Source organism: Aurantimonas manganoxydans SI85-9A1, assembly GCF_000153465.1.
In the GTDB taxonomy this organism is placed as follows: domain Bacteria; phylum Pseudomonadota; class Alphaproteobacteria; order Rhizobiales; family Rhizobiaceae; genus Aurantimonas; species Aurantimonas manganoxydans.
Genome location: NZ_CH672387.1, coordinates 1250677 through 1308123 on the forward strand (window position 1 = coordinate 1250677; position 57447 = coordinate 1308123).

Genomic DNA, 57447 nt, shown 5'->3' on the forward strand with positions numbered 1-57447 from the left:
GACCCATTCGCCGATGCGCACGGCGTCGTCGTCACTGAACTCGACATAGGTGAACTTGGTGTTGCTCTCGTCGACCTTGAGCAGCGCGAGATCGGTGCGCGGATCGGTGCCGATCAGCTCGGCGTCGTACTCCGTACCGTCATCCATGACGACCGTGTACTGGCTCCCGCCCTCCACCACGTGGTTGTTGGCTCAGAGGATCGGTCAGCCGCTTTTCTTTTGCGCCGAATGGTTCACATAGGAGAAACCGAGATGTCCTTCTCCCCGAGCCCCGCAACGCTGCCCGACCCCATGCGAATCCTGATCATCGAAGACGACAGCGAAGCCGCGGCCTATCTGGTCAAGGCGCTGCGCGAGGCCGGCCATGTCGCCGAACATGCCGGCGATGGCGACGACGGCTTCCACATGGCCGACAGCCGCAGCTACGACGTGCTCGTCGTCGACCGCATGCTGCCCAGGCGCGACGGCCTGTCGATCATCTCGGGCCTGCGCGAGAAGGGCAATGAGACGCCGGCGCTGATCCTGTCGGCGCTGGGGCAGGTGGACGACCGGGTCACTGGCCTGCGGGCGGGCGGCGACGATTACCTCGCCAAGCCCTTCGCGATTTCCGAGCTCCTGGCGCGCATCGAGGTGCTGGGACGGCGTCGCGGCAGCAAGGACGTGGAGACCAGCTACCGGGTCGGCGACCTGGAGCTCGACCGGCTGTCCCACGAGGTGCGCCGCAACGGCAAGCCGATCGTGCTGCAGCCGCGCGAGTTCCGGTTGCTCGAATATCTGATGAAGCACGCCAACCAGGTCGTGACGCGCACGATGCTCTTGGAGAATGTCTGGGACTATCATTTCGACCCCCAGACCAACGTCATCGACGTCCACATCTCGCGGCTGCGCTCCAAGATCGAGCGCGACTTCGACACGCCGCTGCTGCACACGGTGCGCGGTTCGGGCTACATCATGCGCAGCGACGCGTAAGCCCCGATGGCGCGGTTGCAGGCCCTGATGCGGATGACCGCCGTCCGGCTGTCGGCGGTGTATTTCCTGCTGTTCTCGGTCGCCGCGGTGATCCTCGTCTTCTATGTCACCGCGACGGCGTCGAGCATCCTGCAGAACCAGAGCCGGGCGGCGATCAACGAGGAAATCGGCGAGATCGCGCAGATCTACGACGCCGCCGGCATCGCCGGGCTGGTGCGCACCATCGACCGCCGCGCACGCCAGCCGGGCGCCTCGCTCTACCTCGTCACCGACGCCACCGGACGGATCCTCGCCGGCAATGTGGAGAGCCTGCAGGCGGGCGTCCTCGACGAGGGCGGCTTTACCGAACAGCCCTTCGGCTACGAGCGCTTCGCCGACGATCCGGGCGACCGCTACCATCTGGCGGTGGCGCAGGTGGTCAGCATGCCGAACGGCATGCGGGTTCTGGTCGGCCGCGACCAGACCGAGCAGGAACGCTTCCGCCAGATCGTGCGCAGCGCACTGATCCTGGCCTTCGCGCTGATGGGGGCGGCGGCGCTGTTCGCGTGGTTCCTTGTCGGACGGCAGGCGCTGCAGCGCCTCGACCGCATGTCGGGGGCGAGCGCGCGGATCCTGGCCGGCGACCTGACGGAGCGTCTGCCGGTGACCGGGACGGGCGACGAGTTCGACCGGCTGTCGGACAATCTCAACACGCTGCTTGCCCGCGTCGCCCTGCTGCAGGAAGGCCTGCGTCAGGTCTCCGACAACATCGCCCACGATTTGAAGACGCCGCTGACCCGCCTGCGCAACCGCGCCGAGGCGGCGCTGTCGGCCGATGTCGACGCCGCCGGAACGCGCACCGTCCTGGAGGGGATGATCTCCGAGGCGGACCAGATGATCCGCACCTTCGACGCGCTGCTGATGATCTCGCGGGTCGAGGCGGGATCGCATCCGGTCATCAAGACCCGCGTCGACGTCGCCGAGATCGTCGCGGATGTCTGCGAACTCTACGAGCCGCTCGCCGAGGAGGCGGGCGCGACGCTGGTCTTTACGCCGAGCGCGCCGGTGCAGGCGTCCGTCAGCCGCGAACTGATCGCCCAGGCCCTGTCGAACCTGATCGACAATGCGCTGAAATACGGCGTTGCGGATGGTGGCGGCGCCAGGATCGCCGTGCGGCTCGAACTGACCGATGGCGTCTGCCGGCTGTCGGTGTCGGACAATGGTCCCGGCGTGCCCGCCGACCAGCGCGAGCGCGTGCTGGAGCGCTTCTACCGCCTCGACCAGAGCCGGTCGCTGCCGGGGTCCGGCCTCGGCCTGTCGCTGGTGCAGGCGATCGCGCGGGTGCATGGCGGACGTCTCGCGCTTGAGGATGCGGCTCCGGGCCTTAGAGTGGTCCTGGAGTTTCCTCAGGATGGAAAGACGGTCGCCGATGGCGAAACAGGACACGGCGCAAGAGCATGACAGCGATCTGGGCATCGGCGGCGACATTGCCCCGACGCCGCTCGATCCCGGCAAGGCGGAGGCGTGGCTCACTGACCTGAGCAAGGCGGCTGCGGCGCAGGATCTGGCGCGGCTCGGCGAATTTCTCGCGCGGGGCGGCCCGGACGTGGCGCGGCTCGGCGCGGTGCTCGACCTGTCGACCTATCTCAACACCCAGATGCTCCAGCATCCCGAATGGCTCGACGCGCTGTTCGACGCGCCGGCCCGCGAGAGAATCGCCCAGCGCATCGGCGAACTGCGCGACATGGAGGTGGCGGAACAGGGCGAAACGGCGCTGATGGCGACGATCCGCCTGATCAAGCGCGAGGTCTCGCTGCTGATCGCGCTGCGCGACCTGTTCGGCGCGGCGAGCGTGAAGGAGACCACCGAGGATCTGTCGCAGCTGGCCGAAGCGGCGGTCGCCACGGCGCTGCGCTTCTGCCTGATCGCGGCCCACAAGAGCGGCAAGATCGTGCTGCCCGACCCGGCCGACCCGGAGGCCGGATGCAGCCTGTTCGTCCTCGGCATGGGCAAGCTGGGCGCGCGCGAACTGAACTATTCCAGCGATGTCGACCTGATCGTGTTCTTCGATCCCGAGCAGTCGGTGGCGGCCGATCCGAGCGAATCGGTCGATACCTTCTCGCGCATCGTGCGGCGGCTGGTGCGGATCGTCGGCGAGCGGACCGCCGACGGCTATGTCTTCCGCACCGATCTGCGGCTGCGGCCCGACCCGGGCGCGATGCCGCTGGCGATCTCCACCGATGCGGCGATGAGCTATTACGAGGGTTCGGGGCGCAACTGGGAGCGCGCCGCCATGATCAAGGCCTGCACCATCGCCGGCGACCGGGCGGCGGGCGAGGCGTTCCTCCAGGAGCTGACGCCCTTCGTCTGGCGCAAATATCTCGACTTCGCGGCGATCGCCGATATCCAGGCGATGAAGACCCGCATAGATCGCCATCGCGGCTTCGACGACATCGCCGTCGGCGGCCACAATGTGAAGCTCGGCCGGGGCGGCATTCGCGAGGTCGAGTTCTTTGTCCAGGCCCAGCAGCTCATCGCCGGCGGACGGGCGCCGCAATTGCGCAGCCGGCGCACCGACGCGGCGCTGCACGAACTGGCCGAGGGGAGCTGGATCACCGCCGATACGGCCCGCGACCTCCTCGAGGATTACTGGTTCCTGCGGCGGATCGAGCATTGCATCCAGATGGTCGCCGACGAGCAGAGCCACACGCTGCCGGAGGACGAGGAAGGGCTGGAGCGCATTGCGCGGCTGGCCGGCTTTGCCGGTCGCGAGGCCTTCGCCGAGGCGCTGCTGTCGCATCTGCGCCGTGTGGACCGGCACTATACGAGCCTGTTCAACGACGGCCGCGAGCGCGATGCGGGAGAGGGCGAGGAGGCGGTCTCCAAGCGGCTCCTGTCCAGCGAGGACGATCCCGACGCGCTGGCGCGGCTGAAGGAGCTGGGCTTTGCCCGGCCGGAAGACGTCGCGCGGATCGTGCGCGGCTGGGGCTTCGGCCGCTATCGCTCGACCCGTTCGGAGACGGCGCGCGAGCGTCTGGCCTCGGGCCTGCCGATGCTGCTTTCGGCGTTTTCCAACGCCAAGGACCCGGACGGGGCGATCGCCGCCTTCGACACGTTTCTGGCGGGGCTGCCGGCGGGCATCCAGTTCTTCTCGCTGATCGCCTCCAACCCGCGCATCCTCGACCTGCTGGCGCTGATCATCACCTCCGCCCCGGCGCTGCGCGAGACCATCGCGGCGCGCCCGCATGTCTTCGACGCGCTGCTCGACCCCGCCTTCTTCGACGAGGTGCCCGAGAGCGCGATGATGGAGAAGCGGCTGGCGAGCTTCCTGTCGGAGGCGAACGGCTACGAGGATATTCTGGCGCGGCTGCGGATCTTTGCCTCCGAACAGCGTTTCCTGGTCGGTGCGCGTCTGCTCAGCGGTGTCGTCGACGTCGGGGAGGCGGGGCCGGCCTTCTCCAACATCGCCAATGTGGTGCTGAACGCCACGCTCAACGCGGTCGGCGATGCCTTCGCGGAGAAGCATGGCCGGGTGCCCGGCGCGCGGATGGCGCTGCTCGGCATGGGGCGGCTGGGCAATTGCGAGCTGACCGCCGGCTCCGACGTCGACCTGATCCTGCTCTACGACCACGACCCGGATGTCGAGGAATCGGACGGCGACAAGCCGCTCGCCACGGGGCTGTATTTCGCCCGGCTGACCCAGCGCCTGATCGCGGCGCTGACGGTGCAGATGCGCGAGGGCATCCTTTACGAGGTCGATTTCCGCCTGCGCCCCTCGGGCAACATGGGGCCGCTGGCGACCCGCATCGATTCCTTCCGCCGCTACCAGGCGACCGACGCCTGGACCTGGGAGCGCATGGCGCTGACCCGGTCGCGGCCGATCGCCGGCGATCCGCAGTTCCGCGACGAGGTCGGCCACACCATCTGCGAGATTCTCGGCGAGGCCCGCGACGAGGCCACCACCAGCCGCGACGTGGCCGACATGCGGGCGCGGCTCGACCGCGACAAGCCGCCCAAGGGTCCGCTCGATCTGAAGCTGATCCCGGGCGGCCTGATCGATCTGGAGTTCCTGGCGCAATGGGCCTTGCTGACCGGGCGAGCCGATTCCGACCTCGTCGGCAGTCCGACCGTGTCCGTTCTTGCGGCGTCCGATCTCGCGGCCGTGGATGCCGACGGAGCGCCGGTGGACCTGCCGGGCGCGATGCGGACCTATACGTCGGTCATCCAGATCCTGCGGCTCGGCCCGACCGGGGTCGAGCGGATCGAGGATCTGCCACCCGGGTTGGCCGACCGGCTGACGCGGGCGCTGGGGCTGGAGGAACCGGGCGAGGTGGCGCCCTTGCTCGCCAAGACGGCGGCGCGGGTGCGGCACGCCTTCAACACGCTGCTGCCGGCCTCGGGCGAGGGCGACACGGCGCCGGCCGATGCCGCGACCGCGGCGCAAGGGGGCTGACGACGCCCTCTGCCATGTCGGCCGCGCGATGCGTGGCCGTCTGGCTGTCTATCGGGGACTGATCCCGGCAGGGCTGCGGGCGCGGTCGTGCCGACGCCCGGTTGCCGCGGGCGGCGTCAGGCGACGGCGGCCGTGTCGAGGGCTTCGGTCTGTGCCGGGGCAGGGGTGAGCGGCAGGCGGATGGCGACGATGGTGCCTTCGCCGACCTGCGAGCTGATCCGCATGCGGCCGCCCTGCAGCGCCACCAGCGACCGGGCGATGGCGAGGCCGAGACCGGTGCCCTTGTTGGTGCGGGTCAGCTCGTTCTCGATCTGCTCGAAGGGCTTGCCGAGGCTCTTCAGCGCGGCGCGGGGAATGCCCATGCCGTTGTCGGCGATGGTGATCAGCGCCGCGTCGCCGACGGTGCGCAGCTTCATCTTCACCGTGCCGCCATTGTCGGTGAACTTCACGGCGTTGGACAGAAGGTTCAGCACGATCTGCTTGGTCGCGCGGCGGTCCACCGTCAGCTCCATGCGCTCCGGCACGTCAGCGTCGAGGCAGATCGCCTTCTGGTCGGCCTGGACCTCGATGATCTTGCCGGTCTCGGTGGCGATCTCGCTGAGGTCGACGGTCTCGTGGTTCAGGACCAGGCGGCCGGCCTCGATCTTGGCCATGTCGAGGATGTCGTTGATCAGCTTCAGCAGGTAATGGCCGCTCTGGTGGATGTCCTCGGCGTACTCGCCGTATTTCGGGCAGCCGATCGGGCCGAAGGTGCCTTGGCGCATGATCTCGGAGAAGCCGAGAATGGCGTTGAGCGGCGTGCGCAGCTCGTGGGACATGTTGGCCAGGAAGGTGGTCTTGGCGCTGGAGGCCGTCTCGGCGCGCTCTTTCTCGGCGGCGTAGTTCTGGTTCATCTCGGTCAGCTGGACCGCCTTGCGCTCGGCGTCGCGGCGGGCGATCGACAGATCGTCGATGACCGCCATCAGCCGGCGCTCGGAATCCGACAGGCGGGCCTGATGCAGCTTGAGCTGGGTGACGTCGGTGCCGATGGAGACGAAGCCGTCGTCGGCGGTGCGGCGCTCCGACAGGAGCAGCCAGCGGCCGTCGGGCAGCAGCGCCTCGGAGGCGCGCTCGCCGCTGGCGAAGGTCGGGCTGGTCACGGCATGGCTGTCGATCGGCTTGCGGGCCTTGGCCATGACGGTGGCCAGCGGCGTGCCGCGGGCGACGTCCGCCTCGGTCAGGCCGAAGGTCTCGCGATATTTGGAATTGCACAGGACCAGGCGATCCTGGCTGTCGCACAGGACGAAGGTCTCGGAGATGTTCTCGATGGCGTTGTTGAGCTGGGTGTTGGCCTCGTCGGTGCGGCGCGCCAGTTCCTGCTGCTCGGACACGTCGACGGCCACGCCGATCAGGTGGACCTCGTTCTCGGCGGTGCGCGACACCTCGGCGCGGGCCCGCAGCCAGACATAGCTGCCGTCGCGGTGGCGCATGCGGAAGACGCGGTCGAGGCTGGTGATCTTGCCGGCGGCGACCTGCCGGGCGACCTCGAAGAGGCTGCCGTCGTCGGGGTGCATCAGCGGCGCGATGTCGCCGAAGGCCAGGACGCTGTCCCTGGGGCAGAGGTCGAGAATTTCGTACATGGAGCGCGACCAGTACATGCGGCCGCGCGCGATGTCCCAGTCCCAGAGCCCGCAATGGCCGCGCGACAGGGCGGTATCGACCCGCTGATGGGTTTCCAGATACAGCGCGTCGGCGTCCTGGGCCCGCGTCGCCTGGCGGAAATAGGCATAGAGCACGACCAGCATGATCGTGGAGGTCAGCGCGAAGAGCGTGACGTTGACCGAGACCGAATGGCGCCATTCGGACAGGAGGTCCGTCTCGCGCTGGACGAAGGTGAGGATGCCCTGATTGTCGGCGAGGCGGGCGCTGGCGACGAGGGCCGGTTCGCTGCCGAAGCGGGTGTCCTGCACGCCGGCGCGCTCGCCGAACATCAGCAGTTCCTGGTGCTCGCCGATCAGGCGCTTGAGGTCGCCGCCGACGAGGTTCTCGAAGCCGGGCATGGCCGCGACGATCATGCCGTCACTGTCGCTGACCACGGCGAAGCGGCCGTGGCGCAGGAGTTCGGCGGGCAGGGCGCTGGCGAGAAGATCCGCCGCGAGTGCGACGCCGTCGCCATCAGCCTCGATGGCGTGGCTCTCGGCGCGCATCAGCGCGGTGGCGATGGTCAGGTCGCGGACGGCACCCTCTTCCAGTGCCATCCGCTCCTCGACGAGGGTCGCCAGGCGGATGACCGCCGCGAGCGCCAGGAAGGACACGATGAGGATGGGGATCGAGCGGCGAAGCGCCTTCTCGGAGCGCAGAAGCTGTCGGTAGGCCGGGGCCGCCAACATCTTGGCGTGTCCCGCAATTTCCGTTCGCGCAGTCAGCAGGGCCTCGAATCGGGACAATAGTCCCCCTGCCGGCGCGTTGGACGCGTCCGCTCGCATGCTCACCCCTCGTAAACCGCATCTTAACGATCAGGAACGCCGCCGATCCGAATCATTACCAATTGAGCAAATGCGAATCACCTTGTCCAGCGTGGAATTGCGGCGAAATCTGGGAGTCAACGAATTGACGAGTCATTTCAAAGACCTTCCCAAGATATCTCCAAGATCCGTCGAAAGATGTTCAGTCTCAAGCAGTTGCCGTAGAGTCGCCTCGGCCTGCCCGCGGCGGGTCGGCTCGAAGCTGCGCCACGACCGGAAGGTGGTGGCGATGCGCGCCGCGATCTGCGGATTGAGGCGGTCCAGCTCGACCAGCCGCTCCGCCACCCAGCGATAGCCGGCGCCGTCGGGACGGTGGAAGGCGAGCTGGTTGCCGGCGGCGAACGTACCGATGACGGCGCGCACGCGGTTCGGGTTGCGCATCGAGAATCTGGCGTGGCCGGTGAGGGCGATCACCGTCTCCAGCGTTGCGGGCCGCGGCACCGTCGCCTGCAGCGCGAACCATTTGTCGAGAACCAACTCGTCGGTCTCGAAGCGCCGGTAGAAATCGTCGAGCGCGGCCTGCGAGGCCGGGGCATCCGGGAAGCGATGGACGAGGATGCCGAGCGCGGCGAGGCGGTCGGTCATGTTGGAGGCGCTGGCATATTGCGCCTCGGCCGCCGCCGGGTCGTTCGTGGCGGCAGTCAGATAGGCGAGCGCCGCATTGGCGAGCGCGCGCCGGCCGGCGCTTTCGGCGTCGGGGGAGAAGGCCTGGACCGTCGCCATCTCGGCGGCCAGTCGCTCGAAGACCTGCACGCCGGCGGTGCTGATGGCCCGGCGGGCGGCGTCCACCACGTCGTGGACGATCTGCGGGTCGACGTCGCGGCCGAGCATGCGCGCCACGTCCGGTTCGGCCGGCAGGGCCAGGGCCTGGGCCCGGAAGGCGGGCTCCAGCGCGGGATCGGCGGCAGTGGCCAGCACCGCGTCGACGATCTCCGCCGGCAGCGGCGAGGCGGTCTCCTTGCCGCCCGCGCGGCAGGCGCGCACCATCGCCTCGCCGATAAGATCGTTGAGAACGCTCCAGCGGTTGAAGAGGTTGGGATCGAGCCGTGCCAGTGCCAGCCGGTCGGCTTCGCTCTGGGCGAAGTCGAGATTCACCGGGGCCGAGAAGTCGCGCAGGATCGAGAGGTAGGGGCGCTCGCCGAGATTCTCGAAGACCAGCGTCGTCTCGGCCTCGGTCAGGTGAATGACGTCGCCCTCGACGTCCGGGCCTTGGGTCGGCACGGCGTCCTTGTCCTGGCCGTTGGAGCCGACGAGGCCGAAGCGGATCGGAATATGGACCGGATCGGTCCTCGTGCCGGCGGCGCCCGGCTCGAGCGACTGGCGCAGGGTGACGGTCAGCCGGTCGGTGCCGGCATCGTAGTCCTCGTGCACCGACAGGGTCGGGGTGCCGGCCTGGTTGTACCAGACCGCCAGATGCGAGAGGTCGACGCCCGTGGCCGCCTCGAAGCAGGCGAGATAATCCTCGATCGTGGCGGCGTCGCCGTCATGGCGCTCGAAATAGAGGTCCATCCCCTTCCGGAAGCCATCCTCGCCGAGGATGGTGGCGAGCATCCGGACGATCTCGGCGCCCTTGTCATAGATGGTGGCCGTGTAGAAGTTGTTGATCTCCTTGTATTCCGTCGGCCGGACGGGATGCTGGAGCGGGCCCTGATCCTCGGGGAACTGGTGCGCCTTCAGGCGTCGGACCGCGCCGATGCGCTGGACCGTGGCGGAGCGTTCGTCGGCGCTGAACTCCTGGTCGCGATAGACCGTCAGGCCTTCCTTCAGGCAGAGCTGGAACCAGTCGCGGCAGGTGATTCGGTTGCCGGTCCAGTTGTGGAAATATTCGTGGGCGATCACCGTCTCGACGCCGGCATAGTCGGCGTCGGTCGCCGTCTGCGGATCGAGCAGCACGTATTTGTGGTTGAAGACGTTGAGGCCCTTGTTCTCCATCGCGCCCATGTTGAAGTCGGCGATGGCGACAATGTTGAACACGTCGAGGTCGTATTCGCGGCCGAAGCGGCGCTCGTCCCAGACCATCGATCGCTTCAGCGCGTCCATGGCGTAGCCGGCCTGCCCGGCGCGGCCCTTCTCGGTATAGACGGCGAGTTCGACCGGCTTGCCGCTGGCGGTGGTGAAGGGTTCGCGGATGGAATCGAGATCGCCGGCGACCAGCGCGAAGAGATAGGCCGGCTTGTTGAACGGGTCGTCCCAGACGGCGTAGTGGCGGCCGTCGCCGAGATCGCCGCTCTCGGTCGGATTGCCGTTCGACAGGAGGACGGGGGCGGCGGTGCGGTCGGCCTCGATGCGGACCCGGTAGGGCGCCAGCACGTCGGGCCGGTCGAGGAAATAGGTGATGCGGCGGAAGCCCTCGGCTTCGCACTGGGTGCACCAGATGCCGTTGGAGCGGTAGAGCCCCATCAGCTTGGTGTTCTCTTCCGGCACGGTGCGGGTGGCGATGTCGAGGAGGAAGCGGTCGCGCGCCGGGGCCTGGCGGATCGTCAGCCGGTCGGGCGTCGCCGTGTAGGCGTCGGCCTCGAGCACGGCACCGTCGAGGGCAAGGCCGGTCAGGGTCAGTTCGTCGCCGTCCAGCACCAGCGGCGCATCCTCGGCCACGCCCTCGCGGCGCTCCAGCACCAGCCGCGTGTCGATTTCCGCCCGGCCTTCGAACAGGCGGACCGTCATGTCCACGCAATGCAGGATGAAATCGGTCGGGCGATAATCTTCCAGCCGGATCGTCTGGCCGTCTTCAATGCGCAGCATGGGCTTCCCTTTCCTGATTTTCCCGGCAGTTAGACCGGAAACCGCAGATTGCCAATCGCGTGCGGCGGAGGGGCACATGCGGCGGGCCGGCAACCTCCACCCTCGACGGGCTGCGCCGGAAGCAATAAGTGATGTTTAATACCAATGTGGCCGACCCTCCCGTAGCGAACGGGTCCTGTCCACGGCGATCGGTTCGCGTCGAAGGAGCTTTCCCATGAACGTCATGACCCCAAAGTTTGGCCTCGGCGCGTCGGTGCTGCGCAAGGAAGACGACGCCTTCATCCGGGGCGAGGGCCACTATACCGACGACGAGACCCGCGCGGGCCTGCTGCACGCTGCCGTCGTGCGCTCGCCGCATGCCCATGCCCGCTTCACCATCGGCGATCTGGAAGCGGCGAGCAGCGCCCCGGGCGTGCGCATGGTGCTGACCCATGCCGACATCGCCGAGCTGGGCGAGGTGCCCTGCCTCGCCAGCCCCAAGCAGGTGGGCGGCGAGCCGTTCCGGCCCCATGATGCGCCGGTGCTGTGCCGCGACACGGTGCGCCATGTCGGCGACGCGGTGGCTTTCGTCGTCGCGGAGACGGCGATCCAGGCGCGCGACGCGGCGGAGCTGATCGAGATCGACTACGACGTGCTCGACGCTGTGCCCGATCTGGCGGCGGCCAAGGCCGGCCATGTCCTGGCCTGGGACGATCGCGACGGCAACATCGCCGGCCACATGCATGAGGGCGACCGGGAGAAGACGGAAGCGGCCTTCGCGCAGGCGGCGCATGTCACGACCCTCGACCTCGTGCAGAACCGCCTCGTCTGCAACTACATGGAGGTCCGGTCCTCGGTCGGCGAATATGACGCCGAGAGCGAGCGCTACACGCTGACCACCGGCAGCCAGGGCGTGCACGGCATGCGCGACACGCTGGCGACGCGCGTCCTGAAGGTCGGCAAGGACAAGATCCGCGTCGTCACCCGCGACGTCGGCGGCGGCTTCGGCACCAAGGCGTTCCTGTATCGCGAGCACGCGCTGGTGCTGGTCGCGGCGCAGCGGCTGGGCCAGCCGGTCAAGTGGACCGCCGACCGCACCGAGCATTTCGTGACCGACGCCCATGGCCGCGACAACATCGTCACCGGCTCGATGGCGATGGACGCCGATGGCCGGTTCCTGGCACTGAAAATCGATCTGCACGCCAATCTCGGCGCCTATGCCTCGCAGTTCGGGCCGATGATCCCGTGGTTCGGCATGTCGATGGCGACCGGCCTCTACGATATCCCGGCGATCGACGTGGATTGCCACCTCTATTATTCCAACACGGTTCCGGTGGACGCCTATCGCGGCGCCGGGCGGCCGGAAGCGGCCTATCTGATCGAGCGGCTGGTGGACGAATGCGCCATCGAGCTTGGCCTGGGGCGCGACGAGATCCGCAAGCGCAACTTCATCCGCTCCGATCAGCTGCCGTATCGCACCCCGATCGGCCGCCTGTACGATACCGGCGATTTCGCCGGCCATCTCGACGCCGGCCTGCGGCGCGCGAACTGGGGCAGCTTCGAGACCCGGCGTGACGCGGCCCGCAAGAACGGCAAGCTGCGCGGAATCGGCTTTGCGACCTATGTGGAAGCCTGCGCCTTCCCCGGTTCGGAGCCGGCCTATGTGGAACTGACGCATGAGGGGCGGATCGAGCTGAAGATCGGCACCCAGACCAACGGGCAGGGCCATGCCACGGCCTATGCCCAGTTCGTCGCCGAGGCGCTGAAGCTGGACTATGACCGGATCGACGTGCGCCAGGGCGACACGGACGAGACCCCGACCGGCGGCGGCACCGGCGGTTCGCGCTCGATCCCGCTGGGCGCGGTGTCGGTGCGCCGGGCCAGCCAGTCGCTGGCCGAGAAGTTGAAGAAGCTGGCCGCCGACGAACTGGAAGCCGCCGCGACAGACATCGAGCTGGAAGGCGGCGAGGCGCGGATCGTCGGCACCGACCGGGCCATTGATTTCGCCGCGCTGGCGGCGGCGGCCAAGTCCGACGATGATCGCAAGGCGGTCGGCGAGTTCAAGCAGGACGAGGCGACCTATCCGAACGGCACCCATGTCTGCGAGGTCGAGATCGATCCGGAGACCGGCATGACCGAGCTTCTGTCCTACACGATCTGCGACGATTTCGGCGTGACGGTGAACCCGATCCTTCTGGCCGGCCAGATCCATGGCGGCGTCGCCCAGGGCATCGGCCAGGCACTGATCGAGAACGCCGTCTATGACGAGACCGGCCAGTTGGTGACCGCCAGCTTCATGGACTACGCCATGCCGCGGGCCTGGGACTTCCCGTATTTCGACTTCCAGACCCGCAACGTGCCGTCCACCACCAATGCCCTCGGCATCAAGGGCGCCGGCGAGGCCGGCACGATCGGCGCGGCCCCGGCGGTGATGAATGCCGTCGTCGACGCGCTGCGGCCGGCGGGCGTCGCCCATATCGACATGCCGGCGACGCCGCTGCGGGTCTGGGAAGCGCTGCAGGCCGCCCGCTAGGGTCCCGAACGTCGCCCGGTCGTCCGCGAGACGGTCGGCCGGGCGATGACAGAAACGCATGATCGACGATGCCGGTGCCTGCGAAGGGGCGCGGCGGTCAGAGGGGACGAATGCCACAGGTGCCCGGCGACGCGGCCTCGCCCAATCCGATGCTCGGCATCATGCTCAAATGCATCTCCGTCGTGGTCTTCGTCGGCATGCAGACCTCCATCAAGGCGGGGGCCGAGGGCATTCCGGCCGGCGAGATCGTGTTCTTCCGCTCGTTCTTCGCGCTGGTGCCCGTCGTCATCTATCTGGCCTGGCTCGGCGACCTGCGTACGGCGCTGACGACGACCCATCTCGGCGGCCATGTCTGGCGCGGCGTCATCGGCGTCACCTCCATGGGGTTCGGCTTCTTCGCCCTGACGCGGCTGCCCTATCCCGAATGGATCACCATCACCTATGGCGCGCCGCTGCTGACGGTGGTGTTCGCCGCGATCTTCCTGAAGGAGGTGGTCTGGCTCTACCGCTGGTCGGCCGTGCTGGTCGGGCTGATCGGCATCATGGTCGTGACCCTGCCGAAACTGTCGCTCGGCAGCGACGGTCTGGCCGATGGCGAGGCGATCGGCATCGCCGCGGCGATGGTCTCGGCCACCGTGGCCGCCATCGCGATGATCCAGATCCGCCGGCTGGTCCACACCGAGAAGACCGCCACCATCGTCATCTATTTCTCGCTGACCTCGTCGGCGCTGGCGGCGCTGTCGATCTTCTTCGGCTGGGTGGTGCCGACATGGGAGCAGGCCGGCTTCCTGATCCTCGCCGGCCTGTGCGGCGGCGTCGGCCAGCTGCTCCTGACCGCCTGCTACCGCTACGCCGACACCTCGACCATCGCGCCGTTCGAATACACCTCGCTGATCCTCGCCATCATCATCGGCTACGTGATCTTCGACGAGGCGGCGAGCGGCACGACGATTCTCGGCGGAGCCATCGTCGTGTCGGCCGGCATCTTCATCATCTGGCGCGAGCACCGGCTGGGGCTGGAGCGCTCGCGGGCCCGCCGGGTCACTCCGCCGACGGGTTGAGGCGCCCGCCGGGGCAGGCCCGCGCTCTTCTACGATGACGTGTCATCGGCTTGTGACGTTGCCTGATTATGCGAAGCTGGAACCGTTCCAGAAGTTGGACGGTGCCGGATTTCGCAAGATCAGGGGGCGTCGATGAACGAACATGCAAGCCGTGTGGTATTCCGCACCAGCCAGCTCGAAGAGGCCGATGGCGACGGTCTGAACCCGACCGACAACCGCACCATGGGCGACGTGATCGCGACGCGGTTCTCGCGCCGCGACTTCCTGCGCGGCTCGATGGCCGCCACGGCGATCGCCGCCACGGTGAGCCCGCTGGCGCTGATGGCCGCCGACGAGGCCCATGCCGAAGGCGCCGCCGGCTCGAAATTCGACTTCACCGAGGTCGAGGCCGGCGTCGACGAGATGCACCACATCGCCGAAGGCTACGATGCCGACGTGCTGCTGCGCTGGGGCGATCCGCTGTTTGCCGATTCGCCGGAATTCGATCCGGCGAACCAGACGCCGGAAGCCCAGGCGCGCCAGTTCGGCTACAACAACGACTATGTCGGCTTCATCCCGATCGACGGTTCGTCGGAGCATGGCCTGCTCGTCGTCAATCACGAATATACCAACGAACACCTGATGTTCCCGGGTATCGTGAAGGTCGAGGGCGACAAGCTCACGGTCGCCGCGGCCGACCGGAAGCGGGTCGACATCGAGATGGCGGCCCATGGCGGCACCGTCGTCGAGATCCGCAAGCAGGACGGCAAGTGGCAGGTGGTGACCGACGGCGCCAGGAACCGCCGCATCACCGCCGGAACCGAGATGGAACTGCGCGGCCCGGCCGCCGGCCACGCCCGGCTGCAGACGAAGGCCGATCCGTCCGGCACCAGGGTGTTCGGCACCATCAACAATTGCGCCGGCGGCGTCACGCCGTGGGGCACCTACATCATGGCCGAGGAGAACTTCCACGGCTATTTCGTCGGCGAACTGCCGGCCGATCACCGGGAAGCGCAGAATTACGAGCGCTACGGCGTGCCGGACGGCAGCTACGAATGGGGCAATTTCCACGACCGCTTCGACGTCTCGAAGGAGCCGAACGAGCCGAACCGCTTCGGCTGGGTCGTCGAGGTCGATGTCGAGGACCCGAACTCGGTGCCGAAGAAGCGCACGGCGCTCGGACGCTTCAAGCATGAAGGCGCCGAGTCGATCGTTGCGCCGGATGGCCGGGTGGTGTTCTATCTCGGCGACGACGAGCGCTTCGACTATGTCTACAAGTTCGTCACCGCGGGCACCTACAACCCCGACGACCGGGCCGCGAACATGGACCTTCTCGACGAGGGCACGCTCTATGTCGCGAAATTCGAGGACGACGGCTCCCTGACCTGGATGCCGCTGGTCTTCGGCGAAGGCAAGCTGACCGCCGAGAACGGTTTTACAAGCCAGGCCGACGTGGTCATCGAGACCCGGCGCGCGGCCGATCTCCTCGAGGCGACCAAGATGGACCGTCCCGAGGACATCCAGCCGAACGAGACCAATGGCCGCGTCTACGTGATGCTGACCAACAACACCAAGCGCGAGGAGGCCGATGCCGCCAATCCGCGCGCCAAGAACGCCTTCGGCCACATCATAGAGATCGCCGAGGACGGGGGCGAATTCGCCGCCACCAAGGGCACGTGGGAAGTCCTGCTGCAATGCGGCGACCCCTCGGTCGCCGAGGTCGGCGCGACCTTTTCCACGGAGACGACGAAGAACGGCTGGTTCGGCATGCCGGACAATTGCGCGGTCGATGCCGAGGGGCGGCTGTGGGTCTCCACCGACGGCAATTCGCCGAAGGCGACGGGCCGCACCGACGGGCTCTTCGCCGTCGACACCGAGGGCGCGGCCCGCGGCACGTCGAAGCTGTTCTTCCGGGTTCCGGTGGGCGCCGAGATGTGCGGTCCGCTGATCCTGCCGGACATGCAGACGGCCTTCGTGGCGGTCCAGCACCCGGCCGATGGCGGCGAGGACTGGGAAGGCTTCGGCCGGCCGTCCTATTACGAGGATCTCTCCACCCGCTGGCCCGACTTCAAGGACAACATGCCGGTGCGTCCGTCGGTGGTGGCCATCACCAAGCAGGGCGGCGGTCGCATCGGCTGACCGCCGGGCAGGTCCGAAACGCGAAACGGGCGGCCATGACGGCCGCCCGTTTTCGTTTGTGTGGGTTCGAGGCCCGGAGACGTTCGACCGGTCCCGCTTTCGCCCGGCAAAGATGCTCGCGCAGGCCGGCCGGGGAACAGGCGTCAGCGCCTGACGCTCAGATACCGCCGGCCTTGTCGTCCGGCGGGGTGACGGGCTCGACAGGGCGCGCGGCAGCGGCATCGCGGTCTGGTTTGTCCGCTGCTGCCTGAGCCTCCGCCGCTTCTGCTTCCGCCTCCGCTTCGGCACTGGCCATTGCCTCGGCCTCGTCGCTGGCCGCCAGTTCCTCCTCGGCGGTGATCGAGGCTTCGGCGCGCGGATCCAGCGTGAAGCTGGTCGGCGTCTGGGTGCGGGCCAGCGGCACGGTCTGGAAGTCGGCCCGCTCGTCCACCGGCAGCGCCTCGCGGCGGTAGGTCCGGTAGTAGGAATAGGCGGCATAGGCGACGGCCGAGGTGCCGACCGCCTGGAACATGCCTTCGGGGCCGAAGCTCTCCATCAGGAATGCCGCATAGATCGGGCCGACCATCGTGCCGACGCCGTAGAGGATCAGCAGGCCGCTGGAGATCTTCACGAAATCCTCGTCCGCGGCGTAGTCGTTGGCATGTGCCACGGCCAGCGAATAGGACGGGTAGACGATGCCGCCGAGGATGAAGGCGACGACGAAATAGACGCTCGAGCCCCAGGGCATGACGTCGACATAGACGCCGAGGACGGCGGCGACGAAGCCGATCAGCCCGGCCGCGGTCATCACGAAGCGTCGGTCCATCCGGTCGGAGAAGCGGCCGAGCGGCACTTGGAAGACGATGCCGCCGGCCATGGCGACGACGACGAGGGTGGCGATCTCGGTGGTCGACAGGCCGATTTTCTGGCCGAACACCGGCGCCATGTTGTTCCAGCCGCCGGACATGATGCCCGCCAAGAGCACGCCGACGGCGGCGACCGGCGAATTGCGGAAGATCAGGCCGACATCGATCTTCACGCTGGTGAGCGGCTTCGGCGAGGCGGCGCGCGACAGCGCCGTCGGGATCACCGCCAGCGCGAACAGGATCGCGCAGAGCATGAAGGGGATGGTCAGCTCGGGCCGGCTGAGCGGCATGACGTACTGGCCGCCCATCATCGCCGCCATGGTGACCACCATGTAGATCGAGAAGATCTTGCCGCGGCTCTCGTTGGTCACCCGCTCGTTGAGCCAGCTCTCGACGACCATGTAGGTGCCGGCCAGCGCGAAGCCGGCCATGGCCCGGAAGACGATCCAGGCGATGGGGTCGATGAGGACGCCGCTCAGAAGCACCGAGATCGCCAGGAGGGCGGCGAGGCTGGAGAAGGTGCGCACGTGACCGGCGCTGCGCACCAGCATCGGCATGACGAAGCAGCCGATCGTGAAGGCGATGGCGTAGGAGGTGCCGAAGGCACCGATCTGGTAGCTCGACCAGCCCTCGATCGAGCCGCGCACCGGCAGGAGAATGCCCATCAGCCCGGCGCCGGCCATCAGGAAGAAGGTCGATGCGAGCAGTGCGGCGATCGGCAGGATCTGCAGTGGCATGGGACGGCCCCGGAACGGTGTGGTCGATGCGGCGCGTTGCCTCGCGGGCAGAGCTAGGCGTTTCGCACCGATTTGGCGAGTGCCTTTTCGCCGCCGATTCGTGCGGCGGCCCGGTCCCGCGTCAGCCCGCCGTCGATTTCTGTGCCAGACGTTCGCGCAGGGCGATCAGGTCGCGCCAGGCGAGGCGCTTCTGGGCCGGCTGGCGCAGCAGATAGGCCGGATGCAGCATCGCCACTGCGTCGATGGCGTCGCACTGCTCCAGCCCGAAGCTGTAGGTCGTCCAGCGGCCGCGCACCCGCAGGATGCCCTCCTGTGCCCCCAGGATTGCCTTGGCCGAGGGCGAGCCGAGACAGACCAGGATCTTCGGCGCCACCAGTTCGATATGGCGCTGGACGAAGGGCAGGCAGATCTGCGTTTCGGCCGGCGTCGGCGGGCGGTTGCCGGGCGGGCGCCAGGGTACCGTGTTGGTCACCCGCACCGCCTCGCGCTCCAGCCCGATGGATTCCAGCATGCGGTTGAGAAGCTGCCCGGAGCGGCCGACGAAGGGCACGCCGGCGGTGTCCTCCTCGCGGCCGGGCGCCTCGCCGACCAGCATCACATCGGCGGTCTCGCTGCCGTCGCCGAACACCGTCGAGCGCGCCGAAATCCGCAGATTGCAGCCGTCGAAATCGTCGAGCGCGGCCCGCAATTCGGCGAGGGTCGTCGCCGAGCGGGCGCGTTCGCGGGCGTCGGCGACGGCGATGTCGTCGGGCACGGCGATGCGCGGCGCGGGGAAGCCGGGCTCCTCGGCCGGCTGCGGCGTCCTGGCCGGGGCGACCCTCGCTTCCTGCGCGGGGCGAGGGGGCTCGCCTGTCGCTGCCGGAGCCACGCCCGCCGGCTGGCCGCGCCGGGCCTTGCGGGCGGCGATCTCGGCCTGGGTCTCGGCAAAGCGGTCGCGCGGGTGCTCGCCGGTCACCGCATCGACGCCGGCGGCGCGGTACCATTCGAGGAGGGCGATTGCCGCCTCGCGGTCGATGGGATGGGGCTCGGCGTTCATGGCCATTCCCTAGCCGATTTTTCCGCGCGGCGCGACGGCCGCCTCAGTGTCCGAGGGACTGGGAGAACAGGTTGATGACGAGCACGCCGCCGACGATCAGCGCCAGGCCGAGAAGGGCCGGCAGGTCGAGCGTGACGCGGAACCAGAAGATGTCGATCAGCGCCAGCAGCACGATGCCGGTGCCCGACCAGATCGCATAGACGATGCCGACCGGCATGGTGCGCAGCGGCAGCGACAGGAAGTAGAAGGCGAGCACATAGGTCGCCACGGTGACCAGCGAGGGTGCGAGCCGGGTGAAGCCTTCGGTCGATTTGAGGGCAGTGGTACCGACGATCTCGCAGAGAATCGCGATGCCGAGATAGAGCGCGTTCAAGCCGGTCTCCTTGTGTCGGGCCGGGCCTGTCTGATCCGCCCGCGGGCGGCGCGTCAAGGGCCAGGGCGTCCGCGACGATCGGCACGACGCCGGCTGTTTGACGGAAAGGTCAATCAGGCTAGAACTCGTCCAAACAGGCCCGTGCCCTAGTCTTGGGACGACTGCACCCGGTGCGAACGTGTACGAGGATGCGCGGCGTCTGCCCGCGCCACCGAAAGGACCCAGAGACGATGAGCGATACCGCCAGCCAGACCGAGACCCTGCCCGAACGCGAGTCGATGGAATTCGACGTGGTGATCGTCGGCGCCGGGCCGGCCGGTCTGTCGGCGGCGATCCGGCTGAAGCAGATCGATCCGGAACTGTCCGTCGTGGTCCTGGAGAAGGGCGCCGAGGTCGGCGCCCATGTCCTGTCCGGCAACGTTCTCGACCCTTCCGCGCTGGACGTCCTTCTGCCGGAATGGCGCGAGGAAGAGACGCCGATCAAGACCAAGGTCACCGACGACCGGTTCTATCTGTACGGCGCCAGCGGCTCGTTCCGCCTGCCCAATGCGCTGATGCCGAAGCTGATGAACAATCACGGCAATTTCGTCGTCTCGCTGGGCCTTGTCTGCAAGTGGATGGCCGAGAAGGCCGAGGCGCTGGGCGTCGAGATCTATCCGGGCTTCGCGGCCTCCGAGATCCTCTACGACGACAGCAATGCGGTGATCGGCGTCGCCACCGGCGACATGGGTGTTGCCCGCAGCGGCGAGCCCGGCCCGATGTACCAGCGCGGCATGGCGCTGATGGGCAAATACGTCATGATCGGCGAGGGCGTGCGCGGCTCGCTGGCCAAGCAGCTGATCCGCGGCTACGGCCTCGACGAAGGGCGAGAGCCGGGCAAGTTCGGCATCGGGTTGAAGGAATTGTGGGAGATCGATCCGGCCAAGTCGAAGCCGGGCCGGGTGCAGCACTCCTTCGGCTGGCCGCTGGACAGCGGTACCGGCGGCGGCTCGTTCCTGTACCATCTGGGCGAAAACCAGGTCTATGTCGGCTACGTCGTCCACCTGAACTACAAGAACCCGTATCTGTCACCCTTCGAGGAATTCCAGCGCTTCAAGACGCATCCCGACATCGCCGAACTCCTGGAAGGCGGCAAGCGCATCGCCTATGGCGCGCGCGCCATCACCGAGGGCGGCTGGCAGTCGGTGCCCAAGCTGGTCTTCCCGGGCGGGGCGCTGATCGGATGCTCGGCCGGCTTCGTCAACGTGCCGCGGATCAAGGGCGTCCACAACGCCATGACCTCGGGCATGCTGGCCGCCGAGAAGGCCGCCGAGGCGATCAAGGCGGGGCGCGCGCATGACGTGCTGTCGGCCTATGACGACGAATGGCGGACCTCGGCGATCGGCCGCGACCTCAAGCCGGTGCGCAACGTCAAGCCGCTCTGGTCGAAATACGGCACCCTGCTCGGCATCGGTCTGGGCGGCCTCGACATGTGGACCAACTCGCTGTTCGGCTTTTCCTTCTTCGGCACCCAGAAGCACGGCAAGCCCGACCATGCCTGCCTGGAGCCGGCGGCCAAGCACAGGAAGATCGACTATCCCAAGCCCGACGGCGTCCTGACCTTCGACAAGGTCTCCTCGGTGTATCTGTCGAACACCAATCATGAGGAGGACCAGCCGGTCCATCTGCAGGTCAAGGACCCGCAGTTGCAGCACGATTCCGAATTCGCGGTCTATGCCGGCCCGTCGCAGCGTTACTGCCCGGCCGGCGTCTACGAATGGGTGCAGGAGGGCGGCGAGGAGAAGTTCGTGATCAACGCCCAGAACTGCGTCCACTGCAAGACCTGCGACATCAAGGATCCGAACCAGAACATCAACTGGGTGCCGCCGCAGGGTGGCGAGGGGCCGGTCTATCAGGTGATGTAGGAGTCGCGTCGCGCGGAACGGCGCGGTGTTGCACGTCGTGAAGGGGAGCCCGCCATGCGCCTGGCTTTGCCGCTGATCCTCCTGGCCCTACAGCTATTGGCGCTGCCGGCGCGCGCCGACGACGCCTATGATGCGTGCCTGCGCGAGGCCGATGCCAGCATGCCGGAGATGGGCGTCTGCGGCGGTGCGTGGATGGAGCGCGAGGATGCGCGCCTCAACGCGGCGTGGCGGGCGCTCCTGGCGGAACTTCCCGAGGAGGGCCAGCCGATGCTGCGCGACGAGCAGCGGGCATGGCTCACCTATCGCGATCGCACCTGCCTGTTCTATCTGGATCCAGCCGCATACGGTTCCATCGGCCGCCACCTGTCCTACCCGTCCTGCCGGGCCTTCGTCATCGCGCAGCGGACGCAGGCGCTGAACGAGATCCTGGTGTCGGTCGCGCCGCAGTAAGGGAGGGGATCATCACGGGGTCTCCAAGGCCATCGAGGACCCGAACCAGGACATCAACCGGGTGCCCCGCCGGGTGGCGAGGGGCCGGTCTCTCAGGTGATGTCGGTGCCGAAACGGCCGCCGAGGCTACAGCGCGGCGGCCTGCGGGGTGTCCGGGGCGGCCGGTGCTGCGGCGGGCAGACTGAAGGTCGCCGCGATCGGCATATGATCGGAGGCGGTGGGCGCCAGCGTGCCGAGCTTCCGGATCACGATGCCGGGTGTTGCCAGCACATGGTCGATCGGCAGGCCGATATAGGGTGCCAGCGCTCCCGGCAGGGCGCGCGAGAGCCAGGTGAAACCGATGCCCGTCACCGGTGTCGTGCCGCTGGCCGCCGCATAGGTTTCCAGCGCGGCGCTCCACGGCGCAGCGTTGAAGTCGCCGGCGATTAGCACCGGGCCTCGGAGCAGCCCCAGCGTTTCCTGCAAGTCCGCCAGCTGGCGCCAGTGGCCGAAGGGCCAGGGCCATTGCAGATGCTGGGACACGATGGTCGCGACGGTGCCGTTGAAATCGATGCGCCGTGCGGCAAAACCGTTCTCCACGTCGCAATATCCGGTCTCGTCGACGAAAGGGCGCTTCGACAGGATGGCGACATTGCCCTGCGCGAAGGGGCCGCTGCAGTAGAATTGATGCGGGTAAGTGGCCGACAGGGTTTCGAGTCGGGCCTGCCAGTCGCGGCCGGTTTCCTGCAGCGTAACGATGTCCGGCGCTTCGGCTGCGATCCGGCGGATGGCCTCGGCGGGCTCGGCAACGTCGTAGCGCAGATTCATCTGCAGCAGGCGATAGGTCGGCCGCCCCTCGACGGCGTCGGCGGCCATCGGTGTGCTGTCCGGCAGGACATAGGGCGCCACCGTCACGAAGCCGGCGAGTGCCGCGGCGACCGCCAGGGCGCCGGTGATGCGCGGTATGGCCGGGCCGGCGATCAGCGTGGCGACCCCGGCGAGCAGCGCGACGACCGACAGATGGGCGCGAAAATGCCCGACGGAATCGAAGGCGGCGACGCTGCCGCCGAAGAATCCGGCGACGACCGGCAGGGCGCAGACCAGAGCCAGTGCCGCGAGCGTCCGCCGCAGCCAGCGGCGACCGCCGGTTCGCCCGCGCGACGGCGCGTCTGTCGTTCCGGTCCCTGCCATGGTGCCTACTGGAACGCCGTCTCGAAGAAGGAGCGCAGCTTGCGCGAATGCACCCGCTCGGAGGGCAGCTCCGACATCAGCTCCAGCGCCCGCATGCCGATGCGCAGATGCTGGGCCACCTGCCGCTTGTAGAATTCCGTGGCCATGCCCGGCAGCTTCAATTCGCCGTGCAGCGGCTTGTCGGAGACGCAGAGGAGGGTGCCGTAGGGCACGCGGAAGCGGAAGCCGTTGGCCGCGATCGTCGCCGATTCCATGTCGAGGGCGATGGCCCGCGACTGGGACAGGCGCTCGACCGGCTCGCGATGGTCGCGCAGTTCCCAGTTGCGGTTGTCGATGGTGGCGACCGTGCCGGTGCGCATGATCTTCTTCAGCTCGTAGCCGGACAGGCCGGTGACCTCCTCGACGGCCTTCTCCAGCGCCACCTGCACCTCGGCCAAGGCCGGGATCGGCACCCAGACCGGCAGGTCGGCGTCGAGGACGTGATCCTCGCGCACATAGGCGTGGGCCAAGACGTAGTCGCCCAGCTCCTGGCTGTTTCGCAGGCCGGCGCAATGGCCGAGCATCAGCCAGGCATGGGGGCGCAGGACGGCAATGTGGTCGGTGATCGTCTTGGCGTTGGACGGGCCGACGCCGATATTGACCATGGTGATGCCGTGGCCGTCGGCGCGCTTGAGGTGATAGGCCGGCATCTGCGGTAGGCGGGACGGGGCGACGCCCTGATGCGGCTTGGCCTCGCCGGGGCTGGTGACGACATTGCCCGGCTCGACGAATTCGACATAGCCATCGCCGCCGCGCATCATCATCTCGCGCGCCATCATGCAGAATTCGTCGATGTAGAACTGGTAGTTCGTGAACAGGACGAAGTTCTGGAAATGCGCCGGATGGGTCGCGGTGTAGTGCGACAGCCGGTGCAGCGAATAGTCGACGCGCTGGGCTGTGAAGGGCGCCAGCGGCATCTCCTCGCCGGGGCCGGTCTCGTGGTTGCCGTTGACGATGCGGTCGTCGGTGGCTTCGAGATCGGGCACGTCGAAGACGTCGCGCAGCGGCCGGTCGAGCCGTTCGGCCATGCTGCCGTCCACATAGGTACCTTCGCCGAAGGCGAAATGCAGCGGGATCGGCGTGGTGGAATCCCCCACCAGCACCGGCTGGCCGTGATTGCGGATCAGGAGCGCGATCTGGTCCACCAGGTAGCGCTCGAACAGATCCGGCCGGGTCACCGTCGTCGCGTAGCGGCCGGGGCGCGGCACATGGCCGAAGGCGAGGCGCGAATCGACCCGCGCATGGGTCGTCGTGGCCAGCGAGATTTCCGGATAATAGGCACGGTAGCGATGGTCGAGATCACCGTCCTTCAGCACCGCGTCGAAGCTGTCGGACAGGAAGGCGACGGAGCGGCCATAGAGGCGGATGACTTCCTCGACGGCCTCCTGCGCATCCCAGTACGGGCGGCGTTCGGCGGTCTCTGGTGTGACGATGCGGCTCTCGGCCGGGGCGGGAACGATCTCGGTCATGCCCCTGTCTAACCGGCTGTCACGGCAGCGAGAAGACGCCGGGTCTCAAAAACCGCCGGTGGTGTTCTGGAGAACGATGGGATCGCGGACCAGCGGGCAGACGATGCCGCGGCGATAATCGCAATCGTCGCCGGTCAGGGATCCGAAAGCGCTGCCGGGGCGCTCGCCGATGTCCTGCACCAGAAAGCTCAGCACAGTGCCGATCCCGGCGATCAGGACCGTCAGCGCGGTCATTCGTGTCATCATGGTGCCGCCCTACAGCATTTTCGCCACAATTGCACATGGCGCTGAAGCGAGGCTGACACGCGCCCGGCTCGGATGGCCGGGCGCGAGCGGATGAGGGGCCGCGAACGGGGCAGCGTTGCGGCGCGGCGGTGGTCGTCTGCCGGTGCCGATCAGGCGGCGCGGCTCAGAGCTTCACCCAGACCTGCGTCTTGCAGAAGATCTTGAGGGCGCAGCCGGTCAGTTCCAGCTTGCCGCCCTTAACCACGGCATTGCCGTTGTAGGTGCGGTCGTCGCGGGGATCGGTCACCTCGCCCTCGTAATCGGCGCCGCTGCCGGTCATGCGGCCGACGGACTTGCCCTTGTGCTGGCCGGAGATCACCTCGGCGCAATAGGCGCCGCCGCAGCTCGACACCTGCACGATGCCGCCGCCCGGCGCGCGCCATTTGCCGACGATGGGCTCGGCGGCCCATGCGGAGGTGCCGAGCGCCATGGCGGCGGCAGCGGCGATGAGGATCGTCTTCATGGCGGGCTCCGTGGTCTGTTCAGGATCGAACAGACAGAACGCCGCTGCCGCGCCAAGGGTTGCCGCGGACGATACGCCGCCGTGGACGACGGGCATGAACGCATGCCGGTGGCGCCGCCACGCGGTGCGCGGAACGGGCGGGCAGGGAGGCCTGCCCGCCGGGCCGGATCAGAGGCGGGTGAGGCTCTGCGAACGGCAGATCAGGCCGCCGAGGACGCAGCCGGAGACCGACAGCGTGTTGCCGGAGAGCGCGCCCTTGCCGGAATATTCCTTGCCGCCCTTGGTGTAGTCGGTGACCGTGCCGGCGTATTTGCCCTTGCCGGTTGGCTGCATCTGACCGAAGGTTTTCCCCTTGTGGGGGCCGGTCGTGTAGGTCAGGCAGAAGGCGCCGCCGCAGCTGGCGATCTTGGCATTGTAGCCGGACGGCATCTTCCAGTTGCCCTCGATTGGATCGGCGTGCGCGATGCCGCCCATGCCCAGGCCGAGCGCGGCCGCCAGTATCAGTCGCTTCATGTTCTCGCTCCCCATCAGGGCAAGCCGGCATCCTCCTCGACACCGTGACGCTTCCCTTCACGTAAGAGTAAACAAGCCGCTGCAAATGGCAATGCTCGCGCTCCTGCCGGACGCGGGAAATCGGTGATGTGTCCGAAGGCGGAAAATCTGCCGCAAAGGCATGGAATGCGACGGCACGGTTAGCGCGTCGTGAATCTTCCGATACGGCACGGGCCCGTCCGTAGGTCTGATTGTCTCAATGGTTCAGGAGCTTGAGCGCACTTTCCCGAGCCAAATGCTCACACGCATTTATCTCGAATTAATCGCAAACTTTAAGCACCCCTTCAGTCGTCGCGGTCATTCTCGGCCCATCGGACAGCAGCCGATCAACAGCGACAGGGACGCGAAAGACAATGGCTCGCATCGACTTCCAGAACTACGACGACATCTCGGCCAGCGGCGCGGTGTTCGTTGACGCCGACATCCTCTTCGACCTCGGCATGCGCGCGGCCTGCGGCCATGACGGCGCGGTCGATTTCGTCGCCGCCCACATGTATTTCAATCTCGCCGATCGCAAGGGTTCGGACGCGGCCGCCTATCACCGGCAGGACGTCGCCAGCCAGATGTCGAAGGCCGAGGTCGCCGCCGCGCTGCGCGCCGCGCGCCAGTGGATGACCCGTCACTGATCACGCGCGACGCGTCTCCACGGCATCGGGCGCATCGGCGCCCCGCCTCTGACATAAGCGGCGGCCGCCGTCAGGCCGTCCGGGGCCGGCCCACTTCCGCCAGCGCCTCGCCGAGCGCGGTCTCGAAGATCGCCAGATCCTCGTCGCGGCCGACAGTCACGCGGATCATCCGGTCGAGCGGCGCGACGCCCGGCATGCGGATGAACACGCCGCGCCGGATCACGGCTTCCAGAATCGCGCGGGCATGGGCCCCGTTGCCGCCGCAATCCATGGCGACGAAATTGGTCGCCGACGGCAGCGGGATCAGCCCGGCCGACGTGGCGATCTCCGCCAGCCTGCCGCGGGCGGCCACGATCTTCTCCACCGTCCGGCGCAAATAGTCCTGGTCCCGCAACGCCGCGAGCGCGCCGACCTGGGACACACGCGAAATGCCGAAATGGTTGCGGACCTTCTCGAACTGCACGATCGTCTCCGCTTCACCGATGGCATAGGCGATACGCGCGCCGGCGAGGCCATAGGCCTTGGAGAAGGTGCGGAAGCGCAGGAGATTGGGGCGCATGACGCTCATCGCCGGCAGGGCCGAAGCGGGCGCCATGTCGGCATAGGCCTCGTCGAGAACGAGGATCGTCTCCGCCGGCACCGTGTCGATCAGCCGCTCGATCTCCGCCGCCTCGTACCAAGAGCCGGTGGGATTGTCGGGATTGGAGACGTAGAGGAGCTTCGGCTTCAGTTCGCGCGTGCGCGCGATCAGCGCGTCGAGATCCTCGCGGTCGTCGCGATAGGGTACGAAGTCCAGCGCCGCGCCGTGGCCGACCACATGGTAGTTGAAGGTCGGGTAGGCGCCGTGGGAGGTGACCACGCGGTCGCCGGGCTCGCAGGTGAGACGTACCAGCAGGCCGAGCAGCCCGTCGATGCCTTCGCCCACCATGATGTTGTCCGGCGCGAGATCGAGATGCGCCGCCAGCGCCTCCTTCAGGTGGTGATTGGCGGAATCGCCATAGCCCCAGCTGTCGGCGGCGGCCCGCGTCATCGCCTCGATGGCGTTCGGCGACGGGCCGAAGACGCTTTCATTGGCGCCGAGCCGGGCCTTGAAGCGGACGCCGGTCTGCCGCTCCAGCGCTTCCGGCCCGACGAAGGGCACCGAAGCGGGCAGCGATCGCACGAGATCGGTGAAGAGCGGCATGGGGAACTCCGGACGGGAATGGGACGAGCCGTCGCAAGGCGGGACGACGCGGCAGACAGGCGGCCCGGCGGCGATGGCCGGGCCGGGCGGTCAGGCCTTTGGCGTTTTCGCGTTGCCCGGCTCGATCGGGACGAGGCCCTTGGCGAAACGCTGGGCATTGCGGGCGTAATGCTCGGCCGACAGCCTGAGCCCCGCCTCGGCCTTTTCGTCCAGCGTGCGGGCGACCCGCGCCGGCGCGCCGACGATCAGCGAATTGTCGGGGAACTCCTTGCCCTCCGTCACCAGCGCATTGGCGCCGACGATGCAGTTGCGGCCGATCTTGGCGCCGTTGAGCACTGTCGCGCCCATGCCGATCAGCGAATTGTCGCCGATGGTGCAGCCATGGACGATGGCGGCGTGGCCGAGGGTGCAGCCGGCGCCGATGGTCAGCGGAAAGCCGGCATCGCTGTGCAGGGTGCAATTGTCCTGGATGTTGGTGTCGTCGCCGATGGTCATCCATTCGTTGTCGCCGCGCAGCACGGCGCCGAACCAGATGCCGACGTTGCGGCCGAGCCGCACCCGGCCGATGACATGCGCCCCCGGCGCGACGAATACACTGTCGTCTTCCGGCAGTTCCGGCCGGTCTTCGTCGAGCGCGTAAATGGGCATGGGCAACCTCCCGAGCTGATGCGCAGCGAAACTGCGTCAGCGGAGGGCGGGAATCAAGCGCGGCAGCGGCGCCTCATTCGGCGACCGCCTTGAGCATCGGCTTGGTCAGCGACTGGCGCACCGTATCGTAGTCGGCCCACGGATCGGCTTCGTCGAGGCGGGCGAGCACCGTGTCGAGGGTGAAGCCATTGGCAGCGTCGAGCTCGGCGAGTTCGTCCCAGGTAACGGGCGTCGCCACCGGCGCGCCGGCGCGCGAGCGGGTGGAATAGGGCGCGATGGCCGTGGCGCCGCGCTCGTTGCGCAGCCAGTCGATGAAGATCTTTCCGGTGCGCTTGGCCTTGGACATGGTGGCGACATAGCGGTCCGGCTCCTCGCGCGCCTGCAGATGCGCAAAGCCGCGGGCGAAGGCTTTCAGATCGTCCCAGCCCTGGCGCCGTTCCAGCGGCGCGATGACATGAACGCCCTTGCCGCCGGTGACCATGGCGAAGGTCGTGAGGCCGAGATCGGCGAGGCTGTCGCGCAGGTCGAAGGCGGCCTGTTTCACGTCGCCGAAATCGAGGCCCTCGTCGGGATCGAGGTCGAAGACCAGCCGGTCGGGCTTTTCCAGCCTGTCGTTGTGGGCGCCCCAGATGTGGAATTCGAGCGTGTTCATTTGCACGGCGCCGACGAGCCCGGCGGCGCTGCCGACGGTGAGATAATCGGCCTTGCTGCCGTCCTTCTCGGTGACGGCGACGGTCTCGACCGCGTCGGGAAAGCCGCCGCTGTCGTGCTTCTGGAAGAAGCAGCGCTTGTCGCCCCCCTGCGGGCAGCGGACCAGCGACAGCGGCCGGTTGCCGGCATGGGCCAGCATGCGGTCGGCGATCTTCTCGTAATAGAGAGCGAGGTCGCCCTTGGTGACGCCCTGGCCCTCGAAGACGACGCGCCCGGGATGGGTCAGCCGCACGTCGGCCACCCGATCAGGCGCAGCGCCGGTGCTCTGCGGCGACGGAGTCGCCTTCGCGGCGGACTTGCCGCCCTTGCGCCCCGACGCCGGAGCGGATGTCGGCCGTTCGTCGGTCACGTCCCCGGCCTCCTTGTCCTCGCGCAGTCCCTTGAAGACGCCATGGCGGATCGAGCCGTCGGCGGTGATCTCGGCGAATTCGATCTCGGCCACCAGAGTGGGGGTTACGAAGCGGGCGGCGCGCTTAACATCGGAGGCGAGTTCGGCGAAGGGCGAGGTCTTGCGCGCCAGATCGGCGAAGCGGGCCTTCAGATCGGCCATGGCCTCCTCGTCGAAGCCCGAACCGACACGGCCGCGATAGACCAGCGTGTCGCCGTCCGGCACCCCGAGCAGGATCGAGGAGAACGGCCGGCTCTTCTTGTCCGACGGTTTCCAGCCGCCGATGACGAATTCCTGCCGGCGGGTGCATTTCACCTTCAGCCAGTTGCGCGAGCGGCCGCCGCGATAGGGCGCGTCGGCGCGCTTGGCGATGATGCCTTCATGGCCGGAGGCGCAGACCTTCTTGAAGACGGATTCGCCGCTGCCGGTGATGTGCTCGCTGTAGAGCAGCGTCTGGGTCTCGTGGCCGTCGAGGAGATCGCGCAGCGCCGCCTTGCGCTCGGTCAGCGGCTGGTCGCGCAGATCCTCGCCATCGAGATGCAGGAGGTCGAAACAGAAGCAGGAGAGGGGGCCGCCCTCCGACAGATGCTTCTGGAGGGTGGAGAAATCGGTGCCGCCATCGGCGTCGAAGGCGACCACCTCGCCGTCGATCAGCGCGCTGCGGCAGTTCAGGGTCGCGGCGGCCTCGGCGATGCCGGTGAAGCGCTCGGTCCAGTCCTGCTCGTTGCGGGTCCAGCAGCTGACCTTGCCGTCGCCGATGGCGATCAGCACGCGGTAGCCGTCATATTTCATCTCGTGGACCCAGTCGCGCCCGGCCGGTGCCGTATCCACGAGGGTGGCGAGCTGCGGCGGCGAGAAGGCGGGCATGGGCAGCGGCTCGCCGGCCTTGCCCTTGGCGGGTTTTGCCGACGGCTTCTTGTCCTTCGCGGCAGGCTTTGCCTTGGCCGCGGTCGCCTTGCTCTTCTTGCCGCTCGTTTTATGGCTCTCGTCGTCGGCCGTGCGGTCGGTGTCCCAGACGTCGTCGCCCTTGGCAATGGCGGCCATGCTGCGCCCGGTCTTCACGCTCTTGTCGGCCTTCAGGAGATTGCGCCGGCGATCGACCGCCTCGTCCTTCTCCTTGATCAGCAGCCAGTTCTCGCGCTTCTCACCGTTCCGCGGCTTCATCCGCACGAGCGCCCAGTTGCCGCGCATGCGCTCGCCTTCGAGATGCATCTTGAGGCTGCCCTTGGCAAAGCCTTCGTCGGGATCCTCCAGCGGCTCCCAGGTCCCCTGGTCCCAGAGCATCACCGTGCCGCCGCCATACTCACCCTTCGGGATCGTGCCCTCGAAGGTGCCGTAGTCCATCGGGTGGTCTTCGGTGCGCACCGCCAGGCGCTTGTCGGCGGGGTCGAGGCTCGGTCCTTTCGTGACCGCCCAGCTCTTCAGGACGCCTTCCCACTCGATGCGGAAATCGTAGTGAAGGCGCGTGGCGTCATGCTTCTGGACGCAGAAGAACAGACCGTCGCCGGCGATCTTCTCCGCCTCCGAGCCGCTGGGCTCGCGCGTCCTGGCAAAGTCGCGCTTCTGCCGGTAGGTTTCGAGCAGGGCGTCGCTCTTTGCTGCCATGACCGCGACCCGTCAGGCGCTCTTGCGCCGGCTGCTGGGGGCTTTCGCCGTCGAGCCAGACTTCGTCGATTTGCTGCCGCTCGCCTTGGTGCTGCGCGACTTGGCGGTGGTCTTGGCCTTGCTGCCGCGGGCAGACGACGTGCCGGACTTGGAGGTGCCCTTCTTCTCGCCGCTCTCGCCGCCGCCGCCTCCTTCGAGGCTCTTCTTCAAGGTCGCCATCAGGTCGACGACATTGCTGCCCTTGCTGGCCGGTGCCGGCTCGTCGTCCTCGACGGTGACGCGGGCCTTGCCGCCCTTCTTGCGCTTTTCGGCGATCAGCGCCTTGAGCGCCGCGGTGTAGTGGTTCTTGAAGTTCGAGGCATCGAAGGGGGCGGTCTTCTTCTCGATGAGCTGGGTCGCGACGTCGAGGAGATCGCCATCGGTCTCCGCATCGGAGATGTCGGAGAAGATCGTATCGGACTTGCGGATCTCGTCCTCGTAATGGAGCGTCTCGAGCAGGAGGCCCGGCCCGCAGGGGCGCAGCGCCACGAGATATTCCTTGCCGCGCAGCGACAGCTGGCCGAGCCCGGTCTTCTTGGCCTGGCGCAAGGCGTCGCGCACGACGCGGAACGCGTCCTCCGCCAGCTCGTCCTGGGGCACGACGTAATAGGGCTTGTCGAAATAGAGCGGCGGGATCGAGCAGGTGTCGACGAACTGGACGAGCTCCAGCGTCTTCTTGGTCTCGATCTTGACGTCCTCGATCTCCTCGTCGGTGAGCAACACGTAGTCGTCCTTGCCGACCTCGTAGCCCTTGACGATCTCGTCCTTGTCGACCGGACCGATGCCGTCCACCACCTTGTCGTAATGAATGCGCTTGCCGCTCTCGCGATGGATCTGGCGAAAGCTGATCGAGGCGCCGGATTGTGTGGCCGAGAACATCTCGACCGGGATCGAGACGAGGGAAAGCCGGATCTGGCCTTTCCAGATGGGACGAGGCGCCATGCACATACTCCAGACAAGACAGACTGCCGCGCCGGTAGAACGGACGCGGGCGGCGACTCGTTCCCGTTGAGTCACCCGGGCGCACTCCGCGCGCATGCCGCCGGTGAAAAGTGGTTGATGGACCCAGGCTCCGCCGCCGCAACCTTGCGTATCGGCCGGCACTCGGGCAGCACGTTCTGCGAACGCCAGCCTCGCCCTTCGATTCAATCAACCGCGCCAAGCCCTTGATCCGGATTCTCCATACCGCCGACTGGCAGGTCGGAAAGCCCTTCGGCCAGTTCGAGGCCGACCGCCGCGGCGAGCTGCGCGCCGAGCGTTTCGCCGTGGTCGCGCGGATCGCCGCGCTGGCGCAGGCGCGCGGCTGCGACGCGGTGCTGGTGGCGGGCGACGCCTTCGACGACAACACGGTGTCCGACCGCGATCTGCACCGGACAATGGAGGCGATGGCGGGCTTTTCCGGCCCTTGGATCATGCTGCCGGGCAACCACGATGCGGCCTTGAGCGAATCCGTCTGGACGCGGCTGCGTCGGCGCAGCGGCCAGGCTTCGGTGGTCATCGCCGACCGGCCGGAGCCGATCGATTTGAAGGACGGCGCGGCGGTGATCCTGCCGGCGCCGCTGACCCGCCGCCACGAGGGCGCCGATCTGACAGCCTGGTTCGACCATGCCGAGACGTCCGGCGCCGTCCGCATCGGGCTGGCTCACGGCTCGGTCGCCAACCGGCTGCCGGCCAAGGCCGAATCCGGCAATCCGATCGCCGACGACCGCACCGAACGGGCGCGGCTCGACTATCTGGCGCTCGGCGACTGGCACGGTTTCGTCGAGATCGCGCTGCGCACGGTCTATGCCGGCACGCCCGAGCCGGACCACTATCCGGCCAACGAGCCCGGCCATGTGGCGATCGTCGAGATCGACGGGCCGGGCGCAGCGCCGCGTATCGAGCGGGTGCGCACCGCCCGCTTCGATTGGCGCGCGATGGAACTCCGGCTCGACGGCGCCATCGACGGCCTCGACGCGGCACTGGCGGAACTGACCCGTCCCGGCGAGACGCTGCTCGACCTGACCCTGACCGGCAGCCTGCCGCTGCGCGAGCGGGTGCGGCTGGACGCGGCGCTAGGCGAGTGGTCGGCGCGGCTTTTCGATCTCCGGCTGCGCGACGCCGGGCTGATCGACGAGCCGGATGCAGAGGATCTCGACCTGATCGATGTCGGCGGCTTCGTGCGCGTGGCCATCGACCGGCTGCGCGAACGGGCCGCCGATCCGCAGGACCCCGAGCGCGCCGCCGCGCAGCTGGCGCTGCGCATGGCCTATGTCGAGCACCGCCGGCTGCTGGGCCCCGCGGCCGACGGCTCCGGCGCGGCGAAGGGCTGAGCCATGTATCTGAAGTCGCTTCGCCTCACCGATTTCGCCGGCATCCGCTCGGCCGAACTGCCGCTGATCGAGCCGGGGCTCAACGTCATCGTCGGCGACAACGAGGCCGGCAAGTCGACGCTCTTGACCGCGCTGCGCGCCGCCTTCTTCCAGAAGCACCGGGCTGGCGGCGAGGCGGTGAAGGCGCTCGGACCCTATGATCGGCAGGCACGGCCCGAGGTCGAGGTCGGCTTCGAGATCGACGGGACGAGCTACACGCTGACCAAGGCCTTCCTGCAGCGGCCGGCGGCCGAACTCGTCTGGGCCGGCGGCACGCTGTCGGGCGACGCGGTGGAAGAGCATCTCGCCGAGTTGTTCCGCTTCACCCATCCGGGCGCGGGCGAGCCGAAGCTCGACAAGCACCAGGGCGCCTTCGGCTTGCTGTGGGTCGAGCAGGGGCGTTCGACCGGCGGTCTCGACGTCGGTGTCGGCCGGGACGCGGTGACGGCTTCGCTGGAAGGCGAGGTGGGGCAGATTCTCGGCGGCGAACGCGGGCGCAGCCTGATCGCCAGCGCCAAGGCGCTGCAGGACCGCTTCTTTACCGAGACGCTGAAGGTCGCCCGGTCATCGCCGGTGCGCGAGACGGAAGAGCGTCTCTCCGAGCTGCGCGACGAGCTGTCCGCCAAGACGGCGCTCTGGCGCGACTTCCAGGATCGGCTCGACCGGCTGGAGGAGCGCCGGCGCAAGCTGCGCGCCTATGAGCGCGACGCCGCCCTGCCGAAGGCCGAGCAGGCGCTCGAGGCGGCGGAAGCGGCGGCGGTCCGCGCGGAAAACCTCGACCGGGAATGCGGCGAGGCCGAGCGCGACGTGCAGCATGCGCTGGCGCGGCGCGATGCGGCGGCCGAGCGCCTGTCCCAACGCGAAAAGCTGATGGCGACCGTGGCCGAGGCGGCGCGGGTGGCCGGGGAGACCGCGGCTACCCTCGACGAATTGCGGACGGCCGGTGTCGAGGAACGGGCCGGGCTGGAGCGGGCGGAAGCAGCGCGCGAGGCCGCGCGGCTGGGCGCCGAACAGGCCGACGCCGCCGACGAGGCGCAGCGTTCGCGCGCCGAGGTGAAGCGCCTGACCGACGAGATCGCTGCGCTGGAGCGCCGCCTGACGGAAGGCCGGATGCTGGACGCGCGCCTCGCCGAGCTGCGCCGGCCCGACGGCGCCTCGGCGATCGACGCGGCTGCGATCAAGGCCCTCGATACGGCCGACCAGCGGGTGCGCGATGCCGCGGTCCGCCTGTCGGTGGCTGCACCGACCATCCGGTTCGAGCCGGAAGGCGATGCCTGCGTCACCGATCCGGCCGGGCAGGCCGTGGCGCCCGGCGCCGCCGTCCGGGTGACGGTCCCCACCGGCTTCACGCTCGACGGCTTCGGCCGGATCGTGGTGGAGCCCGGCGGCGACGCCGAGACCCTGCGCCATGAAAGCGAAGCGTCGGCGGCCGAGCGCGCGGCCCTCCTGAAACGCTTCGGCGTCGAATCGACCGATGCGGCGCGCGCCCGCGCCAGGGTCGCCGAAGAGCGCCGGATCGAGGCGGTGGCGCTAACCCGGCAGCTTACAGCGCTTCTGCCCGAGGGCGTGGCGAAGGCAGTCTCGGCGCTGGATGAGTTGCGAAGCGACCTCGCGCGCGTTGCAGCAGCATCGCCGGAAGCTGGGGAGCAAAGCGCCGGGCCGGTTGCGGCGGACGGCGAGCGCATCCGGCAGATCCGCCAGGAAGCGCGCCGGCGCCTCGACGCGGCCGGCGCCGAGCTGGAGCAGGTGCGCCGGGCCGCATCCGGCAGTCTTGCCAGGATTGCCGCGGCAGAATCGGAAGCCGGTTTCCGGCGGGCGGAGGCCGATCGCCTGCGCCGCGATCTTGCCGAAGCCGAAGCCGTCCGGCCCCGCACGGCACTGGCCGACGATCTGGCGGCCGCCGAGCTGGAGCGTTCGGCCAAGGCCGCCGTTGCGGCGATGCGCCAGCGCGAACGCGACAACGCCGATCCGGAGACGGTGCGCCTTACCCTGACGACGCGCAGGAAGGCACTCGAATCGATCCGCCGCGACATGGCGGCGCTGAAGGACGAAGCGCTGACGCTGGAAGGCGAACTGCGTGCCCAGGGCGCCGCCGGCCTCGGCGAGGAGATCGCCCGCCTCGAGGGCGAGATCGGCACGCTGGAGACGCGGCTTTCGCGTCTCCAGCTCGAAGCCGACGCCTCGCGTCTGCTGCACAGCACATTGATCGGCGCGCAGCGCGAGGCGCGCGAGCACTGGCTGGGGCCGATCAAGACCCAGGTCGCGCCGTATCTGAAGCTGATCCATCCCGGCACCGAGATCGAGCTCGACGACACCACGCTGGAAATCCGCAGCCTGCACCGGGCCGGCGTTGCGGAGGATTTCCGCCGCCTGTCGGCGGGCGCGCGGGAACAGGTGGCGGTCGTCACCCGCATCGCGCTGGCCCATGTCCTGAAGAAGGGCGGGCATCCGGCCGCGGTGATCCTTGACGACGCGCTGGTCAATACGGACGAGAAGCGGTTGGAGCGGATGCATCTCGTCCTGCAGAAGGCGGCAGAGGATCTGCAGATCATCGTCCTGACCTGCCGAGAGCGGGACTTCCGCGACCTCGGGGCGCCGATCTTCCGACTCTGACCCGCTGGCAGACCGCTTCGGGGCGGGAATCACCCGCGCCGCATTTCGGGCCGCGAAGGGGCAAAAGCGGTTTGGAGGGCCTGTTTCGCGCGGCCCACGACCCTGCAAAGCCCCGGGCAAGGGGCGTCAGCGAAGGCCGCAAACCCCTGCAAGCCGGCGTTTCTTAACAAGTGGTGAATGAAAAAGTGGCATCCCCGCAACAGGGGTGTGTCCAAAGCACCCCAGAAGCCCCAATGTGGCATTTAGGCGATTGCATCCAGAACGCTGGTGGATATTGTCGCCACAGAGAGATCGAGGGGGCATTCGCTTCGGACTTTCGCACAGGGGATGGGGCAGGGAAGGCTGTCCTTCGTATAAGGCCCAACCCTAACCTATAAAAAATGACTGGAGGTCAGGACATGAACATTAAGAGCCTTCTTCTCGGCTCCGCTGCGGCTCTCGTCGCAGTCTCCGGCGCCCGCGCTGCGGACGTCATTATGCCGGTTGCTCCGGAGCCGGTCGACTACGTTCGCGTTTGCGACGTTTACGGCACGGGCTTCTACTACATCCCGGGCACCGAGACCTGCCTGTCGATCAACGGCTACGTACGCTTCCAGTACAACGTCGCTGGCGGCATCGAAGACGACTTCGGCAACGATCTGCTTACGAACTCTGATGGCGACAACTATCAGGCCGGCTCCGTGGTCCGCGTCCGCCTGAATTTCGACGCTCGTGAAGAGACCGAGCTCGGCACTCTGCGCGCTTACGCTCGCGTCCAGGCTCAGAACGCCGGTGGCGCCTACAGCAACGACGCCAGCTACAACATGGACATGGGCTTCATCCAGCTCGGTGGCCTGACCATGGGTTACCTGGATACCCTGTGGACCGAGGGCGACGGCCTGCTGACCGACACGGACCTGCCGGTTGGTGATTACCAGACCAACCGCATCTCCTACACCTACGCTGCAAACGGCTTCACCGCCGCTCTGTCGCTCGAAGATGATGCAACGGGCAATTTCGCACCGGACGTCGTGGGTCGCTTGGCCTATGCCGGTGGCTGGGGTTCGGTCTACCTTGCTGGTTCTTATGACGAGCAGGTTGATGGTCGTCTCCTGACTCCGGCTTCGTTCACTGCTGCTGCTGCTTCGGGCTTGCAGGTTAACAGCGCTGGTGTGATCGTCCCTGCTTCGGCGACTTTCGTGAGCGGTATCGACCCAACCACTGATGACGGTGCTTTCGCTCTGAAGGCCGGTCTGTCCCTCACGGACCTGATCGCAGCCGACTCCGAGCTGAAGATTGAGGGTTCCTACGCCTTCGATCCGTCGAGCTACTCCACGATCGGCCTGTTCTCGAATCGTGCGACGCTCGGCACCCAGCTCGACCTCCTGACGGGGACGCTGCCGGTCGAATGGCAGATCGGCGCCGGTTACGCTCAGCAGTTCGGCAAGCTCGGCGTTGCGGTTTCGGGTGTCTACGGTGAGACCTTCGACACCTACCGCTACACGAACGCCACCACCTTCTCGAACCGTGGCGATGGTGAGTACTACAAGCTGGTCGGTAACGTCGGCTACGAGATCACCAACAACTTCGACATGCTGGCTGAGATCTCCTACGCCAACATCGACTTCGACGGCCAGAACGGCTTCGTCGATAACTCGCTCGACCAGACGGCGGGCTTCCTCCGCTTCGTCCGCTCCTTCTAATAGAGCAGACATATCGTCTAGAGAGCCCGGCGTTCGCGCCGGGCTCTTTTTGTTTGCGGACGTGACAGTCACAGCAGACGTCCGTGCAGCGGTTTAGTACCCCGGTCCGGCGACCGGCGGTTGCCGCGCTGCACACTCCCACTAGCTAGTCCCGCATCTTCATCGACTGCGGAGCCGGCCAGATGACGTCCTTCCTTGGCAAGTTGATCGTGCTTGCCGCCACGACCGCGGGTCTCACCCGACTGTCCCGCCTTCTTCGCGGCGACAGCGGCCGGGCAGGGCCCACAGGGCCCAGGGACGACAAGACCTCCCAACCTGCCGAGACACCGGCCTCCGCGCGCGCAGACGCGGCCGAGGCCGTCGACGATGCTGCGGCGGGGCCGGCACCTGCTGCGCCCAAGACCGACGCGCAGGGCGTTGCCGATCAGGACGTGCCGTCCTCATCGAACGCCGGGGGCGCAGGCTCCTCGGACGCAGAGGTTGTCGCCAAACCTGACGCCGCGCCCAAGTCTGCGGCACCGCTACCGGCGGAAGACCCGCTCGCCGCCAAGCACCGGGCCGCACCCTTCGACCGCAATTTCCGCTCGGTGGACTACACCCGATTGTCGCAGGACCGGGCGACGATCGCCCAGGACCGCGCGCGTCAGCGGCGCATGCATTCAACCTGGAGCCCGCCGCCGCCGGACCAGAGGCGTCCGGCCGAACCCAGCCAGTCTGGTGTCTTCTCGAATTTCGGCGGCAGCGTCATCGCGGCGGAGGTGATCCGGGGTGGCGAGGCCGGGCGCGTTCCCGATCCCATGCCGCAGCTGCCTGGCGAACGGATCGCGTTCTCCGGGCCGCATCCCGATGCGCCGACGCCCGATCTCGCCGATCGCGAAGGCATACCGGCCGATCCGCTGGCGGTGAAGCACCGTTCCGAGCGTTTCGACCAGGATTTCAGGACGGTGGACTATGCCAATCTCGACGGCGGCGAAGCGACGCCCGGGATGGTCGAGGACGGCAGTGCCGTGCCGCCGGCCCTGACGCGGGTGACCGCCGATGACGGGACCTATGTCGCCGCGTTCCGCACGGCCGGAGGGCCGGCGTCGTTGCGCGGCGCGCCGGCGAGCGCGGACATGGAGCCGGACCCGGACGCAGACAGCTCGACCGGTGGGGGCGGCAAGGATGCAGGTGTCGAGGCGGCGCCTGATGTCGGGGCCGTCGATGGGTCGGTGACCGACGCTGGAGCGGGCGCGCATGCGCCGGACGATCTCACGCAGATCAAGGGGATCGGCCCGACGGTGGAGCGTCTCCTGTTCGAGCAGGGCATCTTTCGCTACGACCAGATCGCGGCGCTCGGCGAGAGCGAGATCGCGGCGATCGAAGCGGCGATCGGCTTCAGCGGCCGGATCGGCCGGGAGGCCTGGGTCGAACAGGCCCGTGCCCTGTCACAGGGCAGGGCGGCCGGCTGAGGCCGGCGCGCCTGCGATGTCAGGGGCTGCAAGCGGCGGCGATCAGCCGCCGCGGCCGAAGCGCAGGTCGCGCTCGATGTCGAAGCCGGCGCCGAGGCGCATCTTGTAGACCCCGTAATTCTCCATGATCCGCTGCACGTAGTTGCGGGTCTCGGTGTAGGGAATGCGCTCGACCCAGTCGACGACCTGATCGAGCGGCTTGCCGCGCGGATCGCCGAACCGTTCGATCCATTCGCGGGCCCGCCGCGGGCCGGCATTGTAGGCCGCGAAGGTCAGCACGTAGGAGCCGCCGAAATCGGCGATCTGCTCGCCGAGGAAATGCGCGCCGAGAGTGGCGTTGTAGCCGGGATCGCTGGTCAGCCGGTCCGGCGAATAGCTGACGCCCACCTTGCGGGCGACGCTCTTGGCGGTGTTCGGCATGAGCTGCAGCAGGCCGAGCGCGCCCGCCGATGACCGGGCCTTCGGGTTGAAGGCGCTCTCCTGCCGCGCAATGGCGTAGGCCAGCGCCTTGCCCGCCGCCGAGATGTTGGCGCTTGCCGGGATCACGCCGATCGGGAAGGCGAGGGCCGGGGCGTCGATGCCGCGCCAATAGGCGAGCTTGCCGACCTGCAGCACCAGATGATGGTCACCGCGCCGCTCGGCCATGACCGAGAGAAGCGCGAGTTCGCCCGGGCTCTCCAGTTCGTCTGCGAGCGCGCGATAGAGGCTGTCGGCGCGCCAGTCGGAGCCGATCTCCTCCAGGCGCCGGATCGCGCGGACCGCCTCGCGCTGTTCGAAGCGGCGGCGCTCGGCGTCGCTCGGGCGCGGGAAGCTGATCGCTTCGGGCTTGCGGCCGAGGCGCGCAGCCGCCAGCTGGCCGTAATAGGTCGCCGGATAATGCGCGGCCTTGGCGTAATAGCTGGCCGCCGAGCCCGAGGCGCCGGCTTCCGCCGAACGGCCCAGCCAGTAATAGCCGCGCGACAGCGACAGCGGCATGCTGGAGATCTGCACGATCTGGGCGAAATGGCGCTGCGCAGTGACCGGGTCGTTGAGGAAGCGCATGGCGATCCAGCCTGCGTGGAACTCGGCCTCGACCTGTTCCGAGGCGCTTTCGGCCAGATGCATGGCGGCGACGCGATAGGCGAGCTTCGGCTTGCCGAGATCGAGGAGATCGCGGGCGACGATGCGGCGCTCGTTCCACCAGGCGTCGGGATCGACCAGCGCATCGACGTCGCGCGGGGCGTCGATGAGGAGCTGCGCGGCTTCCTCGACCTTGTCGTGCTTGCGGTTGTACTCGATCAGCGCGAGGCGGTAGCCGGGATCGGCGCGCTCGGCCTTCGGCACCGCCGACAACAGCTTGGCGGCATTGCCTTCGTTGCGGATCACCGCGGCGCGGGCAGCAAAGAGCGCCTTGGCGCCGGCCATGCCGACGACGCGCCCGGCATCGGTCACGCGCTCGGCGTAGAGCAGCATATCCATGCGGCGTTTGTGGTCGGCCCGCGACAGAAGCGACTGGAAGTTCGACAGGAACTGGCGCTCGACATCCTTGTCGAGGCGTTCCTCGCGCCAGACCCGCGACACCAGCGCCTTGGCACGGCCGGCATCGCCGGCGGCCAGATAGGCGCGGGCGAGTGCCATCGCGCCTTCGGGGCTTTCCGGCTTGCCGTTGCCGAAAGCGCGGATCACTTCGCCCGCCGGCAGCTGCTCGCGATAGAGCGCCTTCTCGCTATTGATCCGCAACGTCTTGGTGCCGGGCCAGTTGGCAAGCTCGGTGGCGGTGCGGGCGATCTCGGCGGCCGGCACGTCCTTGCCGCCGGTCAGGCCGATCGCCCATGACAGGATGTGACGATCGAGCGAGCCGGGCACCATGCCTTCGCGGATGGCGCGGGCCTTCTGGGCGTTGCGGTCGGAGAGTGCCTGCAGGCCGTCCTTCAACTCGCCGCGCATCGGCTGCACCGAACCGAGGCGCGGCGTCATCGCCGCGATCGAGGCGGTGAAGGCGCTGGCGCCGGCCGGGGTTGCCGCGGGGGCGGCCTGGGCGAGGGCCGGGTTCTGGGGTGCTGTGACCGTTCGGCCGAAGCGCCACGGATCCATCGGAACGCCGGCCGCGTGCACGGCGGGACGCGACGTCGGCAACGGGCCGAGCAGGGGCAACACGGCCTCCTGGGCCAGTGTGGACGTGGCCGTCATGGCGGAGATCACCGCTGCAATCACGAGCCGCTGCGCAAGATTCTGTGCTGTCATGGCCAACCTTCTGGACGTCCGGACCGAGGCAGATGGACTGCCGGGCCCCGCCACTTCCGCTCGCAATCGCCGCTGCCTGTGACCGTTGCGATCGGGGCAAGGCGGATTGCCGGAATGGTTTGCAAATCTCTCACGACCACGATTAAAGCGCCGTTACCGGCAACAGTCACGAGGCTTCGGGCGGGACGGCCTGCGGGCACTGCTTGTTTCGCCCCGACCGCTTCAATATGGTGCCGCGATCCCGGACCGATTGCAGCTTCCGGCACGCCATCTTCGGGTGGTCCAGCGGGCGACGGTCGTCGGCCAGATGACATTCACGAGACGAAGCGCGTGCCGCCGTTCGATGCGTCCGGCATGTGGGGAGAAAGAGAGAGCATGTTCAAGGGTTCGCTGCCGGCGTTGGTGACGCCGTTCGCCGAAGACGGATCGCTGGACGAGGCGACGTTCGCGGCCTTCGTCGAATGGCAGATCGGCGAGGGCTCGCACGGTCTGGTGCCCGTCGGTACGACGGGCGAGAGCCCGACGCTGACCCATGGCGAGCACAAGCGCATCGTCGAGATCTGCATCGAGACGACGCGCGGCCGGGTGCCGGTGGTGGCGGGTGCCGGCTCGAACAACACGGTCGAGGCGATCGAGCTCGCGCAGTTCGCCGAGAAGGCCGGTGCCGACGGGCTTCTGGTCGTCACGCCCTATTACAACAAGCCGAACCAGAAGGGCCTCTACGCCCATTACGCCGCCATCGCCCGGTCGGTGTCGCTGCCGATCATCATCTACAACATCCCCGGGCGCTCGGTCATCGACATGACGCCGGAGACGATGGGCCGGCTGGCGGCGGATTTCTCCAACATCATCGGCGTCAAGGACGCGACCAGCCGGGTCGAGCGCGTGTCGGAGCAGCGGATCACCTGCGGCCCCGACTTCCTGCAGCTGTCCGGCGAGGACGCCTCGGCGCTCGGCTTCAACGCCCATGGCGGCCAGGGCTGCATCTCGGTGACGGCGAATGTCGCGCCGAAGCTCGGCGCCGAATTCCAGTCGGCCTGCCTTGCCGGGGACTACGCCAAGGCCCTGGAGATCCAGGACAAGCTGATGCCGCTGCACAAGGCGCTGTTCATCGAGCCGAACCCGACCGGCGTGAAGTACGCCCTGTCGAAGCTCGGCAAGCTGGGCAACCGGCTGCGCTCGCCGCTGGTGCCGATCGACGAATCCACCGAGCGCACGATCGACGCGGCGCTGAAGCATGCCGGCCTGATCGGCTGATCTGCCGGCGCGCGACGGTCGAAACCATGCCGTCTCGCCCCTATATCATGGGGCGAGAGGAGCGCGGCCGGGCCGCGCGCGAGGTTTGAATGGCGAAGAAGAAGAAATCGGCAGGCTCGAACGTTGCGGCGGAGAACCGCAAGGCCCGCTTCAATTACGAGATCCTCGACACGCTGGAGGCCGGCCTCGTCCTGACCGGGACCGAGGTGAAGTCGCTGCGCGAGGGGCGGGCGTCGATCGCCGAGTCCTACGCCAGCGAAGAGGGCGGCGAGCTCTGGCTGATCAACTCCAACCTGCCGGAATATCTGCAGGCCAACCGCTTCAACCATGTGCCGAAGCGGCGGCGGAAGATCCTCGTGCATCGTACCCAGCTCAGCCGGCTGGCGAGCGCGATCCAGAAGGACGGCATGACGCTGGTGCCGCTGCGCATCTATTTCAACGATCGCGGCGTGGCCAAGCTGCAGCTGGCGCTGGCGCGCGGCAAGAACGCGCCGGACAAGCGGCAGACCATGAAGGAACGCGACTGGAACCGCCAGAAGCAGCGGATCCTGAAGGAAGCCTGAGCCAGGGGAGAGGCGGATGGTCGACGTGTCGAGACTGCCGGACGATCTGACGCCGCCGACCGACGACGGCGGGGCCGCGCATCTGGAAGGCACGCGCCTGCCGGCGAAGCCGCTGCCGGCAACGGACGGCACGCAGATCGATCTGTCGCGTCTGCCCGGCCGCCTCGTCCTCTATGTCTATCCTATGACCGGACGGCCGGATGCGGCGCTGCCCGAAGGCTGGAACGCGTTCCCCGGCGCACGCGGCTGCACGCCCCAGAGCTGCAGCTTCCGCGACCATCATGCCGAATTGCAGGCGCTCGGCGTCGCACAGGTGTTCGGCCTGTCCACCCAGACGCCCGAAGAGCAGCGCGAGGCGGCCGAGCGGCTGCATCTGCCCTATCCGCTTCTGTCGGATGCCGCAGGCGATCTGCGCCGCGCCCTCGACCTGCCGTTCTTCGAAATCGACGGCGGGCTGTATCTGAAGCGCATGGCGATGGTCATCACCGAGGGGCGCATCGACAAGGTGTTCTATCCGGTGTTCCCACCCGACCGGAACGCGGCCGATGTCGCCGCCTGGTTGTCCGCCGGGCGCTGACGCGCAGGCGCGATCGCGGCACGCGGGGCGGGCCTTTAGCGCTTCAGGAACGCCGCCGCATTCTCGAACACGTCGTGGAACATCGCCTCGGTCAGCCGGCCGGTATTCGTGTTGTAGCGCGAGCAGTGATAGCTCGAGAACACCGCGATGCCGCCGACCATGTGATGGGCGTTGTGCCCGAAGGGCGCCGCCGAGGGGCGCTCGCCCAGCGCGCGGACCGTCGAGTCATGCGCGATCCGGCCCAAGGTCACGACCGCCGCGAGCTTCGGAAAGGTCGCCATCCTCCCCGAAAAGAACTGCCGGCAGGTGTTGATCTCGGCGCCGACGGGCTTGTTCTGCGGCGGCACGCAGCGCACCGCATTGACGATCGCCGTGTCGATCAGTTCGAGCCCGTCGTCGGTGCGGGCGGCGAAACGATCATTGGCAAAGCCGTAGCGCGCCAGCGTCGCGTAGAGAAGGTCGCCGGCATAATCGCCGGTGAATGGCCGGCCGGTGCGGTTGGCGCCGCGCAGGCCCGGCGCCAGGCCGGCGATCAGCAGACGCACCGCGCCGGCGCCGCTGGGTGGCAGAAGGGTCGGAACCGGGGCATTGTGCCAGTCCGGCTCCTTTGCCCGCCATTCCTCGCGGAATGCGACGAGCCGCGGACAGAGCGGGCAGTCGCGGGACGGCTCCGCCGGCAGGTTTTCGGGCGCAGGCGTTGAACTCATTCTTCGATCCGGAGCGTCGACGAAGGGCGCGGCGCGATGGCGGGGCTTAATAATCGTCGTCCTCTTCGACGGCCGCGGCGGCTTCCTCGGCCTCGATGCGGCGGGCGATCCGCGCCTCGCGCTCGGCCGGGTCGCGGCCGATCTCTGCCTTGAGGTTCGCGAGCTCGATGAAATGGTCGGCCTGGCGCCGCAGATCGTCGGAGATCATCGGCGGCGAACTTGTGAGGGTGGAGACGACCGAGACCTTCCGCCCCTTGCGCTGCAGGGCCGCGACCAGCGAACGGAAGTCGCCGTCGCCGGAGAACAGGACGAAATGATCGACGGTGTCGACCAGCTCCATCGCGTCGACCGCGAGCTCGATGTCCATGTTGCCCTTGATCCGGCGGCGGCCGCTCGCATCGGTGAACTCCCGGGCCGGCTTGGTGACGACGCGGTAGCCATTGTAGTCCAGCCAGTCGATCAGCGGCCGGATCGAGGAGTATTCGTTGTCCTCGACAAGGGCGGTGTAATAATAGGCGCGCAGCAGATAGCCGCGGGCCTCGAAGCTGCGCAGCATCTTCTTGTAGTCGATGTCGAAGCCCAGCCCGCGCGAGGCCGCATAGAGATTGGCCCCGTCGATGAAGAGAGCGATCTTTTCGCGTTGATCGAACATGGATGGCTGTTTTCTCGCATGAGTGAGGGCACGCATCCGCAGGCTCGACAGGATGAGCGCAGGCGGCACGAGGGTCTGCGGGCCGGCCGTTTCAGGCCGGTGTCGGCGAAGGCCGGTGAGTTGCGCTTCGCTTATTCTGGCCGCCGCGGCGCTGTCAACGAGGGCAGGGGATAGAGCAGCGTCGGACCCTTGCCGTATGCCGCCAAACGGTATATGCGACGCGTTCATCTCTTCGAATTTCAGATACTCAGGAGACAGGCATGGCCCGCGTCACCGTAGAAGATTGCGTCGATAAGGTCGACAATCGGTTCGAGCTGGTCCTGCTCGCCAGCCATCGCGCCCGGCAGATCTCCCAGGGTCAGCCGATCACCATCGATCGCGACAACGACAAGAACCCGGTCGTCGCGCTGCGCGAGATCGCCGACGAGACCCTGTCGCCCGGCGATCTCAAGGAAGACCTGATCCATTCGCTGCAGAAGCATGTCGAGGTCGACGAGCCGGAGCCGGCACCGCAGCCCGCCGCGGCCCCGACCGAGACCCGCAGCATCGCCGCTGCCGCCGAGGCCGGCGACGACGAGCCGGTGTCTTTCGACCGGATGTCCGAGGAAGAGCTCCTCTCCGGCATCGAGGGCCTGGTCCCGCCGGAAAAGACCGACGATTATTAAGCTTTTGGGAATGCCGGCACTTTCGGTCGGCGGCCTCACAGTCTTATATTGAGGGGCGTGCCGTCGTTGACGGCGCGCCCCTTTCTCTTTGCGGACCCGATCCCCAATCCCATGATGCGGCAATATGAACTCGTCGAGAAGGTGGCGGCCTACAAGCCCGATCTCGATGAAGCGCTTCTCAACCGAGCCTATGTCTACGCCATGCAGAAGCATGGCGCCCAGAAGCGTGCGAGCGGCGATCCGTATTTCTCGCATCCGCTGGAGGTCGCCGCGATCCTCACCGAGATGCATCTCGATGAGGCGACCGTCGCCGTTGCGCTGCTGCACGACACGATCGAGGACACCGACGCCACCCGCAAGGAAATCGACCAGCATTTCGGCCCCAAGATCGGCCAACTCGTCGAGGGACTGACCAAGCTCAAGCGCCTCGACCTCGTCTCCAAGAAGGCGGCGCAGGCGGAGAACCTGCGCAAGCTGCTCCTGGCCATCGCCGACGACATCCGCGTCCTTCTGGTCAAGCTCGCCGACCGCCTGCACAACATGCGCACCCTCGGCCACATGGCGCCGGAAAAGCGGGCCCGCATCTCGCAGGAGACCATGGACATCTATGCGCCGCTCGCCGGGCGCATGGGCATGCACGACATGCGCGAGGAGCTCGAGGACCTGGCGTTCCGGCATGTCAATCTGGAAGCCTACGAGACGATCTCGGCGCGCCTCGAAGAGCTGAACCAGCGCCATGCGTCGCGGATCGCCAGCATTGAGACGGACCTGACCGACCGCCTGCGCGAGAACGGCATCGTGGCCACGGTCAGCGGCCGGCAGAAGAAACCCTATTCGGTGTTCTCCAAGATGCAGCGCAAGGCGCTGTCGCTGGAGCAGCTCTCCGACATCTTCGGCTTCCGGGTGATCGTGGAGACCGAGGAGGAGTGCTACCGCACGCTGGGCATCGTCCACCGCAGCTGGGCGATGGTGCCGGGCCGGTTCAAGGACTACATCTCGACCCCGAAGCAGAACGACTACCGCTCGATCCACACCACCATCGTCGGCCCGTCGCGCCAGCGCGTCGAACTGCAGATCCGCACCCGCCGGATGCACGAGGTCGCCGAATACGGCGTCGCCGCCCACACGCTCTACAAGGACATGGAGGGCGACGGCGACCAGCGCGTCCACCTGTCCAAGGATTCCAACGCCTATGGCTGGCTGCGGCGCACCATCGAGCTTCTGGCAGAAGGCGACAATCCCGAGGAGTTCCTGGAGCACACCAAGCTCGAACTCTTCCAGGACCAGGTCTTCTGCTTCACCCCCAAGGGCCGGCTGATCGCACTGCCGCGCGGCGCGACGCCCATCGATTTCGCCTATGCGGTGCATACGGATGTCGGCGACAGCTGCGTCGGCGCCAAGATCGACGGCCGGATCATGCCGGTCGTCACCGAATTGTCGAATGGCGACGAGGTCGAGATCATCCGGGCCAAGGGCGCGACGCCGCCCCAGGCCTGGGAGAATCTGGCGGTGACCGGCAAGGCGCGCTCGGCGATCCGCCGGGCCAATCGCGCGGCCATCCGCCGGCAATATTCGGGCCTCGGCCAGCAGATACTCGAACGCACCTTCGCCCGCTCGGGCAAGACCTTCTCGCGCGACGCGCTGAAGCCGCTTCTGGCCAAGCTCGGCCAGCGCGAGGTCGAGGACGCCCTGGCGGCCGTGGGCCGCGGCGAGCTGAACTCGGCGGACGTCGTGCGGGCGGCTTATCCGGATTTCCAGGACAGCCGCGTCACCCGCAAGTCGGCGCACCGGGAAGAGGACGGCTGGGTCAATCTGCGCACTGCCGCCGGCATGATCTTCCGGGTGCCCGGCCGCTCCAAGAAGTCGAAGAAGGGCGGCAAGGCGATTCCCATCCGCGGCGCCGGCGACGACATGCCGGTGAGCTTCGGCCCGGACGGCGCGGTGCCGGGCGACCGCATCGTCGGCATCATCGAGCCGGGGAAGGGGATCACCATCTACCCGATCCAGTCGCCGGCGCTGATCGCCTTCGACGAGGAGCCGGACCGCTGGATCGACGTCCGCTGGGACATCGACGAGGCGATGAACGAGCGCTTTCCCGCCCGCATCATGATCTCGGCGATCAACGAACCGGGCTCGCTGGCCGAGATTGCCGAGACGGTCGCCGCCAACGACGCCAACATCCACAATCTGACGATGGTCAACACGGCGCCGGACTTCACCAAGATGGTACTGGAACTGGAAGTCTGGGACATCCAGCACCTGACCCAGACCCTGCGTCAGCTGCGCGCCAAGCCCTGCGTCTCGGAAGTCGTGCGGGTCAACGGTTGAGCCGGGCGGCCAGCCAGCGTATCGAACCGCTGCAACAGCAGCCGAGGAGACCCGTTCATGACCAGTGAGGAAGTGCTCGCGATATTCCGCGAGGCCGGCGCCTATCTGGAAGGCCACTTCATCCTGACCTCGGGACTGCGCAGTCCGGTATTCCTGCAGAAGGCCCGGGTGTTCATGCATCCGCATCTGACCGAGCGGCTGTGCAAGGCGCTGGCCGAGCGTATTCGGGAAGAGGTGTCGCCGGCACCGGACTATGTCGTCGGCCCGGCCATCGGCGGGCTGATCCCGGCCTATGAGACCTCCCGCCATCTCGGCGCGCCGGCGATCTGGGTGGAGCGCGAGAGCGGCGTGTTCCGGCTGCGGCGATTCGAGATCTCGCCGGGCGACCGCGTGGTCATCGTCGAGGACATCGTCACCACGGGCCTGTCGATCCGCGAGACCGTCGAGTGCCTCCGGGGCCTGGGCGCCGAGGTGCTGGCGGCGGCCTGCATCATCGACCGCTCGGCCGGCAAGGTCGATGTCGGCGTGCCGCTGATCGCGCTGGCCGAATACGAGGTGCCGGCCTATCCGGCCGACGCGCTGCCGCCGGAACTGGCCGCAATTCCGCCGGTCAAGCCGGGTAGCCGCAACCTGTAGCCGACCGGGCGGGACCAACGCCTGCGAGACCATGCGGCTTTCCCGCACCGGGCGCAGGCAAGACTGATCGCCGCGATCTGACGCGGATTGGGGAATGCGACCGGAATGTTGTTCAGGCGGCGCCAGCCGGAGAATTTTGCAGCGCGGGTCCGCACGATCCTGTGGCCGCGCCGCTCGTTCCGCCGCTCCTTCCGCTACCTGCGCAAGCGGGTGCTGCGGCTGAACGCGACGCCGCACGCCATCGCCGCCGGTGTGGCGGCGGGTGTCGCCTCCTCGTTCACGCCGTTCATCGGCTTCCACTTCCTGCTGGCCTTCGCCATCGCCTATGTCACCGCCGGCAACATGGCGGCGGCGGCGCTGGGAACGGCGGCCGGCAATCCGCTGACCTTCCCGCTTATCTGGGGCATCACCTACGAAACCGGCCAGTTCATGCTGCATGCGCCGCCGGTGCACGAGAAATCGCCCGAAGGGCTCGGCACGGCCCTCGGCCACATGGATTTCATCGCCATCTGGGATCCGGTGGTGAAGCCGATGCTGGTCGGCAGCCTGCCGCTGGGCCTGATCGCCGGGCTGGCCAGCTACGCGCTGGTGTTCTTCATGGCGCGCAGTTTCCAGCGGCGCCGCGCCCGCCAGATCATTGCCGGACGGCCGCCGCGCGGTCTGCGCGCCCCGGGCGCCGCCGGGGGTGACGCCGGACGGGCGGGCTGACGGGGCGCCGCGTCGCCGGCGGCGGGACGCGCCATTGCGCGGCGCGAAGTTTGACGCAGAGCGGATTGCTCCTGTCGGAGCGAGCCGGTAGAAGGCGCGGGCGGCTTTGCCGCGCTGCGACAGGGCGACGAAAGGCGAAGCATGGTCGAGAAGGCCGAACGTAGGGAATCCGGGGGGATCGGCGAGACCCTCAAGGTGATCGTGCAGGCGCTCCTGCTCGCCCTCGTCATCCGCACGTTCCTGTTCCAGCCGTTCTCGATTCCATCGGGTTCGATGATGCCGACGCTGCTCGTGGGCGACTATCTCTTCGTGTCGAAATGGAGCTACGGCTTCTCGCAATATTCGATGCCGCTGTCGCCGCCGCTGTTCGACGGCCGGGTCATGGCCTCGCAGCCCGACCGCGGCGACGTGGTGGTGTTCCGCAAGCCGCGCGAGGAAGACGTCGACTACATCAAGCGGCTGGTCGGCCTGCCGGGCGACCGCATCCAGGTGATCGACGGCGTGCTGACCATCAACGGCAAGCCGGTCGAGCGCGAGAAGGTCGAGGACTTCGTTGCCGAGGACGGCACGCCGGTGCCGCGCTACCGCGAGACGCTGCCGAACGGCGTCAGCTACATGACGCTCGACCTCAGCCCGAATTCGGCTGGCGACAACACCCGCGAGTTCGTGGTGCCCGAGGGGCATTACTTCATGATGGGCGACAATCGCGACAACTCGCTCGATAGCCGCTTCGACGTCGGCTACGTGCCGTTCGAGAATCTCGTCGGCAAGGCCCAGGTGATTTTCTTCTCCGTGGAGGGCGACGTGTCCCCGCTGGAAATCTGGAAATGGCCGACCGACCTGCGGCCGGGCCGCATCCTCACATGGCTCGGCTGAAGGCGGACAAGCCGCTCGAGGAGCTCGAAAGCCGGATCGGCATCACGTTCCATGAAAAGGCGCGGTTCGAGCGGGCTCTGACCCATTCCAGCCTGCGCTCCAGCAAGGGCGGCAAGGGCGAGGGCGAACGCAGCTACGAGCGGCTGGAGTTCCTCGGCGACCGTGTGCTCGGCCTTGTCGTCGCCGAAAAGCTGTTCGACATGTTTCCCGGTGCCGACGAGGGCGAGTTGTCGCTGCGGCTGAATTCGCTGGTCAGTGCCGATACCTGCGCCGAGATCGCCGACGAGCTGGGTCTCTACGAGTTCGTCCGTCATGGCGGCGACCTGAAGAAGCTGAAGAGCGATCGCACCAAGAGCATTCGCGCCGATCTGGTGGAATCGCTGATCGCGGCTATCTATCTGGGTGAGGGGCTCGAGACGGCGCGCGACTTCATCGTGCGCTACTGGGGCGGGCGGCTCGGCAAGAGTGTCGCCGCACGCCGCGATGCCAAGACGGCGCTGCAGGAATGGGCGCATACGCGCGGGCCCGTGACGCCGCAATACGAGATCGTCGAGCGCTCCGGCCCCGACCATGATCCACTGTTCACCGTGCGGGTCTCGATCCCGGACGTTGCTCCCGCGGACGGGCAGGGCCGGTCCCGCCGCATTGCCGAACAGGAGGCCGCCACGGCGGTGCTCATTCGCGAATCCGTCTGGAAGGACGACAATTGACCGAAGACGACAACACGACCGGCATCGACACGACCGAGGCGGGCGCGACGCCTGCCGCAGAGGGACCGACGCGCTCGGGCTTCGTGGCGCTGCTGGGCGCCCCCAACGCCGGCAAGTCGACGCTGGTCAACCAGCTGGTCGGCACCAAGGTGTCGATCGTCACCCACAAGGTGCAGACCACCCGGGCCCTGGTGCGCGGCATTGCCATGCGCGATCGCACGCAGATCGTTTTCGTCGACACGCCCGGCGTCTTCGCGCCGAAACGCCGGCTCGACCGGGCGATGGTGCGCACCGCCTGGAGCGGCGCCCGCGACGCCGACATCGTCCTGGCGATCATCGACGCCGACCGCGGCATCAACGAGGAGGTCGAGACCATTCTCGAACGCCTCAAGGATGTGAAGCAGCCGAAGGTCCTGCTGCTCAACAAGGTCGACCAGATGCGCCGCGACCGGCTGCTGGGCCTGACCCAGCAGATCACCGAGCGCGGCGTGGCCTTCGACGAGATCTTCATGATCTCGGCGCTGAACGGCTCGGGCTGCGGCGACCTGATGGACTATCTGGCTAAGGCACTGCCGGAAGGGCCCTGGTACTACCCCGAAGACCAGATCACCGACCTGCCGCTGCGCCAGCTCGCGGCCGAGATCACCCGCGAGAAGCTGTATCTGCGCCTGCACCAGGAGCTGCCCTACAGCTCGCATGTGGAGACCGAGCTGTGGGAGACGCGCCAGGACGGCTCGGTGCGGATCGAGCAGACCATCTATGTCGAGCGCGACAGCCAGAAGCGCATCGTGATCGGCCATAATGGTGAGACCATCAAGGCGATCGGTTCGGCGGCCCGCAAGGAGATCACCGAAGCGGCCGACCAGAAGGTGCATCTGTTCCTGTTCGTGAAGGTGCGCGGCAATTGGGGCGACGATCCCGAGCGCTACCGCGAGATGGGGCTGGACTATTCCAGCTGACCGCCTGCGGCCGTCACCGCCGTCGTGGCGGACCGGTTTGGAGTGCGCTGCGGCGCTGATGTGACATGGAATGGCGTGAGGAAGCGATCGTGCTCGGCGTGCGGCGCCTCGGCGAGACCAGTGTCGTCGCCGAGGTGATGACGCGCGCGCGGGGCCGGCATCTCGGCCTCGTGCGGGGCGGGCGTTCGCGCAAGCAGCAGCCGGTGCTGCAGCCGGGCAATTCGGTCGCCGTCCACTGGCGCGCCCGGCTCGACGAGCATATGGGTGCCTTCGTCCTCGAACCGCTGGAACTGCGCGCCGCCCGGCTGATGGAATCCGGCGTCGGGCTGAACGGCGTGCAGCTCGTCGCGGCGCATCTGCGGCTTCTGGCCGAGCGCGATCCCCATGCGCGGCTCTATGACGGGCTGCAGATCATCGTCGATCATCTCGACCGGCCCGAACTCGTCGCCGAACTGATGCTGCGCTTCGAGATCGCGCTGCTGGAGGAGCTGGGCTTCGGCCTCGATCTGGAGCGCTGCGCGGCGACCGGTCAGCGCGACGATCTCGCCTATGTCTCGCCGCGCACCGGCCGGGCGGTCAGCCGCGACGCCGGGGCGCCGTGGCACGACAAGCTGCTGACATTGCCCGCCTTCCTCGCCGATGCCGCCACGGCCAGCGACGCGGAATCCCTGGCGGCGGGGTATCGCCTGACCGGCTATTTCCTGGGGCGTCACGTCTACGAGCCGCGCGGGATCGACGTGCCGGATGCGCGCGCCGGCTTCCTGTCGGCGCTGCGCAAGATCGGCGTCGCCGCCTAGTCGCAGGTGGCTGTCTGGCTCAGGCCGGAACCGGCGTCCGCACCACCGGCGCTTCGCTGATGGGCCAGTGGACCAGTGCCGCGACGAGACCCAGGCCGACGCCGAGCCACCACACCGGATCGTAGGAGCCGACAACGGCATAGAGGTAGCCGCCCAGCCAGACCCCGAGGAACGAGCCGATCTGGTGGGACAGGAAGACCAGGCCGCCCAGGAGCCCGAGATAGCGGGTGCCGAACATGATCGCGACGAGGGCGTTGGTCGGCGGCACTGTGGACAGCCACAACAGGCCCATGACCACCGCGAAGACCACCACCGTCAGCGGCGTGATCGGCGTCAGCAGGAAGATCGTCACCGCGATCGACCGGCCGACATAGATGAGCGCCAGGAAATGCGGCTTGGAATAGCGCTGGCCGATGAGGCCCGAGGCGATCGAGCCGATGATGTTGAAGAAACCGATCAGCGCCAGCGCCGTGACCGCCCAGACCGGGGCGATGGCCTTGTCGGCGAGATAGGCCGGGAAGTGGGCGGTGATGAAGGCGACCTGGAAGCCGCAGACGAAGAAGCCGGTGGTCAGGAGCACGTAGCTCCTGGTCGCGAAGGCTTCGCGCAGGGCGGCGCCCATGGTCTGCTCGATCTCCGCCACCAGGCTGGAATGGCCGCGCGTGGTCCGGCTGTTGCCCCGCAGGGCAAAGGCGAAGAGCGGCACCAGCAGCATCATCGCCGACAGGACCAGGAGCGAATCTGACCAGCCGAAGCGGTCGATCAGCCCCTGGCTGAGCGGCGCGAAGACGAACATGCCGGCCGAGCCGGCTGCCGTGCCGAGGCCGAAGACGAAGGAGCGCTGCTCGGCCGAGACCCGCCGCGCAAAGGCCGCAAGGACGATGCCGAAGGAGCCGGCGGCGACGCCCAGCCCGACAAGGACGCCCGAACCGATGGTCAGCCAGAGCGGCGTGGGCGCGACGGCGGTGATGGCCAGGCCCGCGGCATAGAGGAAGCCGGACAGGACCAGCACCTTGGCGGTGCCGAAGCGGTCGGCGATGGCGCCGAACAGCGGCTGGCCGGCGCCCCAGAACAGGTTCTGGATGGCGATGGCGATGGCGAAATCCTCGCGGCTCCAGCCATTGTCGGCGAGCATCGGGATCTGGAAGAAACCGATCGCCGAGCGCGGCCCGAAGGTCAGGAGCGCGATCAGGCAGCCGGCGGCAATCGCCAGCCATGGCGTCCGGTCGGCACTCGAGGTCGTCGTCGTCGCGCTCATCTCGTCATCCCCGCATCGGTTCGCCGCCATTACTAGACCCGGCGCAGCGCCCGTGAAACCGCGTTTCCGTGATCGCAGCGATCACCCTCGCTGATCGGTCACGCACAAGTCCGGTCTTGCAACCGGTTGCGACGGCTTTCGCTTGCGCGCCGCAGACGATAAAAGCCGCGGCCAGACGGTGGGGAGGACTGCGTGCAGGTACATAGCGAGATCGGATCGATGCGGGCGGCGCTGGCGAAATGCCGGGCCCGGGGCGAGAGCGTCGGCGTGGTGCCGACCATGGGCTATCTCCATGCCGGCCATCTGAAGCTCGTCGAGCGGGCCTGCGCCGAGAACGACATGGTGGTGGTGACGATCTTCGTGAACCCGACCCAGTTCGGGCCGAACGAGGATCTCGACGCCTATCCGCGCGATCTGGAACGCGACCTTGCGCAACTGGCGGCGTTCGCCGGTGTCCAGGTGTTCGCCCCGACAGTGGCGGAGATGTATCCGCAGCCCCTGCAGACATCCGTCGATCTCGCGCCGCTCGGCCAGATCCTGATCGGCGCGGCCCGGCCCGGGCACTTCCGCGGCGTCGCCACGGTGGTCACCAAGCTGTTCAACATCGTCCAGCCGGACCGCGCCTATTTCGGCGAGAAGGACTACCAGCAGCTCACCGTGATCCGCCGCATGGTCGCCGATCTGTCGTCGCCGATCACCATCGTCGGCGTGCCGACGGTGCGCGAAGCGGACGGTCTCGCCATGTCGTCGCGCAATGTGCGGCTGACGCCGGAGGACCGGGACGCGGCCGTGGTGCTGGCGCGGGCGCTCGACCGCGGCGAGGCGCTGCTGCGGGCCGGTGCCGCCGAGCCGGAGCCGGTGCTGACGGCGATGCGGGAGATCATCGCCGCCGAGCCGCGCGCCGATCTCGCCTCGCTGGACATTCGCGACGCGGCAAGCCTCGACGCGGTGACGGCGATCGACGACCGGCCGGTGGTGATCCTGGTGACCGCCCGCTTCGGCGACGTGCTGCTGATCGACCAGCGGGTCGCGGAAAAAGCGCGACGGAGCCAAGCGGCATGAGCACGCCGGTTCGAACGACCCGCCTGACAGCGCCCGCCCTTCGCGGCCGCAAGGGCGCCACCCCGATCGTGGCCCTGACCGCCTATAACGCGACCATGGCGGCGCTGGTCGATCCGCATGTGGATTTCATCCTGGTGGGCGACAGCCTCGCCATGGTCGAGCACGGCATGGCGTCCACCCTCGGCGCCTCGCTGGAGCTGATGATCGCCCATGGCCGGGCCGTGGTGTCGGCGACCGAGAAGGCGCTGATCGTCGTCGACATGGCCTTCGGCAGCTACGAGGCGTACCCGCAGGAGGCGTTTCGCTCGGCCGCGACCGTCATGGCGAAGACCGGCTGCGGCGCGATCAAGCTGGAAGGCGGCCAGCACATGGCGCCGACCATCGCCTTCCTCGCCGAGCGCGGCATTCCGGTGATGGCTCATGTCGGCCTGACGCCCCAGGCGGTGAACGCCATGGGCGGCTTTCGCAGCCAGGGCCATGATGACGCCGCGCGCGATCGCATTCTCGCCGACGCCAAGGCTGTCAGCGCGGCCGGCGCCTTTGCCGTGGTGCTCGAAGGCATCGTCGAGCCGCTGGCCGAGACGATCGCGGCGCCCAGCATCGGCATCGGCGCCTCGGCGGCCTGCGACGGCCAGATCCTGGTGCTGGAAGACATGCTCGGCCTGACGCCGCGCGTGCCACGCTTCGTCAAGCGCTACGGCGTGCTCGGCGAGGCCGCCAGCCAAGCCATTGCGGACTATGCCGACGAGGTGCGCAGTCGCAGTTTCCCGGGGCCCGACCACGTCTACAAGCCGCGGGGCTGACCCCACCGCTCCTGGATCAGAGCGTCAGCGGCAATATGAAAGGCGTGCCGGAGAAGGCGTCCTCGCCGCGGCCGATGGCGCGGATGGCGGAGACCATGCGGCCGCCACGCTGCAGCTTGTCGTCGGCCAGGGCGACAAGGCGCGGATTGGGGGTGGCGGACGGTGCCCGCCTGCGCAGCTCGTTGGCGAGCGCCTCTTCCCGAAGATCCGGATTGATCGACAGCGCCAGGATATAGGCGGCGGCGGTGGAGCGGCTGATGCCGGCCCAGCAATGCACCGCCAGCGGCGTGTCGCGGCGCCAGCGCGTGCCGAAGTCCAGCAACTGGTCGAGATGGTCGACGGTCGGTGCCGTCAGCCCCTCGATCGGCTCGGCGATGTCGTTGAAGCCGAGGAAGAGATGCCGGTCCGGCGCGATGCCGGAAGGCCGGTCCACCCGCGTGTCGGCGTTGATCAGCGTGACCAGATCTTGCGCGCCATGGCTGGCGACCGTGGCGGGCAGTTCGGCGAGGGACGAGACGACGAGATAGGACATGGGTCCACATATCGCGCCGGCAGGCGGGCTTGTCACCCCTGCCGCGACGCTTTGGCCTGCAGCCGGTCGCCCGAGCCGGCGGCGACGGCCAACGCCGCGTCGAGTTCGGCGAAGCGCTTCAGAAAGGCGGCTTCCGTCGCCGCGGTCGGAACGGGGGTGAAATCGGCCGCGTCCAGCAGCGCCGCGCCGGGCTTGCCGAAGAACTGCGCCGCCTCGCGCTCGTCGAAGCCGGCGAGCAGCGTCGCCTCGTGATAGGCCGACAGCCGGTCGGCGGCCTTGATCGCCTTCTCGACGGCGGCGGGGAGCGTCGCAGGCAGCGAGAAGCGCAGATGCAGCGCCGCCTGCAGGCGTTTTTCCACCAGCTTGTAGTCGCCGCCCATGACGCTCTTGAAGGGCGAGATCATGTCGCCGATCACATATTCCGGGCCGTCATGTAGCAGCGCAGCGAGGCACCAGCGCGGATCGGGCTCGCGGCGCGCGACGATCGCCTCGACGATCAGCGAATGCTGGGCGACGGAAAAGGCGTGATCGCCACGGGTCTGGCCGTTCCAGCGGGCGACGCGCGCCAGACCATGGGCGACGTCCTCGATCTCGATGTCCAGCGGGGAGGGGTCGAGCAGGTCGAGCCGGCGGCCCGACAGCATGCGCTGCCAGACCCGCTGCGGTTTCGCGTCGGTGCGGCTCATGCCTCGCTTCCGGCGGTCTCGCCGTCGGCGCCGGCGGGTTCGGGCAGCGCGAAGCCGGCCCAGGGCGGGATCGTCGCCGTCACCGGCACGCCGTCCGCCGACAATTCCTCGCCACGCGACAGGGCGCCGGCCAGCCGGTCGATCCGCAAAAAGCCGAAGCCTTCGGTGCCGTCGGCCGACAGCACCGTGCCGATGGTCTTGCCGCCGGCCTCGATGTTGGAGCCGGGCGTCAGGTGCCGCTCGCCGGCCAGCAGCATCAGCCGCCGCCGCGCGGTGCCGCGGTGCTGCATGCGCGAGACGACCTCCTGGCCGACGAAGCAGCCCTTGCGGAAGGACACGCCGCCATTCTGGTCGAACAGCACGTCATGCGGGAAGACGTCGGAGCCGGGATAGTCGGTCTCCGCCTCGGCGATGCCGCCGCGGATGCGGCGCAGGCGATAATCGTCCGGGGAGGCCTCTATGAGTTCCGCCGGCGGGGCGCCGTAGAGCC

General features: G+C 68.0%; 47 protein-coding genes and 1 pseudogene (1 of these 48 only partly in view). 26 read left to right on the plus strand and 22 right to left on the minus strand.

Features of this window, described 5'->3' with window-relative positions:
- A pseudogene (locus SI859A1_RS20785) lies at positions 1-189 on the minus strand (S1C family serine protease); the annotation flags it as partial.
- A gap of 102 nt (positions 190-291) precedes the next feature.
- On the opposite strand from SI859A1_RS20785, the gene SI859A1_RS05885 reads away from it, so the two are divergent.
- Genes SI859A1_RS05885 through SI859A1_RS05895 form a run of 3 tightly spaced genes read left to right on the plus strand, consistent with a single transcriptional unit; the run spans position 292 to position 5401 of the window.
- On the plus strand, positions 292-969 hold the full coding sequence (locus SI859A1_RS05885) for a response regulator transcription factor (protein WP_024348712.1): 678 nt from the start codon (positions 292-294) through the stop codon (positions 967-969).
- A 6-nt stretch (positions 970-975) separates the two neighbouring features.
- Positions 976-2409, plus strand: coding sequence for a sensor histidine kinase (locus SI859A1_RS05890; protein ID WP_009208923.1), 1434 nt, complete (start codon positions 976-978; stop codon positions 2407-2409).
- Positions 2378-5401: a bifunctional [glutamine synthetase] adenylyltransferase/[glutamine synthetase]-adenylyl-L-tyrosine phosphorylase gene (locus SI859A1_RS05895; protein WP_009208924.1), complete on the plus strand. Its 3024-nt coding sequence runs from the start codon at positions 2378-2380 to the stop codon at positions 5399-5401. Before SI859A1_RS05890 ends, SI859A1_RS05895 begins: the two co-directional genes overlap by 32 nt.
- A 116-nt stretch (positions 5402-5517) precedes the next feature.
- Here the strand turns inward: SI859A1_RS05895 and SI859A1_RS05900 are convergent, their stop codons facing one another.
- Together SI859A1_RS05900 and pepN are read right to left on the minus strand one after the other, a co-directional pair.
- Positions 5518-7770 carry a PAS domain-containing sensor histidine kinase gene (locus SI859A1_RS05900; RefSeq protein WP_161600109.1) on the minus strand — a complete coding sequence of 751 codons (2253 nt, stop codon included), beginning with the start codon at positions 7768-7770 and terminating at the stop codon, positions 5518-5520.
- Between the two features lie 228 nt (positions 7771-7998).
- Entirely contained in the window at positions 7999-10644 is a 2646-nt protein-coding gene (pepN, locus tag SI859A1_RS05905; protein ID WP_040326340.1) for an aminopeptidase N, read from the minus strand.
- Between the two features lie 217 nt (positions 10645-10861).
- Between pepN and SI859A1_RS05910 the strand changes: the two genes are divergently transcribed.
- The 3 genes from SI859A1_RS05910 (at position 10862) to SI859A1_RS05920 (ending at position 16338) form a co-directional block, all read left to right on the plus strand.
- Positions 10862-13159 (plus strand): xanthine dehydrogenase family protein molybdopterin-binding subunit, encoded by a 2298-nt coding sequence (locus tag SI859A1_RS05910; protein ID WP_009208927.1) that lies wholly within the window; start codon positions 10862-10864, stop codon positions 13157-13159.
- A gap of 110 nt (positions 13160-13269) precedes the next feature.
- Positions 13270-14220: a DMT family transporter gene (locus SI859A1_RS05915; RefSeq protein ID WP_050767453.1), complete on the plus strand. Its 951-nt coding sequence runs from the start codon at positions 13270-13272 to the stop codon at positions 14218-14220.
- 132 nt (positions 14221-14352) lie between these two features.
- Positions 14353-16338 (plus strand): PhoX family protein, encoded by a 1986-nt coding sequence (locus tag SI859A1_RS05920; RefSeq protein WP_009208929.1) that lies wholly within the window; start codon positions 14353-14355, stop codon positions 16336-16338.
- Between the two features lie 157 nt (positions 16339-16495).
- Here SI859A1_RS05920 and SI859A1_RS05925 read toward each other — a convergent pair whose 3' ends face one another.
- The 3 genes from SI859A1_RS05925 to SI859A1_RS05935 all read right to left on the minus strand — a co-directional run bounded on the left by SI859A1_RS05925 (position 16496) and on the right by SI859A1_RS05935 (position 19329).
- Positions 16496-17920, minus strand: coding sequence for an MFS transporter (locus SI859A1_RS05925; protein WP_009208930.1), 1425 nt, complete (start codon positions 17918-17920; stop codon positions 16496-16498).
- Positions 17921-18041: 121 nt separating this feature from the next.
- Positions 18042-18962: a uracil-DNA glycosylase gene (locus SI859A1_RS05930; protein WP_009208931.1), complete on the minus strand. Its 921-nt coding sequence runs from the start codon at positions 18960-18962 to the stop codon at positions 18042-18044.
- A 37-nt stretch (positions 18963-18999) separates the two neighbouring features.
- Positions 19000-19329: a DMT family transporter gene (locus SI859A1_RS05935; RefSeq protein WP_040325405.1), complete on the minus strand. Its 330-nt coding sequence runs from the start codon at positions 19327-19329 to the stop codon at positions 19000-19002.
- A gap of 230 nt (positions 19330-19559) precedes the next feature.
- Between SI859A1_RS05935 and SI859A1_RS05940 the strand changes: the two genes are divergently transcribed.
- Positions 19560-21233, plus strand: a complete 1674-nt coding sequence (locus SI859A1_RS05940; protein WP_040325407.1) for an electron transfer flavoprotein-ubiquinone oxidoreductase — start codon at positions 19560-19562, stop codon at positions 21231-21233.
- Between the two features lie 54 nt (positions 21234-21287).
- Positions 21288-21683, plus strand: a complete 396-nt coding sequence (locus SI859A1_RS20215; RefSeq protein ID WP_050767454.1) for a lysozyme inhibitor LprI family protein — start codon at positions 21288-21290, stop codon at positions 21681-21683.
- 126 nt (positions 21684-21809) lie between these two features.
- On the opposite strand, the gene SI859A1_RS05950 is transcribed toward SI859A1_RS20215, so the two are convergent.
- From SI859A1_RS05950 to SI859A1_RS05970, 5 genes are all read right to left on the minus strand, one after another.
- A complete protein-coding gene (locus SI859A1_RS05950; protein ID WP_009208933.1) occupies positions 21810-22853 on the minus strand; it encodes an endonuclease/exonuclease/phosphatase family protein in 1044 nt (347 codons plus the stop codon).
- Between the two features lie 5 nt (positions 22854-22858).
- Entirely contained in the window at positions 22859-24361 is a 1503-nt protein-coding gene (locus SI859A1_RS05955) for an AMP nucleosidase (RefSeq protein WP_009208934.1), read from the minus strand.
- Between the two features lie 45 nt (positions 24362-24406).
- Entirely contained in the window at positions 24407-24595 is a 189-nt protein-coding gene (locus SI859A1_RS05960; protein WP_024348697.1) for a hypothetical protein, read from the minus strand.
- A 175-nt stretch (positions 24596-24770) separates the two neighbouring features.
- Positions 24771-25109, minus strand: a complete 339-nt coding sequence (locus SI859A1_RS05965) for a DUF2147 domain-containing protein (protein WP_040325410.1) — start codon at positions 25107-25109, stop codon at positions 24771-24773.
- A 168-nt stretch (positions 25110-25277) separates the two neighbouring features.
- A complete protein-coding gene (locus tag SI859A1_RS05970) occupies positions 25278-25622 on the minus strand; it encodes a DUF2147 domain-containing protein (RefSeq protein WP_040326344.1) in 345 nt (114 codons plus the stop codon).
- A gap of 392 nt (positions 25623-26014) precedes the next feature.
- Between SI859A1_RS05970 and SI859A1_RS05975 the strand changes: the two genes are divergently transcribed.
- Positions 26015-26287 carry a hypothetical protein gene (locus tag SI859A1_RS05975; protein WP_024348694.1) on the plus strand — a complete coding sequence of 91 codons (273 nt, stop codon included), beginning with the start codon at positions 26015-26017 and terminating at the stop codon, positions 26285-26287.
- 70 nt (positions 26288-26357) lie between these two features.
- On the opposite strand, the gene SI859A1_RS05980 is transcribed toward SI859A1_RS05975, so the two are convergent.
- From SI859A1_RS05980 to ku, 4 genes are all read right to left on the minus strand, one after another.
- A complete protein-coding gene (locus SI859A1_RS05980; RefSeq protein WP_009208936.1) occupies positions 26358-27470 on the minus strand; it encodes a pyridoxal phosphate-dependent aminotransferase in 1113 nt (370 codons plus the stop codon).
- Positions 27471-27560: 90 nt separating this feature from the next.
- Positions 27561-28118, minus strand: a complete 558-nt coding sequence (locus tag SI859A1_RS05985) for a gamma carbonic anhydrase family protein (protein WP_009208937.1) — start codon at positions 28116-28118, stop codon at positions 27561-27563.
- Positions 28119-28191: 73 nt separating this feature from the next.
- On the minus strand, positions 28192-30822 hold the full coding sequence (gene ligD, locus SI859A1_RS05990) for a DNA ligase D (protein WP_009208938.1): 2631 nt from the start codon (positions 30820-30822) through the stop codon (positions 28192-28194).
- A gap of 12 nt (positions 30823-30834) precedes the next feature.
- On the minus strand, positions 30835-31803 hold the full coding sequence (ku, locus tag SI859A1_RS05995; RefSeq protein WP_009208939.1) for a non-homologous end joining protein Ku: 969 nt from the start codon (positions 31801-31803) through the stop codon (positions 30835-30837).
- Positions 31804-32027: 224 nt separating this feature from the next.
- On the opposite strand from ku, the gene SI859A1_RS06000 reads away from it, so the two are divergent.
- The 4 genes from SI859A1_RS06000 (at position 32028) to SI859A1_RS20220 (ending at position 38958) form a co-directional block, all read left to right on the plus strand.
- Complete coding sequence (locus SI859A1_RS06000) at positions 32028-33173, plus strand: metallophosphoesterase family protein (RefSeq protein WP_040325413.1); 1146 nt, start codon at positions 32028-32030, stop codon at positions 33171-33173.
- Between the two features lie 3 nt (positions 33174-33176).
- Positions 33177-35825, plus strand: coding sequence for an AAA family ATPase (locus tag SI859A1_RS20790; protein ID WP_081451338.1), 2649 nt, complete (start codon positions 33177-33179; stop codon positions 35823-35825).
- A 398-nt stretch (positions 35826-36223) separates the two neighbouring features.
- On the plus strand, positions 36224-37507 hold the full coding sequence (locus tag SI859A1_RS06010; protein ID WP_040325415.1) for a porin: 1284 nt from the start codon (positions 36224-36226) through the stop codon (positions 37505-37507).
- 182 nt (positions 37508-37689) lie between these two features.
- Complete coding sequence (locus SI859A1_RS20220; RefSeq protein WP_009208943.1) at positions 37690-38958, plus strand: helix-hairpin-helix domain-containing protein; 1269 nt, start codon at positions 37690-37692, stop codon at positions 38956-38958.
- A 42-nt stretch (positions 38959-39000) separates the two neighbouring features.
- On the opposite strand, the gene SI859A1_RS22255 is transcribed toward SI859A1_RS20220, so the two are convergent.
- Entirely contained in the window at positions 39001-41181 is a 2181-nt protein-coding gene (locus SI859A1_RS22255; protein WP_040325417.1) for a lytic transglycosylase domain-containing protein, read from the minus strand.
- 375 nt (positions 41182-41556) lie between these two features.
- Here SI859A1_RS22255 and dapA point away from each other — a divergent pair, with 375 nt between their 5' ends.
- The 3 genes from dapA to SI859A1_RS06035 all read left to right on the plus strand — a co-directional run bounded on the left by dapA (position 41557) and on the right by SI859A1_RS06035 (position 43578).
- On the plus strand, positions 41557-42438 hold the full coding sequence (dapA, locus tag SI859A1_RS06025; protein ID WP_009208945.1) for a 4-hydroxy-tetrahydrodipicolinate synthase: 882 nt from the start codon (positions 41557-41559) through the stop codon (positions 42436-42438).
- An 89-nt stretch (positions 42439-42527) separates the two neighbouring features.
- On the plus strand, positions 42528-43001 hold the full coding sequence (smpB, locus tag SI859A1_RS06030) for an SsrA-binding protein SmpB (protein ID WP_009208946.1): 474 nt from the start codon (positions 42528-42530) through the stop codon (positions 42999-43001).
- Between the two features lie 16 nt (positions 43002-43017).
- Positions 43018-43578, plus strand: coding sequence for a peroxiredoxin (locus SI859A1_RS06035; protein WP_009208947.1), 561 nt, complete (start codon positions 43018-43020; stop codon positions 43576-43578).
- Positions 43579-43613: 35 nt separating this feature from the next.
- Here the strand turns inward: SI859A1_RS06035 and SI859A1_RS06040 are convergent, their stop codons facing one another.
- Together SI859A1_RS06040 and SI859A1_RS06045 are read right to left on the minus strand one after the other, a co-directional pair.
- Entirely contained in the window at positions 43614-44285 is a 672-nt protein-coding gene (locus SI859A1_RS06040; protein ID WP_009208948.1) for a uracil-DNA glycosylase, read from the minus strand.
- A 46-nt stretch (positions 44286-44331) separates the two neighbouring features.
- A complete protein-coding gene (locus tag SI859A1_RS06045) occupies positions 44332-44937 on the minus strand; it encodes a LabA-like NYN domain-containing protein (protein ID WP_009208949.1) in 606 nt (201 codons plus the stop codon).
- 260 nt (positions 44938-45197) lie between these two features.
- On the opposite strand from SI859A1_RS06045, the gene rpoZ reads away from it, so the two are divergent.
- The 8 genes from rpoZ to recO all read left to right on the plus strand — a co-directional run bounded on the left by rpoZ (position 45198) and on the right by recO (position 52616).
- Positions 45198-45602: a DNA-directed RNA polymerase subunit omega gene (gene rpoZ / locus SI859A1_RS06050; protein WP_009208950.1), complete on the plus strand. Its 405-nt coding sequence runs from the start codon at positions 45198-45200 to the stop codon at positions 45600-45602.
- 111 nt (positions 45603-45713) lie between these two features.
- On the plus strand, positions 45714-47930 hold the full coding sequence (locus SI859A1_RS06055; protein ID WP_009208951.1) for a RelA/SpoT family protein: 2217 nt from the start codon (positions 45714-45716) through the stop codon (positions 47928-47930).
- A 57-nt stretch (positions 47931-47987) separates the two neighbouring features.
- Positions 47988-48566: an orotate phosphoribosyltransferase gene (gene pyrE, locus SI859A1_RS06060; RefSeq protein ID WP_009208952.1), complete on the plus strand. Its 579-nt coding sequence runs from the start codon at positions 47988-47990 to the stop codon at positions 48564-48566.
- A gap of 105 nt (positions 48567-48671) precedes the next feature.
- A complete protein-coding gene (locus tag SI859A1_RS06065) occupies positions 48672-49274 on the plus strand; it encodes a DUF2062 domain-containing protein (protein ID WP_040325420.1) in 603 nt (200 codons plus the stop codon).
- Between the two features lie 141 nt (positions 49275-49415).
- Complete coding sequence (gene lepB, locus SI859A1_RS06070; RefSeq protein WP_009208954.1) at positions 49416-50150, plus strand: signal peptidase I; 735 nt, start codon at positions 49416-49418, stop codon at positions 50148-50150.
- Positions 50138-50860 (plus strand): ribonuclease III, encoded by a 723-nt coding sequence (gene rnc, locus SI859A1_RS06075; RefSeq protein WP_040325422.1) that lies wholly within the window; start codon positions 50138-50140, stop codon positions 50858-50860. The genes lepB and rnc overlap by 13 nt, the downstream gene beginning before the upstream one ends.
- A complete protein-coding gene (gene era / locus SI859A1_RS06080) occupies positions 50857-51819 on the plus strand; it encodes a GTPase Era (protein ID WP_009208956.1) in 963 nt (320 codons plus the stop codon). Before rnc ends, era begins: the two co-directional genes overlap by 4 nt.
- Before the next feature lie 65 nt (positions 51820-51884).
- Positions 51885-52616, plus strand: a complete 732-nt coding sequence (gene recO, locus SI859A1_RS06085) for a DNA repair protein RecO (protein WP_009208957.1) — start codon at positions 51885-51887, stop codon at positions 52614-52616.
- 19 nt (positions 52617-52635) lie between these two features.
- Here recO and SI859A1_RS06090 read toward each other — a convergent pair whose 3' ends face one another.
- Complete coding sequence (locus SI859A1_RS06090; protein WP_050767674.1) at positions 52636-53874, minus strand: MFS transporter; 1239 nt, start codon at positions 53872-53874, stop codon at positions 52636-52638.
- A 192-nt stretch (positions 53875-54066) separates the two neighbouring features.
- Here SI859A1_RS06090 and panC point away from each other — a divergent pair, with 192 nt between their 5' ends.
- Complete coding sequence (panC, locus tag SI859A1_RS06095; protein ID WP_009208959.1) at positions 54067-54936, plus strand: pantoate--beta-alanine ligase; 870 nt, start codon at positions 54067-54069, stop codon at positions 54934-54936.
- On the plus strand, positions 54933-55739 hold the full coding sequence (gene panB / locus SI859A1_RS06100) for a 3-methyl-2-oxobutanoate hydroxymethyltransferase (protein WP_009208960.1): 807 nt from the start codon (positions 54933-54935) through the stop codon (positions 55737-55739). Before panC ends, panB begins: the two co-directional genes overlap by 4 nt.
- A 16-nt stretch (positions 55740-55755) precedes the next feature.
- Here panB and SI859A1_RS06105 read toward each other — a convergent pair whose 3' ends face one another.
- The 3 genes in view from SI859A1_RS06105 to ygfZ are tightly spaced (at most 32 nt apart) and all read right to left on the minus strand, a layout consistent with a single transcriptional unit that may run on beyond the window.
- Entirely contained in the window at positions 55756-56271 is a 516-nt protein-coding gene (locus SI859A1_RS06105) for a tyrosine phosphatase family protein (protein ID WP_009208961.1), read from the minus strand.
- 32 nt (positions 56272-56303) lie between these two features.
- A complete protein-coding gene (locus tag SI859A1_RS06110; RefSeq protein WP_009208962.1) occupies positions 56304-56957 on the minus strand; it encodes a YfbR-like 5'-deoxynucleotidase in 654 nt (217 codons plus the stop codon).
- On the minus strand, positions 56954-57447 hold the 3' portion of the coding sequence (gene ygfZ, locus SI859A1_RS06115; RefSeq protein WP_009208963.1) for a CAF17-like 4Fe-4S cluster assembly/insertion protein YgfZ. 373 nt of this gene lie beyond the right edge of the window; 494 of the gene's 867 nt are visible here — the last part of the coding sequence; its start codon lies off the right edge, out of view — the gene reads right to left on this strand; it ends in the stop codon at positions 56954-56956. The genes SI859A1_RS06110 and ygfZ overlap by 4 nt, the downstream gene beginning before the upstream one ends.

Excerpts from the sequence above, each read along its gene's own strand:
- pyrE (WP_009208952.1), top strand. The coding sequence starts at position 47,988 with ATGACCAGTGAGGAAGTGCTCGCGATATTCCGCGAGGCCGGCGCCTAT.
- rpoZ (WP_009208950.1), top strand. The coding sequence starts at position 45,198 with ATGGCCCGCGTCACCGTAGAAGATTGCGTCGATAAGGTCGACAATCGG.
- SI859A1_RS06040 (WP_009208948.1), bottom strand. The coding sequence starts at position 44,285 with ATGAGTTCAACGCCTGCGCCCGAAAACCTGCCGGCGGAGCCGTCCCGC.
- SI859A1_RS20790 (WP_081451338.1), top strand. The coding sequence starts at position 33,177 with ATGTATCTGAAGTCGCTTCGCCTCACCGATTTCGCCGGCATCCGCTCG.
- SI859A1_RS05950 (WP_009208933.1), bottom strand. The coding sequence starts at position 22,853 with ATGGCAGGGACCGGAACGACAGACGCGCCGTCGCGCGGGCGAACCGGC.
- SI859A1_RS05970 (WP_040326344.1), bottom strand. The coding sequence starts at position 25,622 with ATGAAGCGACTGATACTGGCGGCCGCGCTCGGCCTGGGCATGGGCGGC.
- SI859A1_RS05985 (WP_009208937.1), bottom strand. The coding sequence starts at position 28,118 with ATGCCCATTTACGCGCTCGACGAAGACCGGCCGGAACTGCCGGAAGAC.
- SI859A1_RS20215 (WP_050767454.1), top strand. The coding sequence starts at position 21,288 with ATGCGCCTGGCTTTGCCGCTGATCCTCCTGGCCCTACAGCTATTGGCG.
- SI859A1_RS22255 (WP_040325417.1), bottom strand. The coding sequence starts at position 41,181 with ATGACAGCACAGAATCTTGCGCAGCGGCTCGTGATTGCAGCGGTGATC.
- SI859A1_RS05925 (WP_009208930.1), bottom strand. The coding sequence starts at position 17,920 with ATGCCACTGCAGATCCTGCCGATCGCCGCACTGCTCGCATCGACCTTC.
- recO (WP_009208957.1), top strand. The coding sequence starts at position 51,885 with ATGGAATGGCGTGAGGAAGCGATCGTGCTCGGCGTGCGGCGCCTCGGC.
- SI859A1_RS06065 (WP_040325420.1), top strand. The coding sequence starts at position 48,672 with ATGTTGTTCAGGCGGCGCCAGCCGGAGAATTTTGCAGCGCGGGTCCGC.
- SI859A1_RS05900 (WP_161600109.1), bottom strand. The coding sequence starts at position 7,770 with ATGTTGGCGGCCCCGGCCTACCGACAGCTTCTGCGCTCCGAGAAGGCG.
- SI859A1_RS05890 (WP_009208923.1), top strand. The coding sequence starts at position 976 with ATGGCGCGGTTGCAGGCCCTGATGCGGATGACCGCCGTCCGGCTGTCG.
- smpB (WP_009208946.1), top strand. The coding sequence starts at position 42,528 with ATGGCGAAGAAGAAGAAATCGGCAGGCTCGAACGTTGCGGCGGAGAAC.
- SI859A1_RS05915 (WP_050767453.1), top strand. The coding sequence starts at position 13,270 with ATGCCACAGGTGCCCGGCGACGCGGCCTCGCCCAATCCGATGCTCGGC.
- SI859A1_RS05895 (WP_009208924.1), top strand. The coding sequence starts at position 2,378 with ATGGCGAAACAGGACACGGCGCAAGAGCATGACAGCGATCTGGGCATC.
- SI859A1_RS05885 (WP_024348712.1), top strand. The coding sequence starts at position 292 with ATGCGAATCCTGATCATCGAAGACGACAGCGAAGCCGCGGCCTATCTG.
- SI859A1_RS05980 (WP_009208936.1), bottom strand. The coding sequence starts at position 27,470 with ATGCCGCTCTTCACCGATCTCGTGCGATCGCTGCCCGCTTCGGTGCCC.
- SI859A1_RS05955 (WP_009208934.1), bottom strand. The coding sequence starts at position 24,361 with ATGACCGAGATCGTTCCCGCCCCGGCCGAGAGCCGCATCGTCACACCA.
- SI859A1_RS05910 (WP_009208927.1), top strand. The coding sequence starts at position 10,862 with ATGAACGTCATGACCCCAAAGTTTGGCCTCGGCGCGTCGGTGCTGCGC.
- SI859A1_RS20220 (WP_009208943.1), top strand. The coding sequence starts at position 37,690 with ATGACGTCCTTCCTTGGCAAGTTGATCGTGCTTGCCGCCACGACCGCG.
- SI859A1_RS05940 (WP_040325407.1), top strand. The coding sequence starts at position 19,560 with ATGAGCGATACCGCCAGCCAGACCGAGACCCTGCCCGAACGCGAGTCG.
- SI859A1_RS06090 (WP_050767674.1), bottom strand. The coding sequence starts at position 53,874 with ATGAGCGCGACGACGACGACCTCGAGTGCCGACCGGACGCCATGGCTG.
- rnc (WP_040325422.1), top strand. The coding sequence starts at position 50,138 with ATGGCTCGGCTGAAGGCGGACAAGCCGCTCGAGGAGCTCGAAAGCCGG.
- SI859A1_RS05930 (WP_009208931.1), bottom strand. The coding sequence starts at position 18,962 with ATGGCCATGAACGCCGAGCCCCATCCCATCGACCGCGAGGCGGCAATC.
- SI859A1_RS05920 (WP_009208929.1), top strand. The coding sequence starts at position 14,353 with ATGAACGAACATGCAAGCCGTGTGGTATTCCGCACCAGCCAGCTCGAA.
- SI859A1_RS06035 (WP_009208947.1), top strand. The coding sequence starts at position 43,018 with ATGGTCGACGTGTCGAGACTGCCGGACGATCTGACGCCGCCGACCGAC.
- SI859A1_RS06045 (WP_009208949.1), bottom strand. The coding sequence starts at position 44,937 with ATGTTCGATCAACGCGAAAAGATCGCTCTCTTCATCGACGGGGCCAAT.
- SI859A1_RS05960 (WP_024348697.1), bottom strand. The coding sequence starts at position 24,595 with ATGACCGCGCTGACGGTCCTGATCGCCGGGATCGGCACTGTGCTGAGC.
- SI859A1_RS05975 (WP_024348694.1), top strand. The coding sequence starts at position 26,015 with ATGGCTCGCATCGACTTCCAGAACTACGACGACATCTCGGCCAGCGGC.
- SI859A1_RS06110 (WP_009208962.1), bottom strand. The coding sequence starts at position 56,957 with ATGAGCCGCACCGACGCGAAACCGCAGCGGGTCTGGCAGCGCATGCTG.
- dapA (WP_009208945.1), top strand. The coding sequence starts at position 41,557 with ATGTTCAAGGGTTCGCTGCCGGCGTTGGTGACGCCGTTCGCCGAAGAC.
- lepB (WP_009208954.1), top strand. The coding sequence starts at position 49,416 with ATGGTCGAGAAGGCCGAACGTAGGGAATCCGGGGGGATCGGCGAGACC.
- ligD (WP_009208938.1), bottom strand. The coding sequence starts at position 30,822 with ATGGCAGCAAAGAGCGACGCCCTGCTCGAAACCTACCGGCAGAAGCGC.
- ku (WP_009208939.1), bottom strand. The coding sequence starts at position 31,803 with ATGGCGCCTCGTCCCATCTGGAAAGGCCAGATCCGGCTTTCCCTCGTC.
- SI859A1_RS06010 (WP_040325415.1), top strand. The coding sequence starts at position 36,224 with ATGAACATTAAGAGCCTTCTTCTCGGCTCCGCTGCGGCTCTCGTCGCA.
- SI859A1_RS06055 (WP_009208951.1), top strand. The coding sequence starts at position 45,714 with ATGATGCGGCAATATGAACTCGTCGAGAAGGTGGCGGCCTACAAGCCC.
- SI859A1_RS06105 (WP_009208961.1), bottom strand. The coding sequence starts at position 56,271 with ATGTCCTATCTCGTCGTCTCGTCCCTCGCCGAACTGCCCGCCACGGTC.
- SI859A1_RS05965 (WP_040325410.1), bottom strand. The coding sequence starts at position 25,109 with ATGAAGACGATCCTCATCGCCGCTGCCGCCGCCATGGCGCTCGGCACC.
- panB (WP_009208960.1), top strand. The coding sequence starts at position 54,933 with ATGAGCACGCCGGTTCGAACGACCCGCCTGACAGCGCCCGCCCTTCGC.